Source organism: Flavobacterium psychraerolatum (genome assembly GCF_025960985.1).
In the GTDB taxonomy this organism is placed as follows: Bacteria; Bacteroidota; Bacteroidia; order Flavobacteriales; family Flavobacteriaceae; genus Flavobacterium.
This window is the reverse complement of record NZ_JAOQMX010000027.1, coordinates 1-57,671: the sequence shown is the minus strand read 5'-3', so window position 1 is coordinate 57,671 and position 57,671 is coordinate 1. Positions and strand designations below refer to the sequence as shown.

The window sequence follows — 57,671 nt, the reverse complement described above, 5'->3', positions numbered from 1 at the left end:
TCATGCCAAAGAACTCTACAAATATTTAAACTCGATAAAACCCAACATTTTGGTTTTAAACGGAGATATAATAGACATATGGCAATTTAGAAAATCCTACTTTCCTAAGGCCCATTTAAAAGTGATTCAAAAAATCATCAGTTTTGCTTCAAAAGGTACAAAAGTCTATTACATTACAGGTAATCACGATGAAATGCTACGCAAATTCAGCGACCTTAATATGGGGAATCTATCATTGGTAGACAAACTAGTTTTGGAATTAGATGGAAAAAAAGCATGGATTTTTCATGGAGATGTTTTTGATGCTTCCGTAAACCATGCCAAATGGATTGCCAAATTAGGTGGCTTAGGTTACGATTATTTAATTTTAATCAATCGCTTTGTCAATTGGTGTTTAGATAAAATCGGAAAAGAACCATATTCTTTTTCGAAAAAAATAAAAGCAAGTGTTAAAAAAGCCGTCAAACATATTTCTGATTTTGAAGAAACTGCTACCGAGCTAGCGATAGAAAACAAATATGATTATGTTATCTGTGGTCACATACATGAACCTAAAATGATCCAGAAGATAAATAAAAACGGGAGTACTCTTTATTTAAACTCTGGAGATTGGGTAGAAAATTTAACCTCACTTGAGTACAATCGTAAAAAATGGAAATTGAGACGCTATGATGAAACCTATTATGCAGAAACGATAAACACTACAGATGATGAAGAAATATTAAATACCAAGCTCATTGCTTCTATTTTGTTTTCCAAATAAATCAAATGCAATAACTCTTTACAATTAAATATTCTTAAAATCAATATATTATTTTTAATAATTCCCAATAATTTGTTATATTTTCGCCGTTATGCAATTAATATAATATTGTATGAAAAATTATTAAATTATGAAAAGACTTATTTTATCAGCTATTATGCTAGTGACATTGGCATTTAACACACAAGCCCAGGAGATTTCCAAAAATGCTTTAGGATTACGTTTTGGTGATAATAACGGTTTTGGTGGGGAAGTATCTTACCAAAGAGCTTTGTCTAGAGACAACAGACTAGAATTAGATTTGGGCTGGAGAAATAGTAAAAACGTAGATGCTTTCAAGCTAACAGGTATCTACCAATGGGTTTGGAATATTGAACAAGGATTCAATTGGTATGCAGGTGTAGGTGCTGGTGCTGGTACTTACAGCTACAAAAAAGAAAGCAATTCATTTGTTTATGCTGCAGGAGATATCGGAATTGAATATAATTTCCCTATTCCACTTTTAATCTCTTTAGATTTCCGTCCTGAATTTGGTGGATCCGGATATTACAAAAACAATTACGGATCTGATGTTGCATTATCACTGAGATACCAATTTAACTAAAGAATAGTACGTAATAAAAATGCCGCTCAAATTAATTTGAGCGGCATTTTTTATTTAATTCGAATTGCTTTTTTTGAATTTATCTTCAAAACACAGTATGGATATGTAATTCCTTGCGTGACCATATCATCAGAACCAGGCTCCGTTTCTTTTACTGTAATGATAATAGAATCTTTAGTTTGCTGAAACTTTTCCACTCCTATTTTATAGCCATCCGTCGCTTTCTCTCCCATATTCAAAATTAAAAAATTTGAATTTTGAATATCACTCGAATTTATTTTTTTTCTTAATACAGCATCGTTTAACAACATTTTTATTTCATCGGGTTCACTAAGTATTTCAAAAAACTTGATATTGGCTCCACCTTTAGCTTGTTGTGTCAATACTTCATACAAAGGCTGTATTTTATTTTTTTCAACTACTATCGAGCCACATGAAATTAAGAAAAGCAAAAAGAATAAAATACCTAATTTTTTCATGTAACAAATTTTACTTCAAAACTGACTTTGATTTTTTAGCATATTTTTTAGCATATTTTTTCAAAGCTTCCTCATACAAGTTCACGTAAAGAGGTAAAATGTTTTTAATATCAAATTTCTTGGCCACTTCTAAGGCGTTTTTCTTGAATTCGCACAATACTAAATCATCACTTAAAATTTTAAGTGCATTCTCAGCCATTTCATCTATTTCTCCTACATCGCTTAAATAACCAGATATACCAGGGAAATTTACTTCTGGTAAGCCTCCAGAATTACTAGAAATTACTGGAACTCCCCAAGCCATAGCTTCAAGAGCTGCTAGTCCAAAACTTTCGGTCTCTGACGGTAATAAAAAAAGATCTGAATAACTTAGAATTTTATCAATTTCATTACTATTTCCAAAGAAAATCACCTTATCCAAAATACCTAATTCTTGACATAATAATTCTGCTTTTTCTTTTTCAGGACCATCACCTACCATCATTAATTTGGCAGGAATTTTTTGTTGTATTTTATCGAATATTCGAATAATATCCGGAATTCGTTTTACTTTTCTAAAATTACTGATGTGCGTTATAATCCTTTCACCATTCTCAGCCATTACAGAACGACGACAAGGAATATGTGGATCAAGGGTGTTTTTGTCTAATTCGATAAAATTCGGAATCACATGAATATCTCTTTTGATATTCAATAATCTATAGGTATCTTCTTTCAAACTTTGTGAAACAGACGTTACCACATCTGATTTATTAATACTAAAGCTTACAGCTGGTTTGTAATAGGGATGGTTACCAACCAAGGTAATATCTGTCCCGTGCAAAGTGGTCACCATTGGGATATGAATTCCGGCTTGTTTCAACATTTGTCGTGCCATATAACCCGCATAGGCATGTGGAATTGCATAGTGCACATGTAAAATTTCAATATTGTACAATTTTACCATATCTACCAATTTGCTAGACAATGCCAACTCATAAGGTTGATAATGAAACAAAGGATATTCTGGAACATTTACTTCGTGATAATGTACATTAGGGTTTAATAAAGCCAAACGCACGGGTTGACTGTAGGTTATAAAATGTACCTCATGCCCCATACGACCTAACTCTAATCCTAACTCTGTAGCGACAACACCACTTCCCCCAAAGGTTGGGTAACAAACAATTGCAATTCTCATCTATTCATTTTAATATAGACCGCAAATTAAGCAAAAATGACACAATAAAAGGTAAAATTAAGTTAAATCTAAAAGATGAAATCTGAATAAAAAATCTTTAAATATAGTACTATTTTGCAGCTAAAAATCAACCGAATTTAGTTTCGTTTGGAAATAGTATTTCCAAATTGCGATCAATAAAACAAATATTTTTATAACTTCGTTTTTGGAAGATAAAACCTCTTTTACTACACTTCAAATAAGTAGCATTACAAATGAAATATAAAATAGGAATTGTACTATCGGGTGGTGGCGTTCGGGGAATTGCTCATTTGGGAGTTTTGAAAGCTTTGGAAGATTTCGGAATTCAGCCATCAGTGATTTCAGGTACAAGTGCTGGTGCCATTGCAGGCGCCTTCTACGCACATGGTTATGCGATTGACGAAATTGTTTCTATCATAAAAAATGGACACTTTTTTAATGTTTCTCGTACTATTCGAAAAAAACAAGGCATATTTTCTATGAAAGGCTTTGAAAAAATCTATCATGACTACTTCCCTAGCAATTCTTTTTCTGACTTGAAGATTCCGCTCTACATAGCTGCGACAGATATATTAGCCGGAGAAATAACTTATTTTTCAGAAGGCGATTTGTCACAATCAATAATGGCTTCGAGCTGCATACCAATGATCTTTGAAGCGGTACATTATCAAGGACGCTCTTATATTGACGGCGGTGTTTTGGATAATTTTCCAATTGATCCTTTGTTGCACAAATGCGAAAAGATAATTGGTGTCTCGGTAAATTCAGTTCAAAAAGATATTCAAGAATTACATTTGAATACAATCGTTGATCGCACTGTACATTTACTTCTTAGAAATACCTTACAAGATAAAATTCAACACTGTGATTTATTTATCGAACCACCTAACATGAGTCAGTTTCACATGTTTGGTCTTCGAAAAATTGACGCCATATTCGATTACGGCTACCAATACGGTCTTTCACTGGAAAAGGAAATCAAACAATTAATAGCTGAATAATTAATAATAACCTTGCACATTTAATTAAACTATCCTAATTGAGGTTAGACATGCAATCCACGATGATAAAAAACAGAAAAAGCCACTAGTACAGTGGCTTTTCTATTATTACTTGAATTTATTTTATTTTACAGCAATTTCTCTAGTCAACCAACCACTTTTACCAGCGGTTGCAATAGCATACGGGGAAATCCAGAACAATCCAAAAGTATATAAAACACTATAAGCATAAGCCCATAGTGACTCTGATGCGCTATATTTTTTAGCATAAAACAAAACTGGAAAACTAGATACAATCAATATTCCCAACAAAGTTGAACTCAAAAACAATATTGGATGAACAACTATAAAGTACAACATAAAAATTATAAATGGATATGTCATTACAATAGTTAAGAACTGATTTAAAAATAATAATCTTGTTCCTACTTTATTTCCTTTTTTAAAATTTTTGAAGACAAATTGTGACATGGCTAAATTTTCACGAACATTACTTCTACCCCAACGAATAAACATTTTATATAATCCTTTGTATTGCTCTGGAACATCAGTAAGTACGATGGCATTGCGTTGAAAAAGTACTTTTTTACCTTGTTTCAAAATCATATTGGTCATTGCGCGATCTTCGCCAATATCTGAAGGTCTACCCATAAATTCTTGATGAATCCAATTTGGTAAACAAGCAAAAACTTCTTCTCTTTTGTAGGCAGCAAGTGCACCAGGTGTGCATAAAACACTCCCTAATTGACTCTCTGCTGAGCGAACAAATTCAAAACTCATCACAAAACTTACATTCAGCATTTTTGGCAATATCGCTTTTTCGTTATTTAAAACTCTCACATTACCCGCAACCGCACCACATTCTTTATCTACTACAAACGGACTAACTAAATTACGCAACGTATTTTTTTCTATAATCGAATCACTATCAATGGTTACAAATACAGCACCTGTACCTAAATTAAAACCACGGTACAATGCTTGTCTCTTTCCTGCATTTTTTGGTTGTTGTAAGGCCACTACGCGGTCTCCAAGTTCCATTTTTGCTTTCTTCATCCAAAACCAAGTATCATCTTTACTTCCGTCATCAATAGCAAGAATCTCCAATTTATGTTGTGGATAATCACTATTAGCAATGCTCAACAAAGTCGAATAAACCAAATTACCTTCATTGTATGCTGGAACTATAACTGTAATAGTTGGCAATTCATCATCACTTACAGATTCAATAGGTTTATAAGTAAAATACAAATAGATATTATACACTAAAAAAGAAAGCTTGAAAGCAGCAATTGCTAAGGTAACCGCCAAAAAAGCAAAACCAATAGGTGAATTAAGACGGCTTTCATTAAAATCGTAAAATTCAGGTTGCAAATTATAAACTACAGTTGCACCACTGATTAACAATAACATAGTCGAAAGCAATACTATTTGACTTGTTATTTTTGAATTATCTTGTGGAACCTTTACATTGTTTTGTACATCATTCGAAAGGATCGAATTATCTGTAAATTTTACATCTTGTGTTTTCATATAGCGCTAGTTTTTATCTTATACTTATTTTCGATAAACAAATAGCAATACATGTGCCTATTCCTTAACTAACACAATTACAAGTGATTATAAAAAACAATACTTAATGAACTGTATAAAAATTACCCACTTTTACATTTACTAAAATTTGAATGATTAAAGATCCTACTTAAAATATGGTTTATTAACGTATCGAAACATAACTAGCTAGAATCTTATCGTTTAGGATTAAGATGATCAGAAAATCCATAATTCTTCTTGGGTAAAAATTACCCATACACAAACTGTTTCATTACAGTATCAACAGTTATTGTTTTTAATAAGCACATCCACTTTGTACGTATTGATCAGTTCTACGAATTTTGTTCGCTTTGTTCAATACCCCATTGATCTAAACTTCTTAAAATAGCTTCCAATGATTTTCCTTTTTCTGTCAATTCATATTCTACTCTCGGCGGTACTACAGGATACACAATCCTTTTGACTAAGCTATCAGCTTCTAATTCTATTACGGTTTGCGTGAACATTTTGTTTGATATCCCATCAATCTTTTTTTGCAAAATACCAGAACGAAGTCCGCCCTCTAATAAATGAAATAATATAAGTGGTTTCCATTTTGTTCCAATTAAATTCATGGTATAATTAAGTGGACAATATTTTATTTCGCTCATATTTTAAACTATTACTTATTGATAAACAGCATTTTACTCCTTTAGGTTACTATATCACTTTTGGGTAAGTTATTGCCAATAAGGCTAATATAATCTAATTTTGTATTCAAAAAGAAGAAATATGAAAACAAATAACACCTATCCAAAATCATTTTCACATATCGGACTTACAGTCCCAGATATCAAACAAGCAGTACAATTTTATTCTGAAGTAATGGGATGGTATGTAATCATGGAACCATCAAAAGTATTGAAAGAGAAAGAAACTGCCATTGGCCAAATGTGTATTGATGTATTTGGTGATGATTGGGAAGAATTTGAAATTGCACATTTATCCACTTCAGATGGAATAGGAATTGAATTGTTTTCATTTCCGAATGGAAAAAAAGAAGCTCCCGAATTTAGCCCGTTCAACACAGGACTTTTCCATTTCTGTATTCAAGATCCAGAAATTGAAGCTTTGATAGAAAAAATAGTGGCTCATGGTGGAAAACAGAGAATGCCAATTAGAGAATACTACCCTAATGACAAACCTTACAGAATGTGTTATGTACAAGATCCATTTGGAATTGTATTTGAAGTTTATACACATAGCTACGAATTAACGTATTCTTCGGGAGCTTATAATTCATAATTTGAAGGTATATGGAATTATGAAGTGAGATAGTACAAGTTTGCATGAATGATAGAATTGAAAATCCCAAAAACAAGTGAAGCGGTACCAGAATTTGTTGAGAACTTGTAACGGATAACGTGACGCATTCCCGATAGCTATCGAAATTACAAAGCTATACGCCCAAAATAAGATGGTAAGCATAAACAACGACTTGGATTGACTGAAAAAAAAAGAGGCCAATGAGCCTCTTTTATCTTTTTGTAACAATTCTTTATTAAAAGAAACGACTGTGCCAGCTGTCTGCAGCTTCAACCTCCCAAGACTCATTGAATTCTTGTACGTTATTGATTAAATTATTAAAAACAATTGTATTCTCTGTAACTGACTTGTCTTTGACCATTTTTTTAAAGTCAATAAGTGGTTTGTGTGCAATATGTTCACCTTGTTTGAAGGTAACATTCATTTTGTCTAACAAATCAACACTATATTTTTGTTCCAACGATTGGATAAATTCTACGGATGAATCAATAGAACAACCCGTTGCAGCTTGAACATCCTGGTTTACTGCCAAGATGATAAATCTATTGTACTTCAATTGGTACGAAGATTCTAAACTAGTACCGTGAGCAGCCCAGCTTTCTAAGAAAACTTTTAAATCTCTTTCAATATCAGCCATCTCCACATCCGAAAATTTTCTATTGGATTGGTAAATCCAAATTCTCGATTCTTCGGGTAAATTTTCAAAAGGTACGTACATGGTATTTTTATTTTATTTTAAACTTAACCTATAATTAAAATTATGGAGTTAAGAATATTTTACTTATTATCAATTTTTGACTTAAGACATTTTGAAATTTATCTTACAAATCCTGCGCATTGGCAATCAACTCAGCGATGTCCATTACTTTAACATCACCTTCTTTCTCCTTATTTTTGATTCCGTCAGTCATCATGGTATTGCAAAATGGACAACCCGTTGCAATGATTTCTGGAGTTGTTTCAAGTGCATCTTCTGTTCTTAAAACATTTACTTCTTTATTACCTGGCTCAGCATCTTTAAACATTTGCGCTCCACCTGCACCACAACATAGACCATTAGCACGAGATCTTTTCATTTCAACTAGCTCAGAATCTAATTTCTCAATTAATTCTCTTGGAGCTTCGTATACTTTATTAGCTCTACCAAGATAGCAAGGATCATGAAAAGTAATTCTTTTTCCTTTAAATTGTCCTCCCTCAATGGTTAATCTTCCATCGTCTAGCAATGATTTCAAGAACTCAGTATGATGTACTACTTCGTATTCCCCCCCCAGTTCGGGATATTCATTCTTCAAGGTATTAAAACAGTGTGGACAAGCCGTAACGATTTTTTTTGCTTCATAGGCATTCAGAACCTCAATGTTCATCATCGCTTGCATTTGAAATAAAAACTCATTCCCTGCTCTTTTTGCTGGGTCACCAGTGCAGCTTTCTTCCGTACCCAAAACGGCAAAAGGAACATTTGCACGATTCAGAATACGTACAAAAGCTTTAGTAATTTTTTTGGCTCTATCATCAAAACTTCCTGCACACCCTACCCAAAACAAAACTTCTGGTTGTTTTCCTTGTGCTAGCATTTCTGCCATTGTAGGGACGATTAAATTTTCAGACATGTTACTTTTTTTATATTGTTCAACCCTTTAAGGAATCACTATGATTATTTTGATACTAAGTGTTTGCTTTTTAAAAAAATAGACTTCCGCTACAGAATACTATTGAAACACTTTTTATTTTTTATTCAAAAAACTATAAATTTTTCTAATTTTCGTTTTTCCAGTTCAGACGATCTTGTTGATTGTACTGCCATGGTGCACCATTATTTTCTACATTGGTCATCATAGCATTAATAGGCATTGGAGCAGCACTTTGTTCCATTACCAAGTAACGACGCATATCAATAATAATAGAAAGTGGACTAATATTTACTGGACATTCTTCTACGCAAGCATTACAAGAAGTACAAGCCCATAATTCTTCTGGAGTGATGTAGTCGTTTAATAAAGTTTTATTATCTGGAATAAAAAGACCTTTATTGGCGTCGATATTTTTACCTACTTCTTCCAATCTATCTCTAGTATCCATCATAATTTTACGTGGAGACAATTTTTTACCAGTAAGATTGGCTGGACAAACCGATGTACAACGACCACATTCAGTACAGGTATATGCATTTAACAATTGTACCCAATTTAAGTCCTGTACGTCACTCGCACCAAATTTGGCTGGTACTTCTCCCTCTGCTGGAGCAGCAGCTGCAAACGGATCTGCTGTTGGATCCATCATCAATTTCACTTCTTTGGTTACTGCCTCCAAATTACTTAATTGTCCCAATGGATTTAAGTCTGCAAAATAAGTGTTTGGAAAAGCTAGTAGAATATGAAGGTGTTTTGAGAAATAAAGATAATTCAAAAAAACCAAAATTCCAGAGATGTGTAACCACCACGCACTTCTTTCGATGATTTCAAGAGAACTTGCTGACATATTAGAAAAGAGCGGTGCTATAAACTGTGAAATCAAATTCCCTGAATTACTTCCTTGAAAATGAGTATCAGTTGCATTCATCAGCAAAAATAAAGTCATCAAGACCATTTCGAAATATAAGATATAATTTCCATCATTTTTTGGAAAGCCCTTTAAATCTGGATTTATGAATCGTTTAATTTTAATAACATTTCGACGAATCCAAAAAATAATAACAGCCACTAAGACTAATAAAGCCAATATCTCAAACGAACCGATTAAAACACCATAAAGTGCTCCCATCGAAGAGAAAATCCTATGTGTACCAAAAAGTCCATCAATAATTATTTCTAATAATTCGATATTGATAATTACAAAACCAACATAAACAATGATATGAAGAATTCCTGCAACAGGCCTTTTAACCATTTTGGATTGCCCTAGTGCAATCATGGCCATGTTCTTCCAACGTGCTTGCGGATTGTCTTTTCGATCAATAGCAATACCTAAATTGATGTTACGGTTTATCTTTTTTATATTCATAAAAAAATAACCAAAACCACAAATTAATAAAATCGCAAAGAACAAGTTATCTAAATAATCCATAATATTATTTTTTATTTTTGGAAAGTGTATCGTTTACAGGTGGTGCAACATATGGCTTATTCTTTTTCCCAAAAAGAGATACATTTACATAACGAGTTGGATTCAACCTTAAATCTTGAAGTAATAATTCTAATTCTTTTGAGGTTTTACTAAAATTATTGTATAATACATCATCATTCAATAATTTACCCATTGTCCCTTTACCCGATTCCATACCGGCCACAATTCCATTAACTTTGCCTAAGGTAGCATTTAGATTTCTAATCGTTCTACCTATGTTAGCTTTATTAATCGAATCTGAAATTTTAGAAAAATTACCAGAAACCTTATTAAAATTAGTTACCATACCTTTTATCTGAACTTTATTATCATCCAGAATCGTATTTACATTAGCAGATGCTTTATGAAATTGTTCCATAGTTTGACTTAACTCTGCTAAACTTTTCTTTAAATCTTGTTGTGTTTTTTGATCTAGTACATTATTAATACCCGAAATTAATTGATCTGCATTACTTATCAGTTTTTCAACTTTTGCTTGTAGAGGTTCCAATTGATCACCTAGTTTTTGAGTAAGACCTTTGCGTACTTTTCCACTCAGTCTATCACCCGTTACAGCCAAGGTTTTGTCGTCAAAGTTAGGTTCAATAGCAATTTGTTTACCTCCAATAAATCCAGGTTCATAAATGATAGCTGCACTAGATTTGGAAATAGGGAAATCTGTTTTAATTCGAAGCTGCACCAATAATTTACCAGTAGTTTCACTGATTGTGATACCGTTCAATTTACCGATCACCAAACCATTTAAAGTAATAGGTGCAGATGGTGCTAAACCTTCTACATTATCATACTCAACATAGAATGTTTTATAATTAGAGAATAAATCTCTCCCTTTTAAAAAACTGTATCCCCAAATAAATAATAATATAGATGCAATTACTAATATTGCCGTTTTAATTTCTCTTGATAATTTCAAAATATATGTATTTATTACAAATTTAATATAAAAATTTCATAACCTAATGTTATTTGATAGCATCTTGCACACTCACTTTTTTTCCACCAACAAAAGCGGTTATAAAAGCATATTGATATCCTTTAGCTTTTGCTTCCTCCAATAATTTTTTAGCTTCATTATAATCTGAAGTCTTTCCGTACATGTAGCGGTATAAATTTTTATCATAATCAACAGATAGATTATTTAAACCTTTAAAATTCTTTCGTGTTAATGCTAACTTTTTACTGATAGCTGTAATTTGAATTTTGAAAACGGCATCAGAATTAGATTGTGTAGCAGCAACAATTGCTTTTACAGAATCTACAGTGCTTCTCGCTGGGACTGAAGTATCTTTGGCTACTGGTTTTGGTGTTGGTTTTGCTATTTCAATCGTTTCATTACCCGAACCATAATATTCATTTTTATAACGCATAATAGCATTAGTAATTGCTCGTGCAACCTCTAACTGTCCTTTTTCTGAATCTAATAAACTTCCTTCAACAGGGTTTGAAATAAAACCAGTTTCAATTAATATTCTAGGCATGTAAGCTTTGTGTAGAACCATAAAAGGAGCTTGTTTGACTCCTCCTCCTCTTATTTTCTTCCCAAGCTTCTCAAATTCATCTTCAACTTTACTAGCTAATGATATACTATTTTCAAGATATTCCTCTTGCATCAGCTTCATACCAATCATAGTTTCAGGAGAATTAGGATCAAACCCTTCGTATTTTCTTTTATAATCCTTTTCTAATGTGATAACAGAGTTCTCTTTTTTGGCAGCTTCTAGATTGGATGCAATTTTATTCATACCCATTACATAAGTTTCCGTTCCATCTGCAGAAGTATTTTTATTCGCATTACAATGAATAGAGACAAATATGCTTGCGTTATCTCTGTTTGCTATATTGGCTCTTTCGACTAAATCAATAAAAACATCTGTTTTACGAGTATAATTTACATCTATTTTGGGATATGCTTCTAGCATTTTACCAACCTTCAATACAATCGCCAAGGCAATATTCTTTTCAACATGTCCATTATAAACTGCTCCAAAATCATGAGCACCGTGTCCAGCATCAAGTGTAACCTTAAAAATACCAGATTGACTATAAATAGAATGAGTGGCTATAATTGTAAGAAAAGTAAAAAATACTTTTATTTTATTGAAAGTGCACATACTTTATAAAGTTAATTTAATTGAAAAGCTACCGCTATAATTTAGGCAATTGATTATTTTTGGCAAAAATAATATGTAAGTTTGCAAGTTCAAATAGCGAGCCATAATTTTTTACAAAAATAGTATTTAAACCTTTGCAGACAAACTTATTTAATATCGTTTTACTATCGCTTCTCCTAAGTATTGGATATACTAATTTATATTCACAAGAGTTGCCCAAAAAAACAACTGCTATACCTGCTATAAAACAAGCAGATAAGACGGTTAAAACTTCGAGCTCAAAAAATATTCCGGACATAAAACCAATAGACAGCCTACCAAAAAAAGACACCTTGACGTCTAATAAAGCTATTCTAGCAGGGAAAGTAAGGTATAAAGCTGATCAATATTCAAAAATTGACCAAAAGAAAAAGCATATTACCCTCTATGATAAGGCTGAACTTTATTATCAAGATATTGAATTGAAATCCGGTATCATCATTTTGGATTATGAAAAAAATGAAGTTTATGCAGGAAGAATAAAAGATTCAACTGGAAGATTTACACAATATCCTAACTTTAAACAAGGTGCAAATGTTATCGAACCAGATTCTATTCGATTTAACTTTAAAACAAAAAAAGCATTAATCTGGAATTCAAGAACTGACCAAGGTGAATTTAAAGTAAAAGCTCAAATTTCAAAGAAAGAAAATGATTCCGTTTACTTTCTAAAGAATGCTCGTTTCACTACCTCTACCAACATTGATAATCCTGAATATTACTTTCAAACTAGCAAAGTAAAATTCATTCCAGGAAAAAAAGTTATTACCGGTTTGACTCATATGGTTATTGCAAACGTTCCAACCCCTATAGCCTTACCGTTTGCTTATTTTCCTATGAGTAAAGAAACTAGTGTTTCAGGAATTTTATTACCTAGTTATAATGATTCTAACACAAGAGGTTTTTCATTACAAAACGGAGGATATTATTTTGCGTTAAGTGATAAATATGATTTGACAGTAATGGGGGATTATTATACCAACGGAAGTTATGGTATGCGTTTTGAGTCTGCTTATGCAAAAAGATACAATTATAGAGGAAACATCAATTTCAGATATGAAAACTTAATTTCTAGTGAGCGTGGATTTCCAGATTATTCGAAACAAAAAATCTACAATATTCAGTGGTCACACTCTAGAGATGCCAAAGCAAATCCTAATTCTAGTTTTTCGGCTTCGGTCAATCTGGGAAGTAGTAAATATTTCAGGCAATCAATTAATCAAGCCAACGTAGGGTCAAATTTAAATAATACATTAAGTTCATCTGTTTCCTATTCTAAGACATTTAATTCCATTCCTGAGGTGCGTATGTCACTTACAGCCACGCATTCTCAAAACACACAAACAGAAAGCATTGACATGACCTTACCTACACTTCAATTAAGTGTAGATCGTATCTATCCTTTTGCAGGGAAAGATGACGTCAAAAAAGGTTTTATAAAAAATATAAATTTTCAATATAATTTAAATGCCAGAAATAGTATAACTACATCAGATTCTCTATTTTTTAAACCACAAATGTTCAGAGACGCGAAAGTAGGGGCACAACAAAGTATTCCTATTAGTACCAACTTTAAACTATTTAAGTATTTTAGTGCTACGACTTCTGCCAACTATGAAGAAGTTTGGTATTTAAAAACATTAAAAAGATATTACGACACAGACAAAAATGCTGTTGTTGATGAAATTCAAAGTGGTTTTGATGCTTTTAGAACTTATTCCTTCTCTTCTAGTTTAGGAACTACCGTGTATGGAACATTTAATTTTGGAGACGATAAAAGGATTAAATCTATAAGACACGTCATGCGTCCGTCACTATCCTATAGCTATACTCCTAGTTTCGAAAAGTATTATGATACCTATGCTACAGATGCAAGTGGAACAATGCAAAAATATTCCCGATTTGAAAACGGAATCTACGGTGCTCCTGGACTTACCAATTCTAGTAATCTAGGTATCTCAATTAGTAATACTTTTGAAGCTAAAGTAACCGATAGAGATAGTACAAAGGTAGAGCCTAAAAAAATTATGCTTATAAACAACTTGAACTTCTCTACTAGTTATGATTTGAATGCAGATGGTGTCAATACCTTAGCTTGGTCACCAGTTCGTGTTAGTGGTGGAACCCAATTTTTCAAAGATAAATTAAATATGAATTTTGGTGCCACACTTGATCCCTACGCTATCAATAACTCGGGGACTAGAATTAATACCTTTAACATTGATAATGGAGGAAGCCTATTTAGAATGACTAGTGCAAACATGACATTAAATTATGCTATTTCGAGTAAAGACAAACAAAAAGAGGAGAAAAATTCTCAAACTACAAGAAATGGTGGTCGAGAAGATGATTTATTTGGAACTAATAATGGATTCGGTAACAATCAAAAAAGTCAGTTTGATGGTAGCGAAGAAAAAGGAGATGATAAAATATCCGAGTTTTTTCATTCAAATTTGCCATGGGACATGACCTTTGCTTACTCCCTTACGTATGGAAATAGCAATAGAGAAAAAACAATAACAGGTAATTCTGTAATGATTTCTGCAAATACAGACTTAACTCCAAAATGGAAAGTTGGTGTCTCTACAGGATACGATTTTGTCCAAAAAGGAGTTACCTATACACAACTTCGTTTTGAACGTGATTTAGCAAGTTGGAGAATGAGTTTTAACTGGACACCTTTTGGAACTAATGCCAACTGGAATTTCTTTATAGGAATCAAATCTGGCGTACTTAGTGATATAAAATGGAATAAAAATAGTGCAGTGCGACGTTAATATTATGATTTTTTTATACCTTTCAACTACTTATGAAATTTTTTTGACTAAGCTTTAAAAAATAATTTTTTATATATTAACTTATGAATAGCGATAAAAAAAAACAGATGAAAAAGATTATTTTTACAGAAGATGCTCCTGCACCTATCGGCCCTTATAACCAAGCTGTATTACACAAAGACACCTTGTATATCTCTGGTCAAATCGCCATAAATCCCAAAAATAATGAATTGGTAATGGAAACTATTATTGCCGAAACTAAGCAAGTAATGGAAAATTTAAAGGCAGTACTAGAAGCAGCAGGAATGACTTTTGAACAAGTGGTAAAAACAACTATATTCATCACCGATATGAATGACTTTGCTAGTATCAATAGTGTTTACGGATCCTATTTAAATGAAAAAACCGCTCCAGCTCGTGAAACGGTTCAAGTAGCCTGTTTGCCAAAAAACGTTAATGTAGAAATTTCTATGATTGCTATTCAATAGTAATCGCATTCAATAACAACTGTGCCGAGGCTTCGTTTGTTGCAATAGGCACATTGTGTACATCGCAAACTCTAAGTAGCATATTTATATCTACTTCGTGTGCATGACTAGCAAGAGGGTCCTTGAAGAACAAAACCATTTTTGTTTTCCCCTCTGCTACTCTGGCAGCAATTTGCGCATCACCACCCATAGGACCAGAAAGCATCTTTTTGACCTTAAAACCTGCTTTTACAGCTTTTCCACCAGTAGTACCAGTAGCTATTAATTTAATTTTTTCAGTTTGTAAAATTTCAATATTTTTATTCAAGAATTGAACCATATCTACCTTTTTACCATCGTGTGCAATAATTGCTATTTCCATAATATATAATGAATTTTATTTGTTTTCAATATGGTATGCAATCAAACCATCAATTGGTCTTCTTAACACATTCCCCAATTGAAGTCCGTATTTATCAAAAGTAATTTGTAATTCTTCCCTTAAATAATATGCTATTGAGCCTACAAAATGTACTGGAACGTCTTTGCAATTATCATATTGTTTTACATAATTTTTCACAAAAGACTTCATTCCTTTAAATATAATTTTTTTACAAAATTCCGTATCTTTATGTTGAATTAAAAATTTCGCAAATGTAGCCATGAAAGCATTAGGGTTCGGCTCCTTATATAATTTTGTTTTTAAAAAATCAGCTTCTAATTTATATTCTTTTTCAAATTCAACCACCAATTCTTTTGGCATTTTATTGAAATAATATTTTCTGATTAACTCTTTTCCAAAAACATTACCACTACAATCATCCATAATAATATAACCTAATGATTGTACTTTTTGATGTAAAACTTCACCATCAAAATAACTACAATTCGATCCTGTACCAAGAATACAAACAATAGCTTTTTCATTTTTGGGAGTAGTTGCATATACTGCAGCATACGTATCTTCTTCAACTACAACAGTTGTAGCATTAGAAAAATATTCTTTAAAGACGGTAGTTAGTGAATTTTTCATTTTATCAGTGCCACATCCTGCACCGTAAAAATATAAATGTGTTGCATCATCTTTACTTTGCTGAAGATCAAAACGATCATTGATACGCTCTATAATCACTTCTTTACTTAGAACTTCGGGATTTAAGCCTAATGTTTGTGTTGTAAACAATATCTTTCCACTATCATCTATTGCAATCCAATCTGCTTTGGTTGAACCACTATCTACTAATAATCTCATGCTTTATGGTTATTTTATGGTTATTCTTTTATTTGAATGAAAGATAATTTATTTCTCTTATAAAAAAAAATCCCGTTACTATTTATAACGGGATTTTTTCTATTTTAAATAGTTGATTATTTTAATCCTGTAATATGTACAGATAAATCAATTAATTTACTAGAATATCCATATTCATTATCATACCAAGAGATGATTTTGAAAAAAGTAGAATTCAAACCAATTCCTGCATTAGCATCGATGATAGAAGTTCTTGAATCACCTACGAAATCTTGAGAAACAACTAAATCTTCAGTAAATCCTAAAACACCTTTCATTGTAGTTTCAGAAGCTTTTTTCAATGTAGCCATGATTTCTTCGTAAGAAGTTTCTTTTGCTACTTTTACCGTTAAATCTACAGCAGATACATCTGTTGTAGGAACACGGAAAGCCATACCAGTTAATTTTCCATTCAATTCAGGAATTACTTTTCCAACTGCTTTTGCAGCTCCTGTAGAAGATGGGATGATGTTACAAGATGCAGCACGTCCACCTCTCCAGTCTTTTCTAGAAGGACCATCAGTAGTCATTTGCGTAGAAGTTGTAGCATGAACTGTAGTCATTAAAGCTTCAACAATTCCGAAGTTATCATTAATAACTTTAGCCAATGGAGCTAAACAGTTAGTAGTACAAGAAGCGTTAGAAACGATTAAATCAGAAGCTTTTGCTTCAGTATGATTTACTCCCATTACAAACATTGGAGCATCAGCAGAAGGAGCAGAAATAATTACTTTCTTAGCACCACCTTTGATATGCTCATTTGCAGTTTCAACAGTTGTAAAGAAACCAGTACATTCAGCAACTACATCAACATCAACTTCATTCCATTTTAAGTCAGCTGGATTTCTTTCAGCAGTAATACGGATGTTTTTTCCATTTACAAAAAGTTGTCCTTCTTTAACTTCAACAGTACCATTAAAACGACCGTGAACTGAATCATATTTTAATAAGTAAGCTAAGTGATCAACATCTAATAAATCGTTGATTGCTACAACCTCTACATTGTCTCTGTTAAAAGACTCTCTAAATACAATTCTACCAATTCTACCGAATCCGTTTATTCCTAATTTTACTTTTGACATTTCTTCTTTATTTAATTATTATTGTTTATTCTCTCTTTATAAATATTATGTAGACATAATATCTGAAACGCGTAACAATTCAATATCAATTTCTGATTTTGATTTAATTGCTTGTTCCAATGGTGTTAGCTCTACTTTGTTGTTTTGTAAACCTACCATATAGTTTGACTTACCTTCCATCAAAGACTCAACCGCTTTCACACCAAGTCGGCTCGCCAAAACTCTATCAAAACAAGAAGGAGAACCTCCTCTTTGCATATGACCCAAAACAGACACTCTTACATCATATTCTGGTAAATTAGTTTCAACGTAATCTTTTAATTCAAAAACTGACTTACCAATTTTATCTCCTTCAGCAATCACAACAATACTTGATGATTTACCAGAAGCTTTACTTTTCTTTAAAGATTCTAAAAGTCTATCTAACCCTAATTTTTCTTCAGGAATCAAGATTTCTTCAGCTCCAGCTCCAATACCTGCATTCAATGCAATATGTCCTGCATCTCTACCCATCACTTCTACAAAGAAAAGGCGGTTATGAGAAATAGCTGTATCTCTAATTTTATCAATACATTCTACAACAGTATTCAAAGCAGTATCATAACCAAGTGTATGAGTTGTTCCAAAAATATCATTATCAATAGTTCCTGGAATCCCTATGATTGGAAAATTATATTCTGAATTAAAAAGTAATCCTCCTGTAAAAGTACCATCACCACCAATAACTACTAATGCATCAACGTTCGCTTTTAGTAATTGTTCATGAGCTTTCTTACGTCCTTCTGCAGTTCTGAATTCAGTTGAACGAGCTGATTTTAAAATAGTACCACCTTTATTCACGATATTATTTACAGAACGTGGGCCCATATCGGTAAAATCACCTTCAATCATTCCTTGGTAACCTCTATATATACCTACACATTCAATTTTATGATAAGCACAAGTTCTAACAACAGAACGAATAGCAGCATTCATTCCAGGTGAATCTCCACCTGAAGTCAAAACTCCTATTTTATTAATCTTATTTGACATTGTTTTTAGTTTAAGATGTAAATTTAAGAAACAAATATCACTTTTCCACTTTACCCAAAAGCTAATTTACTCAAAGTCAACAAATTCAAACGTTTTCGTTAATAAGTTTTCGAAAAATAGAATAAAAATGAATTTTATTAACTAAAAAATAGAATTATCAAAAAAAATTAACAATTAATCAAAACAACATCAATCAATAAAAGTAAATTTATTATACAGGACACTCATTCTTATTTAAAAATTTATTCTTCATCTGGAATCACTCCTTCTCTATTGGGTTTTATTTCTGTTGCTTTTGGTTCCTTTGGTTTTGTAAAATTCATGTACTCAGGCGCCAAATTAGAATCTTGAAATTGATCAATATATTGAATGGATTTCTTCGTCTTTTGACTGTTAAATATTTTATCGACTAATTGCTTAAAAGTGTCAAAATCTACCTCGTACGTTAACCCTACTCCTTGTGTATAACCAATACCTTGACCAATATAATTCACATCATTTTCACGATTAAACAATCTTAAACTCAATGTTCCATCTTCGTTAACTCGATATTGCACTTCTAAATCCCCAACAACTGCTGACTCGTTAATACCTCCAAAAGGCACCCCAACCTTTCCATTAATTGTAAATCGTTCGTTTATTTTGGATGAAATAGTCGCCACTACCCTACCATCTGTTTCTTTACCCAATCGTTTATCTGCAGCTGTATAAAGAAATCCTACTTTGAATTTATCATTATCACTTTTGATAATACCTCCCAATAAACTCGATGCTGTTTCAAACAAACTTCCAGAAAAATCAGACTGACTGACTCCCTCAGAGCTTAGGAAACCTCCAGAAGACAACAAATACAATGCTTGAGTCTGCCTTACATCTTTGTCATATAATTTATATTGAATTTCAGATTTCAAGACATTACTAACTGTAGGGAATTCGATATTAAAATCAGGCTCTGGACTGCTTAAATCTCCTTTAATTCCTATTACCACATTTACTGGTACCTTTCGATTAAAAGAGGAATTCTCTAATAGTACTGCAGGGTTTGCTATGGTTTTGTAAACTGCTTCCAAATTCAATTGAGCACGCATTGGATTACCTTCCCATGAAATAGACCCCCCTTTTCTAACATCAAATTTCTTATCAATTAATCCCCCGTATTTAAAATTATAAGATCCTTCGTAGGCTTGAAAGTCACCCCACATATTAAACTTACCTAATGTATTTATTTTAAATAATAAAGATCCAAACCCTTTTCCTTTCATTCCATGACCTGAATTTCGATCCAAAATTACTTCTACTTCTGCATCTGGAGTAATATCTAAATCAAACTCTAACTCTAATCCTTTGTAATTCCTAGTATTATCAACGATCCCTTTTTTAATATTACTTTTTTCTTTGGCTGTAATAAAATGGAGTAAACTATTTTCACCAACACTTTCCGCTTGATTGATAGGAATTTTTAAAGCAGAGCCCTTCTCTGACTTTGCTTGTACCTTTATAAACAAACCATTTGTAGGTCCAGTTATCGATGCGTTACCATCGATGTAAGCTGTACCATAATAGGCTGCATCATCACTATCTACGGTATTCAACACTAATAGTCGCTTGGAGCTGATATCTAAATCTAATTTCCAATCCATAAACTTGGTATGCTCGATACTACCACGGAGTATTCCTTTGGTACCAAATTTTGAATCGGTCAAACTATTATTTCGAAATAAAAATTTCTCATCCAATAAATCTATAATAGAACCTTCACCTAAAACATAGTCCACATTTAAATATGGAACAGTCATTCCTGCTTCATCAACAAAAAGTCGTCCACTTATTTTAGGTTCATTTACCGTTCCTCCAACATGTGAGTTTCCAGTCACGAAACCACGAATATTAGACAAAACTTCTCCACCTAATGGATTGAATAATCCTAAATTAAATTTATCCAATTTCAAGTCTAAGTCTAGAGCTGCTTCTTTATCAATAATTGTAAAGCTCCCCTTAGCATTCAATGATTCTAAATTTTTATTTTCTAAAAAAGAGTTGACCAAAAATTTCTCTAAATTTTGATCGCCTTCAATATCAAACTTCAGATCCCCCAAATCTGTTTTATTAATATTTAGCTCTTTAACCATCAAAGAGGCGGTTGGCTTATAAATGGCATTATTTTGCATAAAATTGATAGCTCCATTTAATTTTCCATTAAATTCAAACTTATCGTCTGCAGGCGTAACCTTATACAAATCAACATCTTTGAATGTTAAATTTAAATCTTTATTTGTTGTACCACCTATACTTCCTCTCAAAGCTATTTCTTGTCCTTGATGGGATAAAACAATATCATCAATATTAAAATTCTTTAATAATTTATCAAATACAATCTGGTTATCTGGAGTTTCTTTTTCATTCAAAAACCATAAATTATCTTTGAATTTTAATTCTGACTTACTAATACCAACTACATTTTCATTCTCCTTATTAATAGTATGATATAAATTCAGATTAAAATAATCCTCTCCTTTTGAACCTCCTTTAAATTCTGATCTAAAAAATAACGTATCTTTCACGGTAACGTTAATCAAACTAAAGTCACGAATTTTATAATGTTTTGTCTTTATACTATCCAACTCTATATAAGCATTGTACAAAGGATTTTTATTATCAATAGCAACTTTTATATTGTCAAATGTAGTAGTAGAAGCAACAATTTGAGGAGATTTAAAATTTAATTTAAAGTCATTTGTATCCGACTTAATATTTCCTTTTAAAATAGTATTGGTTCCTATGGATATCTCTGGATAAAATATTTCTATAATTTTATTATAAATCGTGAAATCAAATTTCAAAAACTGTCCTTTATCTACTTGTTCAGGTTTGAAATTTGCATACAAACTCCCAAGTGAATTCCTTACCAAAATCCCTAGTTCTTTAAATTTAAATTTACCCACTACTTCACCTTGTACAATATCCGGAGAATTTAAGGTTATAGTTCTTATTTTCTCTTCGTCAAAACTTGAATTGATAGTAAAATCATCAAACACATAGGTATCCTTATCGTTTTGATAAGAGGTATTCTTGATATAAATATTTCCTTGTAAATTTTCAATTGTATTTCCATCCACTTGAACCACAACATCTCCTCTGAAATTGGATTTCAAATCATCCACAAGTTTTAATTTATGAAAATCAGCGTTTCTAACATTTATATGAAAATCATACTTACTATCTTTTTTACTTAAATCAACCAAACCATCAAAATCCATATTTAGATTTGGATCGTCAATATTTACCTTCCCTCTATAATAAGGAGGCTTGAAGTTTCCATTAAGGGAAACATTTTTATAATTATAATCATTATAGTTTATACTTGAGATAACCCCTTTTACACCAGTATCTAGATATTTTTCTGTAAAACCAACACCTTCGATCTCAACATCCATGGTTACTTTACCTAAACTTTTTTCACCAAGTAAAATTCCCATATCAAAATCTTGAGTCATTATGTTTCCATTATATGACGCTTTATCTATAAAATCAATTTGATTAATCGATAAGTCCGATTGTACTTTTCCTATTTCTGTGATCATAGAGAAATCTGCATCTAGATATGTAGCACTCCATTGAATATTTCCATTTATTACAAAATTCCCGACTCTTTTTAATTCAATTGGAAGCTTTTTCCCGAGAACATTTGGAATCAATTGTACCAAATTATCATAATTTGCAGACAATTTACTAAGATTAGCATCCATTAAAAAGCGCTGCTGTTTATTGCCCCAAATATTTTTGAAATTGATTGCCCCAAACAATTTTGTATTCTTGGAATCATATAAACTCAAGTTATTTAAACTCAAATCATTTAACGTTCCTTCTATTGTAGTACCCAAATTAAAAATAAGGTTTTTACCCAAATCTTTGTAAAATGGTCGAATATCATTCGAAGAAAGTAAGGAAGGATAAATAATACCTTCAAATTTTACTTTATTATTGAAATCAGCAAAATCTGTGATTTTATAACTCAAAGTCAAATCGGCCTTAATCTTAGACTCTTTGGTTTTTATATCTAAATTTTTAAGTACAATTTGTTTTTTGGTATAACTAAAAGTAGTATTCAACTCAGACACATACAGTCCGCGGTAGTCTTGAAAAGACATTTTTCTGATGATCGTATTTACATTAGCCCCATACAACTTAAAGTCAACCAATTTAGCATTTAATTTGGTAAAATCGACATCTTTGGGCACCACTCTATTTTCATCAGTCAAAACGAAATGACTATTTACAATCTCTGCATCTGTGGTTGTAAACAATGTATGCTTACCTGTAGAAGGTTTACCGTTATCAAAAGATTTTATAAAAACGTCTATGTTTGTATCTTTCTCTCCTTTATAAGTTTTTAAATTAAACAAAAGATTTTCTAGTCGAATGCCTCCAAAAATTAAATCACCCTTTACTAATTTATTTAAATCTAAAATATTGGTATTTACAATCTGACTATAGATTAAAGTATCTTTGTGATGATCTCGTATTAAAACATCATTCAGTTTAACGCCGCCAAAGACATTTATTTTGGCTTTTGACATCGAAATATCTACACCAAAATCTTTATTTAAAGTCTGGGTTACATATTGTGCAATTTTTGTTTGTACAAAGGAGGTCGAAAGTACAATTGCAAGCAATAACAAAAGGATTATTAATCCAATGAGAAAGCCTGAAAGTATTTTAATAAACTTTTTAATTTTCTTATTTTTTATTTTTTTCTAAAAAAAGGATATTGCAGACCCAAAGCGTCTGTCCTTTCACAAAAATTCTTTAATTTTGGCTGCGCCGCAAAATTAAATAATTTAATTTTCGGTTCGTCAAATATAATTCAAAATTTGTGCCTTTTTATGCAAAATCCTGAGGTTTTTATTCTTGCTATCGAAAGTTCTTGCGATGACACGGCTGCAGCAGTCTTACAAAACGACAAAGTGTTGTCAAATGTTGTGGCCAACCAGCAAATTCACTCGCAATATGGAGGTGTTGTTCCCGAACTAGCTTCAAGAGCACATCAACAAAATATTGTACCCGTAATTGATGCCGCTTTGAAAAAAGCCAATATCAAAAAAGAACAATTGAGCGCTATTGCTTTCACCCAAGGGCCTGGATTGATGGGATCACTCTTGGTGGGGAGTTCTTTTTCCAAATCAATGGCCATGGCTTTGTCCATTCCATTGATAGCAGTCAATCACATGCACGCCCATATTTTGGCACACTTTATAGACGAAGAAGGATACGATAAACCTGAATTTCCATTTTTGGCTTTGACCATAAGTGGTGGACATACACAGATTGTAAAAGTCAATGGTTTTTTTGACATGACAATTATAGGACAAACAACCGATGATGCTGTTGGTGAAGCATTTGACAAATCGGCCAAAATTTTAGGCTTACCTTATCCTGGTGGTCCATTGGTCGATAAAAATGCACAATTAGGAAATCCGCTTGCCTTTAAATTCACTAAACCAAAGGTAGCGGGATTGGATTTTAGTTTTTCTGGTCTTAAAACGGCGATCTTATACTTTGTTCAGAAGAAAAAAATCGAGGATGAAAATTTTGTTGTCGAAAATATGAATGATATTTGCGCGTCTATTCAACATACTATAATTGAAATATTGATGGACAAGCTAAAACTAGCCGTCAAAGAAACAGGAATCACTCAAATCGCAATTGGTGGCGGTGTATCTGCCAATTCTGGTATTAGAAAAACCTTGAAAGAGGGCGAACAAAAATACGGTTGGAAAACCTTTATTCCAAAATTTGAATACACCACCGATAATGCTGCAATGATTGGAATTGTAGGTTATCAAAAGTTTTTATCCAAAAAATTTGAAACCGAAACAGTGGTTTCTAAAGCACGAATACAATTTTAAATTATGCAATTATTTTACAATAGTGACCTAGTCGAATCTACCGAAAACTTCTCTTTTGATAAAGAAGAAAGCCGACACATCATAAAAGTACTTCGCAAACGCGATGGTGATATCCTGCACGTTACCAATGGTCAAGGACTATTATTCGAAACAAAAATCACTTTGGCTTCGGATAACAAATGTACCGTAGAGATTGTTTCTTTTACCAAGAAAACACCTTCTCCATATCATTTGCATCTGGCTGTAGCTCCTACCAAAATGAACGATCGTTTTGAATGGTTTTTGGAAAAAGCAACCGAAATTGGTATTCATGAAATCACTCCAATTCTTTGTGATCGTTCAGAACGAAAGGTCATCAATCAAGATCGTTATGAGAAAATTATTCTCTCTGCCTTGAAACAATCAAATGAACTGTATTTACCAAAACTAAATGCTGCTATAACCTACAAGGAATTTGTTGCACAAGAACATAAAAATGGGCTTCACCTTATTGCACATTGTGAAGAAACAGATAAAAAAACGCTTAAATCGGTTTTAAAACCAGCTGAAAATATTACCTTATTAATTGGACCAGAAGGAGATTTTTCTGAAAAAGAAATTCAATTGGCCTTAGATAATAACTATCAAGCAGTTTCATTGGGTGTTACACGATTACGCACAGAAACGGCTGCTATGGTGGCTTGTCATAGTGTAGCTTTTTTTAACGAAAAGTAATCCCTACTTTAATATAGTGTTGTAAAATGAAAAAAATATGTTTTATTTTTCTTTTCCTTTCCCTGAACATATTTGCTCAGGAAATAGCGCTATTAAAATACAATGGTGGTGGCGATTGGTACGCAAATCCAACGTCACTACCCAATTTGATTCAGTTTTGCAACATCAACATCAATACGACTTTAAAGCTTAAGCCAGCCACAGTAGAACCTGGAAGCCTGAGTTTGTTTACATATCCATTTGTACACCTTACAGGACACGGAAATGTAGTTTTTAATGATTCTGAGGTAAAAAACCTTCAGAACTACCTTAACTCTGGTGGCTTTTTGCATATTGACGATAATTATGGTCTAGATCAATACATTCGAAAAGAAATTAAAAAACTTTTCCCCAACACTGCTTTGGTAGAAATTCCTGCAGCCCATGCCATTTTCCAACAGCCTTACTCTTTTCCAAATGGTTTACCAAAAATTCATGAGCATGACGGCAAGCGCCCACAAGCCTTTGGAATATTTGTTAAAAATAGATTGGTCTTGCTATACACCTATGAATGTGATTTGGGTGATGGATGGGAAAATGCCGAAGTAAACAACGACCCCTTATCTGTGCGTGAAAAAGCATTGAAAATGGGAGCTAATATCATTCATTATATTTTTAATAATTAAGAGCAAATTAGGAGTTAAAATCCCTACTACCAACCTAACACCAGCTACTTTTATGATTACTTCAAAAATCATTGCCAACGGAATTTTAAGAGCTATTGCTTTCATAATTGTCATTTGCTTATTACTGTTTTTTTTGTACCAAATACAGACCGTGATATTATACCTCGTTATTTCATTGATTCTTTGTTTGATCGCTAGTCCTTTTATCTCTTTCTTGAAAAAAAGACTAAAATTCAACAATACCATGGCAACGGTCGCAACACTAGTACTGTTTATATCTCTACTCATTGGGTTTGTTTTACTTTTTGTACCCTTAATCATTTCACAAGCAAAAAACTTATCCTTACTAGATACCAACCAACTACAAACGCAATTTCTTGTTATCGAAAATAATATAGAGACCTACTTCAACCTGAATCACATCAATTTACAGGAAATATTAAAGGAGTCCAATTTGTCTTCCAAAATAAATTACAACTATTTTACTGATTTCATCAATTCGATCTTAAACCTAATAGCTGGTTTTGGAATGGGAATAGCTTCTGTATTTTTTATTACTTTTTTCTTTTTGAAAGACCAATTGCTTTTTAAGAAAAAAGCAAAATTGATTTTACCCGATGAAAGTGAAGAAAAAATTCTGAATTCTATCGAAAAAATAAACGAACTCTTAACCCGATATTTTGTAGGATTGCTGATTCAGCTAACAGCCGTATTTATTCTTTACTTCATTGTATTGATTGTATTCAAATCTGAAAATGCTTTTGTCATTGCATTTCTATGTGCTTTGCTAAATATTATTCCATATATTGGACCCATCATTGGAACCGTTCTCGCTGCTATACTAACATTAATTGGCGGTATTGGTAGTGATTTTAGAACCGAAGTACTTCCTACTACAATCTATGTTGTAATTGGATTTATGTTGGTACAAGTCATTGATAATAATATCAATCAACCGATCATTTTTTCAAAAAGTGTCAAGTCACACCCATTAGAAATTTTCTTGGTGATCTTAATTAGTGGAATTACTTTTGGTGTTTTTGGGATGGTTGTAGCGATTCCGATTTACACCATGGTAAAAGTTGTATTGAAAGAATTTTTTCCCGAAAATAAAATCGTATCTGTTTTAACCGAAAATATTTAGATTTGGACTCCCCTATTTTAACCCCTTCAATTCAGGATTTTATCCATAAAAACATTGGCATATCAGTATCCAAATTGGCTTTACAAAAAAATCCATTTCCAACAGTAGCATGGATTGAAATTTTAAAACAGATCGAAGCAAAAATCAAGGCAAAGGAGAAATTACCCACTTGGTTTGCAACGCCAAATATTATTTATCCTTCCAAGGTTTCAGTAGAACAAACCTCTTCGGAAAAAACGGCTCTGTACAAATCTACCTTAATCACTGGTGAAAGCTTAATTGATTTAACTGGTGGCTTTGGAGTAGATGATTACTATTTTGCCAAAAGGATAAAGCAAGTTGCACATTGTGAAATCAATACAGAACTTTCTGAAATTGTAAAGCACAATTCAGAGCAACTAAAAATTTCAAACCTACAATGTCATGTAGGTGATAGCAAGCATACCTTAATACAACTGCAACAAAAATGGGATTGGATATATATTGATCCTTCTCGTAGAAATGATGCTAAAGGTAAGGTCTTCTTGCTGCAGGATTGTTTACCAAATGTTCCTGAAAACTTGAATTTTTATTTCGAACATTCGAATCAAATACTGATAAAAACAGCTCCTTTATTAGATATCAGTTCCGCATTGACTGAATTAAAAAATGTAAAAAAAATCCATATCATTGCACTTGAAAATGAGGTCAAAGAATTGTTGTGGGAAATTCACAAAGGATATGGAGGTGACATTTCAATAAAAACAGCTAACATTACCAAAGAAAAAACAGAAACTTTTGAGTTTATCTTAGGTAATAATATTAACCTACCCCTTTTTGGGTTGCCCAAAAAGTACGTGTACGAGCCTAACAGTGCTATTATGAAATCGGGAGGTTTTGACGAAGTGGCGCTGCAATATGATTTAGTAAAGCTACACAAACATTCTCATTTATATACCTCTGATTTTCTTATTAATTTCCCAGGTCGTACCTTTGAAATAGTTAAAGTACTACCCTACAATAAAACAGAAATGAAGGCTGCCTTTGCAAATGGAAAAACCAATATTACTACTCGAAATTTCCCAGAAACAGTAGAGAACATTCGTAAGAAGTGGAAAATAAAAGAAGGAGGTACTAGCTATTGTTTTTTTACAACTGTAGAGAATAATGATAAAATAGTATTAATTTGCAACAAAATACCTTAAACTAAATCATGAAAAAGTCTATTACCGCTTTATTATTATTATTTGTAAACGTTACTATGTTTGCTCAATCAGAATGTGATTATAGTGTCAATGTATCGGATTCTCTTGGCGTTTATAAGCAAACCAACGAATATTTAATCTCCGAAAAAATATTTGCCGGTAAGTCTGAATATATCTTTTTCTCTTTAGTTACTGATAATGGTTTTCCTGCCCTTAATGTACAATTGATTCAAAAGAGTAAAGATTTTTTACCTGCTAACTGTTTCGATAAAAACTCTAAGTTATACTTACAATTACAAAATGGTAAAGTCATTACACTACTACACATGAATAAAGAAAGTTGTGGAAACTTTATACGGGATCCAAAAGGTTTTGACAATAGAGTCACCATTGGAACATTTATGTTTGTAAAAGGAACTATGGAAGAATTAAAAAACTCACCTATCAACTTAATGCGTGTCAAATATTTGACCAATATTGAGGACTATGTCATTAAGAAAGAATTAACCTCAGAACTAAATCAAAAATTTTATCAGCCAGAAACTTATTTTATGAACTACTTGAAATGTATTCAGTAGTAAACGAGTGGTTTAATTATGAATTGTATGGGATTACATTCACTAAAACTTATAATGTGTTAGCGATTCTCACTACTTAAAAAAAAACTTTCTATTGAATTCGATTATATAAGACTGGAATAACTTTACTATAGTTATCAAATTAATTTATTAATCTAGATTTAATATTAAATTAATATTTTATTGGCAATTATTTTGTTGAGACAATAATTATAACTATCATTGTAGAACAAATACGCTATTAACAACCATTTATATATAAAAGAAGCCGCTAATCCCCAGGGATAAGCGGTTTTTTTGTATTCAAACAATTATCTACTTAATTATAGCTTTGGGAATGAGTCGTTTTCCTAAATAATACACCCTAAACTTATACTTATTACCTTACAAAAAATTATCTCTTTTAGTTCATTAAATAAATTCTGTTAGAAATTATGAGACGAATTAATATTAGATATCAAATTTTTTTTAATTCGTTTTTTAGTTTCCTCTTCTAACAAATTGTAAAATGATTAGAATAAATTATCTGTCTGTGGATTCAAAATAGCATCCATTTTTAAAGCTTCTACAGCGACTAATTTTTCTTTATCTATCGTATGACCGTCTTTGATGAGTTTTGTTCCTATTACGTAGGCTTTGGCATTGTTAACCGCATCTACCGACAGCAAAACATCATCTTGAAAATACCAAACCGAAAAACTGTTGGGATTGGCTGGTTCGTGACGCAAGATTATTTGGTTGTAGCCTAGTGACAGACCAACCATTTGCAATTTGACATCGTATTGATCCGACCAAAACCACGGAATACTATCGTAAACTGGGGATTTTCCGCAGATGGAAGCCGCAGCCACTTTGGACTGGTCCACGGCATTTTGAACCGACTCTAAGCGAATGTTACGCTTATAATGTGGGTTGTAATGAAAAGTACAGTCGCCAATAGCATAAATGTTTTCGTCGCTGGTTTGTGCTTTTTCGTTGACTAGGATTCCATTTTCTATGGTTAATTGTGCTTGTTCTGCCAGTTCTTTGTTCACAAAAATTCCAACACCTACAATTAACATATCGGCAGGATATCGAGAACCATCGGCGCAAATCACTTCGTTGTAGCTGTCATGCGTTTCTATTGCCGAAACGTTTTTGCCTGTAAGTACTTCTACTCCATTGCGAGCATGTAGCTCATGGAAAAAAGCGGACATTTCGGGGGCTGTTACTCTAGCCAAGATGCGGTCTTCTCTTTCGAGAACCACCACTTCTGCACCTAATTTTTTGAGCGAAGCGGCAGTTTCTAATCCAATGTAACCACCTCCAATCACCACAACACGTTTTAATGTACTGCTTTTCATAAAACAACGTATATCACTGATGTTCTGAGCGGTACGTAAAGGATAAACATGAACAGCAGTATCCAATCCTGGAATCGGTGGAATGATTGGACGAGCACCTGTAGCGATGACTAATTTGTCATAGGAAACGGTAGCTCCATCGGACAAAGTAATCGTTTTTTCTTTGGGCTGAATCGAATTTACTTTGATCCCCAAACGCAAGTCGATGGCGTCTTTTTCATAACTTTCCAGCGACTTTAATAGATTTTTATCTATCGCATCATCACTAGTCAAATACGCTTTGGACAAAGGCGGTTTATGATACGGAACTACAGGATCTGAATCAATCAAGATGATATTGCCTTCCCAACCTTCACGACGTAAAGCGGTTGCGCAATTCACACCTCCATGGCTTGCTCCAATAATTACACAGGTTCCTTTTGTAGCGGTTTCTCCAGACATAAACTTATTTTTTATTTATTTAGCAACACGTAAAACGACTCCGTCAAGTGCTTCACTGATTTCCAATTGACAACACAAACGACTGAATTCATTGGCATTATCGTCTAGCTCTAGCATGTCTGTTTCAATTTCGCTTGCCTCACCCGTTTTTGCAACATACTCTGGCAAAACGTGTACGTGACAGGTTGCACAAGAACATACGCCTCCGCAGTCTCCGTCAATGCCTTTTATGCCATTATCTACAGCCAAAGCCATTACAGATCCTGAAGTTCCTTCTAGTGTTATTGTTTCGTTATCGGTGGTGATAAAAGTTATTTTTGCCATAATTATGTTTTTTATAAGGTCTTTTTTCAGACCGATTTATTTGAATTAGCACGCAGATTTCACAGGTGTAAGCAGACAAAAATGGATATATATAACTCCTGTTTTCTACTAAAATAAGTTCCCGAATTTACTTTGACAGTGCGTTAAATTATTATTTTTTTATTAAATTTCATTTGAAGTGAATGAAACCCAACTTTGCGTTTGAATTCGCCCAACTCTTCAATATTTTCTTCTGCACTGATGATTTCCATGCTTTGTACTTTGGCTGTCAGCACTTCAACTAATACTTTCATAATTGTACGTGAATGCGTGGCTCCTAGGCAGTTATGTGTGCCAAAACCAAAACTCAAGTGCGGATTCATTTTACGGTCTAAAACTACTTCGTTTGCATTTTCGAATACTTTTTCGTCACGGTTAGCTGCTGCCCATACGAGCGAAATTCGAGAATCGGCTTTGATGGCGTGCTCACAAACGGTAGTGTCTTCTGTAACTACGCGTCCCATTTGGGTTAAAGGTGCGTAGTAGCGAATTAACTCTTCTATGGCTCTGTTTCTGATTTCAGGCTCATCACGCAATCTTTCTAATGATTTTGGATTATCAGCCAAATAAGCAAGCGAATTTGAAACGGCATTAATAACCGTATCACGCCCACCTGCAAACGTCAAAATCATGACTCCTTTTACTTCTTCCTTGGTTAGTTTTTTACCATCTACTTCAGAAGCTAATAAAACCGAATATAAATCTGGTCCTGGAGTGGCAATTGCTTTGTCGATTTCGGCATCGATATAATCGTATAAAATAGCGGCTTTGTCTCCGTCTAAAGCTTCTCCTTCACTACGGAAAACGTGTGTTCCCCAAGAAATCCATAAATCAGATTTGTCGTAAGCTGTATTCAATAACAAAGTCAACGCTCTTGATTGTAATTTCAGAGCAAATTCGCTAATCACATCTACAGAATCCAAAGCTAAAACTTCCTCAACCAGTGCGCTAATTTGTGCTGTAAGTTTCGCTTGATATTCCTCCTCTAATGGTCTTTTGAACCAAGGATCTAGAATATCTCTAAAACTTTTGTGTTGTGGTGGATCTACTTCAAACGGAATTTGGCGTGTCGTCCTGATATTTACTTCTGACGGAATCACAATTCGTCCCGGAGTCGCTCCTGATTGAAATGTTTTCCAGTCGTGGGCTCCTTTACGTACATCTTTATGACGCAAAAGCATGGTTACGGGATCGTTTTGATCGTCCATTTCACCAAAACCTTTGTTGGTTCTTGCTTCTGAAAACGGACAGGATATTTCGCTTTTTTTCATTTCAAAAAGGGTTAGTTGTGTGTTCTATATTTGTTAAAATTCTTAACTACGTTTTAAAATCTTAGATTGAATAGAAAAAATCAAGGTTCCTATATCTTCAAACCTAGTTTCAGTTGTCCTATTGTACTATGCAAATATTGCCAATATCTCTGAAAATAAACTATTGCTTAACGTCACATTTGTAAACTATTCTGTCCGTATTATTAAAAATAACAAAATTAATAGACAATATAGAATACTATGTACTATTTTTACAACCATTAAGAGGAATCAATTCGATTTTTACTATTTCTATAAAACCAACAAAACTAGCCTATGAAACCAATTCTAGAACCCATACACTTAGGGGAACAAAAGACAATTACGGCTTTTACGTATCAAGAGGATAATTTTGAGGTGCCATGGCATTTTCATCCACAGCACGAATTGACTTTTATAGAATCTAGTTTTGGAACTAAGTTTATTGGCGATTATGTAGGTCCTTATGAACCGGGAGAATTGGTTTTGGTTCGTTCCAATTTACCACATTGCTGGAAAAATCAGGAACAGGATGGGGTACTTTCTCAGTCGATAGTCATTCAATGGAACAAAGGCGTTTTTGCAAAAGTACCCGAATTAGATACATTATTCGAAATGCTCACTACTGCCTCCAAAGGTATTATTTTCGAAAAAAAATCTATTGAACAACTCATTCCTGAATTGAAAAATTTACTAACACTAAGCAGCGATGATTTGTATATTAACTTCTTAGGTTTCTTGCTGCGCTTATCCAAATGTCCCTACACTACTTTATCTGACGCGAGTTTTGTAGATGATATTCCGCATGAACATAATAACCGAATAACTAGAGTTCATGATTTTATCGAAAAGAGTTTTGAACGTAAAATTTATTTGAAAGAAGTAGCCGACTTGGTCAACATGTCTGAACAGTCGTTTTCTCGTTTTTTCAACAAAATGATGGGGCGGTCTTTTTTTACTTTTTTGAACGAATACCGCATCAATATGGCTAGTAGAATGCTATTGTATTCAGACAAATCGGTTTCGCAAATTAGCTATGACTGTGGGTACGAATCGCCACCTTTTTTCTTCAAAAAATTCAATGAAGTCTATGAAATGTCACCAACAAAATACCGTAAAAAGTTTTTGAAGTAAATCTTTTATAGTACAATAATCACTTTTTACAATGCACAAAAAAGCCCTAAATTTTAAAATGATTTAGGGCTTTCTATTATTAATTCACCAATTTCCAAGAGCGTACCCAGTTATACGTAGTCGTTCTGTCCTTCAAAGAGCCATTCAATCCTCCATCTTCAGGAACTGGATTCCAGTCATAGGTCTCCACTACCAATCGTAAATACATGGCAATATCAAAATTTGCAGGTGGTTTTACAGTCGAAGTATGTTTACCATCTAAAAAGAATTGTACCTCGTCAGCACTTTTCCACCAAACACCATACACATGAAAATCATCATATACCTTTCCATTGACTGCTGCCTTTGCTCCATTACTGGCTTTCTTATAATCGCAACCATCAGGAATATTTCTACTGTGTGTGTTCGAATTCATTTGTTGGTCAAAATTTTTCATCCATTCCTTTGGACTAGTAATTTGGCCAACAGTTTCTAAAATATCTAATTCGGTAGTTCTCTTATCGCAACCTTCGACATTTTTCCCTTCATTAATCAACCAAAAAGTTGTTGACATAAAGGTTTTATTTGCTTTTACTTCACACTCATAATACCCATACGTATTTCCTACTCTCGACCCCACATAACCGCCACTGTGCGTAAATTCTTTTCCTTGTTTCACCACTTTTTCGGGCAACATTTTAGAAATTATTTTTAGACTCCCATCTGATATACTTACATTTTCAGCCAAAAATAATCCTGGAGCACGACCAATCCAGCCTTGACCTGATATTTGCCATTTCGACTCATCCATTTTTTTACCATCAAACTCATCGGACATTTCTTTGACTAATGACCAATTTTGAGTTGCAGGTTTTGGATCATTTCCTTTTTCAAAAAAAGGCCCTTTTTGAGCAGAAAGTCCCGTTATAAAAAGTGAAGTTACTAGCGTTAAAGCTATTTTGAAATTGTTGTGATTTGAATTCATACTTTTATTTTAGTACAGGTTAAATTTTATTATAAAACTAAATTATACACTATTTCACAATTAAAAAACACAAAAACCATTTGTCACCTAATAATACTCCAAAATGCTAGTCTTTCTTACAAAAGAAGAAAAAATAGCTTATTCAACTGAATTTTAGAATTCTCAATTAAAATAGATATTCTAAAATTTCTCAATCTAAATTAATGTTTCTTTTCAATACTAACACCATTCTTTTTACGACAATATCATTTTCTTTAGCAATATTCTCAACCACATCAACACTAGATTTTTAATCCTAAAATTCTATTTCACCATTTTCATCAAGTATAAATGTTATTTGAGTATTCTTTTGCTATGCATTTTTCAATTGTAATTTAATTTAGTTTAATGATTAGTAATTCGTCTTCAAAATTTGGTAGTAACGATTCGCGGTGATTACTATTTTAAATAATTCATTAAAAAGCGATTCTTATTTCATAAAAAAAACCATATGAAGTACTACAACTGTTGCAGAAGAACTAATTTTGAGTATCAATTTCTATCCAAGCTTAACTATGAAACCATTATTAATTAGCTTAACTGTAACTTTTGCATTACTCCCTTTTTGGGCACAAAGCCAAGAGAATTATCCTTCGATAAAAGCAAAAAATCCTATCAATTTTAGTGATTTAAAAAAGAAAAATATCGTCTCAGATACCGATATCATTTGGCAACAATTTGGTCCTGGAATGAGCGGAAATAATAAATCGGCGATGTGGCATCCTACCGATTCCAACGTGCTCTATATTTCGCCGAATATGGGCAATACTTATAGAACAACCAACAAAGGTTTTACCTATGAAACCATTTTGGACGAAGATGGTCCTGGAATAAAATCGGGAGAAAGAGGTCCTCAAGAACTAGGAAGTATCGATTTTTCACGTCAGAATCCTAACTTTGGTTTTTGTACCGATTTAAAAAATAATGGTATTTTCTTTACCAATGACAAAGGAAAGTCATGGCAAAAACAACAAACAACGGTTGACACCTTCGCAAAAGCGTTTTTGGCTTGTGTTGCGGTGGATCCAAAAAACGAAAATATTTGGTATCTGGGTGCCGGACAATTACGAAACACAGGGCGCATATTATTTAGCCAAGAAAATCCTCGAGGCAACTTAATTGACAAAAACAGTCTAGCTAAAATCTGGAAAAGTACCAACAAAGGAAAAAGTTGGGATTTAATCACCAGTGGACTTCAGCCAAATACAGAAGTAGAAACAGTGGCTGTAGACCCAAAAAACTCCAATATCCTCTATGCAACGACCAGCAGCGGCTTTTATAAAAGTAGCGATGCCGGCAAAAACTGGGAACTTAAATCAAAAGGAATTGATAATGCCGTTTTGCGAAGCGTCAGCTCACAATACGACCCTAAAACAGACAAACTCACGATGTATGTGCTAAGCAACCGTGTTTGGAAAGCCGATGGAAGTACGGTCACCGACCAATCTGGCGGAATTTTTAAGAGTACAGATCGTGGCGAAAGCTGGACCAACGTTGATGGTAACCTAGCACTGGACTTAAAGCAATTCAAAAACAATAAATCGGTACTGCAAACCTATTACAATGCGGTGGCGTATTTCTTTGGTATTTCGATAGAAAAAGCTAAAAAATTATATCCAGAAATGCCCTCAAAAATCACGCATAATTTCTGCCAAATTCAGGTTGATCCAAATGATGCCAACAATGTTTATTTGGTAAACATGTTTTCGAATATGGCTCGAAATAATTTTATGCCCGGCTGTATGTGGAGATCCAAAGATGGAGGGAAAAATTGGTACGTTACTTTTCGAAATGGAAAAAATTGGAATTCTGGTCCTGATATTAAATATTGGAAAGATAGAGGAAATCCATTGGGTAGCAATGTCAAATTGAAATACCTACACCAATGGGAAAACCGAGATGACTATGATCGTAAATCGACCAATTTCGGAATATTCAATGCCGATGGAACGGTATTGCATACACAAATGGCAAAAATTTCTTTGATGTCCTACGACAAAGGAGATACTTGGGTAGATATTGACGATGTGCAAACTTCTCCTGGGACCGAGAGTTATATTGGTGCGGGAAATAGCAACTTACCCGGACATGGCTTTTACCAAAGCTATTTAACGCCAAACAAAGTCTATTGTTCTGCGGGCGAAAACAGTTTGTGGATTACGAATAATGAAACGAGTCCAGAACGTCCAGGTGCGCAAGCAGCGACTTGCATACGATTACTAGACGATGAAATTTCGGTGAGTTGTTATGCTATTCACCCTAAAGACCCCAAAATTCACTTTGCTTTGTTTTTTAGACAAAAAGGCCGTGGCGAGTTGTACCGCTCTACTGATAGTGGCGAAACTTGGGTAAAATACGGAACTCCTATTCCTGCTTGGGAAGTAAAAGCGCATTCTGGCGACCAATCGGTACATCAATTGAGTTTGATAATTGACCCAAACAATCCAGACACTATGTACTTTTGTGTACCTAAAGCAGCCAAAAACATGGAATATGTGGGCGATAGCGAAACAGGTTTTGGAATCCATAAATCGATTGACGGCGGAAAAACATGGACAGAACCAAACGCTGGTTTGCCTGCTTCACTAGACACGACAACGATTAAATTTGACCCAAGCAACCCGAATACCTTATTTACTTGCATTCAAAATGACAAAGGCGGACTTTATTTTTCGACCAATAACGGAGCCAACTGGTCTGTTGTTCCATCCACTATCGAAATTGCGGGCAAATTTGGAATTAACGATATTCATTTTGCCAAAGACGGAAAAGTGTACATCACATCTGGATATAAAAATGCAAATGAAAACGATGGCGGTCTATGGGTAAGTAGTGACCAAATGAAATCTTGGAGAAAAATATTCGATTATCCTTGGGTTAATCGTGTCGAAGTTGCCCCTTATAATCCAAATATTATATTGATTAATACCCTTGCTAATGTAAAGGTGGAATTGATTAACCCAGGAGCTTTTCTATCCAAAGATGGAGGAAAAACGTGGAGCAAAATCAATAAAGGGAACGGACAATCTGACCGAATCAATGATATTGCCATTGACTATTTCACCCCAAATAAATACTATCTTTCTACTTATGGAAGCGGTTTTTATGTAGCAAAGGAGAAATAATCATAACCCAAAAACTGATATCCGATATTCGAATCATCGAATTCAAAAATATAGAACTCCAAAAAGGAAACAACAAAATAGAAGTCAAAGCCGGAAAATTATCCGACCAAATCAATTGGATTTTACCTTAATTAGTAGGAGCAGAAATAGTTGTTTTCATAATGACGTCTGCTCCCGCTATTCGTTGCAATCTCTTGTATTTGCTATCGCCATACAAGAGGATTTTCACTGCTATCGGGGCTGATTAGAGCGTTTTTGTTTTCATAATTTCGATTTGCAAAATTGACGTACAAATACAAAATCATTTTAATATTTTATAAGTTATTTTTTATATATTTGATTTAAGAATAAAGCGAAACAAAGCTTCGCAAAGGCACCCGATTATGGGAGTTTATGAGAAGGTTTGTTTCGCTTATATAGAAGTTAGCAACAATAGTACAAAAATCGTAGTAATAATGAGCGAAAATAATTCAAATCATAAAATTAAGGTTCCAATATTTTCTTCAGAAATGATTGAGAATGAAAAAGGTATGTTTGAAGAAGCAAATTATTTATCAATGATTAAATTTATTAAAGATAAAATTGATAAGTTCAATCAACACAAACCGATAATAAAGAAATCTAAATTCAATAAAGTCAAAGAGACTCAGATTGCTAACATCGAATATTTTGATTTTGATTTTGAAAGTGTCCCAACATTACTCCTCAAAATAACAGCATTTAATACAAACTTGATCGATGGTTTTGTAGAAATTGACACTAAAATTAATTTTAAGAAAAACCATAAACTTGGTAGTGAAACCAACTTTGTATTAATCTATCCAAGTATTTATGGTGATGACTCAAGTTCGTTTAAATATCAATGGAAATTTTTTATTTACGATGATCCAACAAAAGAAACATATGAGATTATTTCTATTGCAAAATTAGTTTGTAACAAAATATTATATATAAAAATTAGAAATTTAAAATTAGAAAATATAATAAAAGAAATTCGAGAAGAAAAAATATTAGAGAATATGGAAGTTCAACTTTCGTCATTTTATGAAAACAGCGAAGAAAATGATATTATTTTGAGAAAATATGTTATTACTTCAAAGATAAGTAAAAGCAGAAAAACAAAATATGAAAATATCCCTTCTGAAAAATTTGAAGATTTATTAGCAGAAAAAGATGATTTTAATCGTAGAATAATTAAACTTATCAAAAATAACCGAGAATTACGAATCACAGAAGAACGAAAAAATGATTTAAATAAATTTTCCCAAACGATTGAAGAAATTTTTAATACTCAAATAACATTTGACAACTCAAATATAATTAGAATGTTTGAAAACGATTTTATTGTTAAAAATTTAAATTCAGTGCTGACTGAATTTATAAAAGAAAGTAAATAAATTAAATCATGGAAACTTTCTTTACCAGTATTTTATCTGACATCTCTAACTTTGCACTAGTTATTTTTGGTTTTTGTGCTACTTTATATACCGTAATATATTCATTTATCTTAAATAAAAAAGATTTACTGAAAGAACTAAACGAAACTTTAAAACTTGGAGAAAAAGTTATATCACATACTCAAAAAGAACAAAACTATATTCTGTACATTAGAAAAATGAGATTATTCAACAAATACATTATTGCTTGTTTATGGTTTTCACTTTTTTTATATTTAAGTAGTTTAATTGCAAGATACTTAAAATTATATTTTCTTAAAATCGAAATACTTGGAATTACAATTGAAGGTTATTTTGTTTTTATACTATTAATTTTAACCATAAGTCTATTTTTATCAATAATACTACTAATAAACAAAAGTATAAAAACATATAATAAAACAACTAAAGTATAATTACTGTTGCTAACAGCTAAGCTTTCGTTGGGCTTGAAAAGCCTACAATGAAACCTCGGTTGAACACCCTGTCCCACTTTTTCGGGAGAACCAACTCTTCGAAGTGTACTCGCAATAACAAAACCGTCTTAGAACCGCTGTGCAAATGTCTCCTGACTTTGCATGTACAACAGTAGCGAGTCTTCAAATGGTAACAAGAAATTGTCCAAACCGTTCCTTGAGATTCTATCAGAAGGACAAGATTGTAGAAATACTTTGCGTGATTGCTTCGTTCCTCGCAAGGACAAGATTGTAGAAATGCTTTGCGAAACTCTGCGTTTCCTTTGTGAAACTCTGTGAAATAACGCTGAGCTAACAAAAAAAGAAACTCGTTGCATTGGGGTTAATTAGATCGTTATTATTTTCCCCCTGCTGGCGCAAGCGTCCCGCTTGTGCCCACAAAGAAAACACAATACAAATATTCATTGCGAAAATTTAAAAAACCATTCCTTGAGATTCTTTCAGAAGGACAAGATTACGTAAATACTTTGCGAGATTGCTTTTCCCCGCTCTGCGAAGTATTCTAGTAATAACAAAACGCTCTTAGAACCGCTATGCAAATGTCTCCTGACTTTGCACACACAACAGTAGCAAGTCATCAACTGGAAATAAGAAATTGCCCAAATCGTTCCTTGAAATTCTTTCAGAAGGACAAGATTGCGGAAATACTTTGCGAACCTCTGTGTTTCCTTTGTGAACCTCTGTGAGATAGCGCTGAGGCGCACAGAAAAGAACATTTACTGCAATCGAGAAAAATTATTGCATTTTTATTTTCATAATTTCGATGTACAAAATTGACTTACAAATACTAAATCATTTTAAGTTTTTATAAGTTAAATTCTATATATTTGATATATAAATAAAGCGAAACAAAGATTCGAAAAGCCAACCGATTTTGGATATATATATGAATGTTTGTTTGGCTTACATAGAAGCTGTGCGTCACTTTACAAAAAAACAAAAAATACTCAATGAAAAAAATAATTGATGGGAAAATAGATGCAAAAAAATACCATGATGCAAAATGTAAAATTCTATGGATTTTAAAAGAAGCAAACGTTTCGGCAAAAGACAAAGAAACGGACATAGATGTATGTGATGGATTTCGTAATGATTGGCATAAAAAAAATGCTCTATCTGTACCAACATTTCGAAAAATGATTTATGCAACATTTGGTATTCTAAATCCAAACGTTGAATGGGAAAATATACCATATGCAAATCAAGAAGCATACGAAGTGGTAAAACAAATTGCATACATAAACATAAACAAGTATCCTGCCGATTCCTCCTCAAATGATTGGGAAATTAAAAAAGCATATAATGAAGGAAAAGACGAACTTTTGAAACAGATTAAAGAATTAAATCCTAACATAATAATATTTGGAAACACACTTAAATATTTTGAAGTTAAAGATTTAGCAGAAATAAATTGGGATATTTTAGAAACAGAAAAAAAATATGCAGACAGCAACACTCATAATACAGCTTTCTACATAATTTCATCAGACAAATTAATCATTAATGCATACCATCCTTCATATCCAAAAATCTCTGATAAAACATATTGGAAGGAAATTAGAAATGCATTTAACTTTTGGAAATCAAACTAATAAAACATTATTTTAGCCAGCTCTTCTAACTTACTCTCAACAACAAAACGCCCTTAGAACCGCTGTGCAAATGTCTCCTGACTTTGCACACACAACAGTAGCAAGTCATCAACTGGAAATAAGAAATAGTCCAAACCATTCCTTGAGATTCTTTCAGAAGGACAAGATTGTGGAAATACTTTGCGTGATTGCTTCGTTCCTCGCAATGATAAGATTGTAGAAATACTTTGCGAAACTCTGCGTTTCCTTTGAGAAACTCTGTGAAATAACGCTTTGGCGCACAAAAAAGCACACTTACTGTGATCAGGGCAAATTATAGCGTTTTTGTTTTCATAATTGCGTTTCAAAAAAGTACCTTACAAACACAACCTATTTTTAATAGTTTGAAAAATAAAAAAAGAATATATTTGAAAACACATAATGTCTGACGTTTGTCAGACATCTACAACCAAATTTGGGTAGATAAGTCTGATTATATCAGCCTTATCTACCCAAGTTAGCTATAATGTAAAAAAAAGCTACCGTTTATAGATAGCTAAATATTATTATATATTAAATACATTCCGTAACGCATCTTTAATTTTTTCAAATGTGTCATCGTCTATAATACCAATTTGAGTATCAAATCTGCTGGTTGAAAGTGATTTTACCTGAAAACAATCTGCCGTGGATACTTTACTTAAGTTATTTAGTGAATCTGAAACTATTTTAACCATCCAATCAGCAGTATTATATCTTTCGTTCCAATCTGTAATTGGAACAATAACTCTCAATGGCAAAACACCAATCGAGTCATCACTAACAATTATGGCGGGTCTTTTTTTACTAATTTCAGCACCAATAGTAGGATTAAAATTAACCCACCAAATTTCTTTAGTATTCATAAATATCTTCAGTATCCGAAATTGTAGAATTTATTAATTCATTATCATACAAATAATCAATTAATAAAAATTTTGCCGCTTTTTTTCTTTCTTCTATTTTATCCTTAATAACGAATTCTTCTATTAAAGCAGAAGTTAAAAAGAAATTTTTTAATTTATCTTTTGTGATTACTTGATCTTTTCCAAAAGTTTCCAACCAAGGAGACTCTTCGTGTGTTAATTCCATTAATTTAATTGGTGAGAATTGTCTAAAATATCCATAAACCTTATTTATAAAGTTTTTCTGAATAGAATTTAAGTAGTTAAAAGAATTACTGAACTCAGGAACTATAATCGAATTATTTCCGTAAACTTTGTAAGTATGGTATTCATCACAAACAACTGGACCATATTTCCAAGCTTCAATATCATCTTCATATAAAGATTCATCAAAAATAGCTAAATAATAACCTTGCAAATAATATAGTATTTTTTGCAACTTCATATTTGTCAAATTTTCTTCAGGATTATTCTGAGTAAGGCTAATAACGTAATTTGAAATTTCATTTGCTTTCATAATAGTTTGATTTTTAAGATAATTTAGCCATAATCCTTTTGCAAAGATATAACTTTTTTATATAAAACAATACACTGCCACTAACTGTAAGGTTTCGTTGGGCTTGAAAAGCCTACAATGAAACCGCCTTGAACGGAACCCAATCACTCGAACTTATACCTAAAATTAGCGCAGTCCAGACGCTTCGGGATACCTGTGCCCACAAAGAGAGTAAATAAAAAAGTCCTAAACAAAATACCAAAACCATTCCTTGAAATTCTTCCAGAAGGACAAGATTGTAGAAATACTTTGCGAAACTCTGTGTTTCCTTTGAGTATCTCTGTGTTATAGCTCAATTAAGTTTTCGACTATCTCAAGAAACTTCCAAATTCGCAAACAATACTCATCCAATCTTTAGACCAAAAAAAAAGGCTGATGGAAAAACTCCATCAGCCTTTTACTGTTATTTTCTATTCCAATAAACATCCATTCTTTTGATGGCGTCACCTTCGTATTTACGTCGCAACATCCAGAGCGGACGCTCTAAGGTTTGTTCCCAAGCAAATATTTTTTTGTACATCGCTTTAACTCGTTCTGGGTTTTGATCGGCTAGATTGTTTAATTCTCCTGCATCTTTATCTACATCAAACAATTCTGCTGGACGATCAGGAAAACGCAATAACTTCCAATTTCCGTCACGCATAGCAGACCCTACTTCGCCCTTCCAATACAATTCTTGATGGGGTAAATTGGTGTTTTTACCTAAAATATGAGGTAGTAAATCGACTCCATCTATATCTTTCAAAGCAGCTACATTACCGCCACCCATTTTGTAGAAAGTAGGCAATAAATCAAAGGTGCAAATTGGTTTTTTGTACACGGTATTTGCAGGCAAAACTCCAGGCCAACGCATGATAAACGGAACTCGAATTCCGCCTTCTAGCAAAGTGGCTTTCATACCGCTCAAAGGCAAGTTGTCTGCCGTGGTCGAGTCTGTTGGTCCACCGTTGTCATTGGTAAAAATAACAATGGTATTTTTATCCAAACCTAATTTCTTAAGTGTTTCGAATACGCGACCACAAGCACGATCTAGCGACAGTGTCATTGCAGCCAATTCTTTGCGTTTTCCAGTTAAATTAGGAAAATTAACCAAATCTTTTTTATCAGATTGCAAGGGTGCGTGAACTGCATTAAAAGCCAAATACACAAAGAAAGGATTGTTCTTATTTTCTTTAATAAAATCAATAGAAGCATCTGCCAAAACATCCGTCATGTACTCATCCGACTCTTTAAAATTACCTAAACCTCGTTCCAATCGATTTTCTGTTTTTACTTCACTATCATCTGGATCGTATTTGTAATAACTACGAGCACCACCTCTAAAACCAACAAAAGTATCAAAACCACGGTTCATAGGATGAAATTCATCTTTGCTTCCCATATGCCATTTTCCAAAAACAGCGGTTTTATACCCCAGTTCTTTCATGTAGTTTCCCATTGTTTTTTGGTCTAATGGCAAACCCATATCATCATCAGACAAACAGGATTTCACCATATATCCGGGAACGTTATTTTCTTCAAAACCAAAACGTTCTTGGTATTTACCTGTCAACAATCCCGCACGTGATGGGCCACAAACTGCTGCCGTTACGTAGGCTTGTTCAAATTTGACTCCTTGTTTGGCCAATTCATCCAAATAAGGCGTTTTCATTATTTTGCTCCCTTGGAAACCAAAATCAGAATAACCTGCATCATCAGATACTATCAAGACAATATTTGGTTTGGCTTGTGCAGTAACTACAGTAGCAAAAAGACCTAACGAAAGGGCCAATACGGTAGTTAACTTGTGTTTTTTTAAGTTCATATTGCTGTTTTAAAATTTGGTACTAGACAGACTAAATTTATTTTATTTCAACTGTAATATTATTGCTTTTTAATGTTTTCGAACTGGCTTTTATTCGAACAGTACCGCCTTTTTTCAAAGACTGAATCAATAACAAAGCACGTCCTTTGTCGGTTGTTAATTTATTCGATTGGTAGTCTTGAATGTTACTATTCGAACCATTATCTACTCCTAAAACTTTGGCATTTCCGTCTACTTCGAATGTCAGGTCAGCGTTTTCCGTTTTCACTTCTACTCCTTTTTTATCAACCAATTGTGCAATAATGTGCGCCACATCATACCCATCTGCTGATAAAGAAGTAGCATCTGTTGTCAAACGAATACTATACGCAGCAGCACTTGTTTCAAGATTTGCAACTACTTCTGCACCATCAAAACCACCTTTTACAGTCAATGTACCTTTTTCGAAAGGAACAACCCAACGCAGAATTCGATCTGGGTTATCACTTAAACTTCTGCTCCCAAGAGATTTTCCATTTAGAAACAATTCGGCCACATGTAAATTTGTTGGCACTTCGACCAAAACAAGTTCTCCTGGAGCATAATTCCAATGCATATTTGCTTTGCTATTGTCCCAATTCAATGCTTTTTTGGAATCTGAAATCGCTTTTTTACTCAATTCATCCATTTTGAAAGCAGAACCTTTCAATGGCATTGTTCCAATCGCTACACTTGGTTTATTTACCCAAATACTTTTGAAATAATTAAAACCTTGCTTTTTAAATCCAGCGAAATCCAAGATGTCTCCATCCCAACCTTTTTGCGGCCATTTGTCTGTCGATTCCCCCATGTAGTCAATTCCTGTCCACATGTACATACTAAACACCATTGGGTTTTCGATAATCGAATTCCAATCTTGCCAAGTGCCCGAATTTTCAGAACCTGTCATCATTTTGTTTGGGTAATTCTTTTTGGTCCAATCGTATTGATTGGTTTGGTAACTAAAACCTACTACGTCTAGAGCATCACCATAACCCGAAGCCAAACTAGCAACCGGAATGATTAAATTGGCGGTTACAGGACGAGTTGTATCTAAATCTTTGACCCATTTGGACAATCTTTGCGCAGTTTCTGCCAATTTGTATTTTCTATTTGGCAAAGCATCATAACGTGCTTTCATCTCTTCTTTGGTCAATTTCGGAATCTGGTTCCAATAATTTCCTGCTCCTGGATCCCATAACCCACTTACTTCTTTGTAACCTGGATAGGTCCATTCAATTTCGTTACCAATACTCCATTCAAAAATAGAAGGGTGATTTCTATCTCTCAAAATAGTGCGCTTCAAATCGCTTTCTCCCCATTTTTGAAAATGTTCGGTATAGCCACGAGTCATGTACTGCACACTTTTTTCTTCCATATTGTGCTGTTTGTCTTTAGGATTGTCCATTTCGTCAAAAATCTCGTTCTGAACCAAGAATCCCATTTCGTCGCACAAATCCAAAAATTCTTCTGAAAATGGATTGTGAGAAGTTCTGATTGCGTTTACTCCAGCTTCTTTCAAGCCTAAAAAACGACGTCTCCACACTCCTTTTGGCACCGCAGCACCAACCAAACCAGCATCATGATGCAAGCAAACCCCTTTTACATCGGTTGCTTTTCCGTTTAAGAAAAAACCGTTGTCTTTGTCAAAAACGATAGATCGTATTCCAAATGGCGTAGTATATTCATCAATTACTTTTCCTTTTACAAGGATGCTCGTTACGGCTTTGTATCTGTTTGGCGTCTCTGTAGACCATAATTTAGGATTAGTGATGGCTACATTTTGAGTAACCGTTACTTCTTTTCCAGATCCAACTTTTACCTCTTTTGTTTCTGTTTTCACTAATGTTCCATTGGCTTCATAAATCTTGGTAGACAAGGTCAAGTTTTGGCTTTGCTTGTAGTCGTTCTTCACCTTTGTTTCAATAGCTACTTTGGCGTTTTCTGCGGTTACGTCTGGAGTTGTTACAAACGTTCCCCAAATTGGAATATGCAATTTATCCGTTGTAATCAATTTTACATTTCTATAAATTCCGCTTCCCGTGTACCAGCGACTGTCTGCGTAGCGTGAATGATCTACGTGTACCGAGATCACATTCTTAGTTCCGTCCTTTTTTAAATACTTACTTAGATCGAAATAAACCGGAGAATAACCATATGGATTTTCGCCCAAATAAGTTCCGTTGATCCAAAAAGTCGCATTGTTATACACCCCATCAAAAAGGATATACACATTTCCGTTTTTGCTATTAGCCGGTGTGTCAAAATGTTTTTGATACCAAGCAATTCCACCTGGTAAATAACCCGTACAACCTTCTAGTTTTTTATCGAAAGAAGCTTCGACGCTGTAATCATGCGGAAGGCGAACGTCACGCCAACCGGCATCTTGCAACGGAATCGCTTTACTAATCTGATTATTTTCTTGCAACTGAAATTTCCAATCAAAATTAAAGTCTTGCTCTCTTTGTTGCGATTGGACTGCCGTGCAGACTAGTAGAAACGCTGCAATAAAGTGTAAGGATAAGGTAAATCGTTTTTTCATGGTTTGAATTATCTGTATGAAGTTTAATTTGTTTTAGTTTGAACTTGTAATGTTTTTTGTTTTATTCGAATAAGAAGCTGCTTTTCGAAAAAAAATTATTTGACCAGCGATATATAGGAATAATAAACGCCGTAGGTTTCTTTTTTATCAATAAAATCATTCGTCAAAAATGTTTTTCCTTTTTCTAAATGTATCTTGAATAGCACTTCAACATCTTCTTTACCAATATTTTTTTCGAACATTTGGTTGGCAATGCTTATTCGGACTTTTTGAGGGGCTATTGTTTTATATTCGAATAAATTTTTAGGATTGACTGCTGGAATTCCTAAAATAGTTCCGGGACATTCTTTTGGCCAGCGTCGGCACGAAATCACGTAATCTCCTTCTTTTTCGACAAAAATAGCATGGGTATTGTTCTTGTTTTTTAGTCCTTCGGCAATTTGTTCTGGTTTCCAAATACCCGAATCTTCCCCAATGGCATGCTGAATCGTTAATTTTATTTCCTCTTGAGCAGGATTCCCCACCGTACTAACAGGTAATTCATTGTACTCTGGATTTTTTTTGGTCTCAACTAAGAAAGCTGTATTTTGTGCTAAAAGAGCGGTTACAACTGCTGCATATTTTGCCGCAAGATTGGTCAATTGTTTCGGATCTTTTTCAATATCATACAAATCAGTTCCATTGAGCAACCTCCAATTGTCTTTTATAATACAAGTTTGATCTACATCCATCGGCGGACGCCAATCTTGTCTGTGGTGAATAAAAGCGGTTTTACGTACCATTGTCTTTTTGGACCCTAACAAAAGCGGCGAAAAATCCACTCCGTCCAAAGGCATTTTTTTAGGAACAGTCAATTGACACAAACTAGCCAAAGTCGGAATCAAATCTACATGTGCTGCAAGGCTGTTGATGTCTTTTCCGCCTTCAATTTTCCCGTTTGGCCAACGTATAAAAAACGGAACCCGATGTCCTCCCTCTAGTTTATCTCCTTTTATGCCTCTGTATCCTTTATTATACCCCAATTTTCCGTCGGGACTGTACCCAAAACGGGTTCCGTTGTCGGTCATGTAAATCACGATGGTATTGTCTGCGAGTTTTTTATCAATCAAAAACTGATTCAATTTCCCGAAATTCTCGTCCAAATTGGCAATCATTCCGTACAAATTGGCACTTATAATTTCTTTTCCTTCTAGGTGTTTGTAGGGCGCTGCATATTTTTCGGCTACAATCAATGGATCGTGAGGCGCATTGGTAGGAAGGTAAATAAAGAAAGGCTTATCTTCATTTTTTTCAATGTATTTCATCGTTTCATCAAACCACACATCCGTGCAATATCCCTTGAATTGTTTGGGTTGGTTGTTGACATAATACACATCATCAAAATAACTGTTTCCCCAATAATCAGAGAGTTCCCCCACGCCTCCTGCCAAGTGATTGATTGCGACTTCAAAGCCACTATCTGTTGGGCGAGTTGGATAATTATCACCCAAATGCCATTTGCCAAACATTGCGGTATGATAGCCGTTTTGCTGAAAAACATCGGCCATGGTTTGTGCATCGCCAGACAAGCCATCTCTACCTTTGAAGGTGGCCCAAGTACCGTTGTTTATCGGGTATCTACCCGTCATGATTGCTCCTCTAGTAGGGGTACACAAAGGCGTCACATGAAAATCGGTCATTCGAACAGATTCATTATAAAAGGCATCAATATTTGGCGTTTTCAACCAAGGATTTCCATGGCAGCCCAAATCGCCAATTCCTTGATCGTCGGTGAGGATCAAAATAACGTTGGGTCTTTTTGTTTTTTGTGCGAATGCAATTTCACAACTCAAACTCAAAACGCTTACAATTAAAATTATTCTTAGATGGGTCATACTGCAACAGCTACTAATGATTTTTTAGAATCAATTGGTAAAGATGCTTCTTTAAAAGCAGTTTTATGATTACATATGTTTTTAGTACTGAAACATATGTGTTATCGTAACTTTCGTCTAGGTATAAAACTTAACAGAACTAAATTAAACAATTATAAAACAGACCATTAACTTAATTTATATCGAAAACAAAAAAATATTTCTATATTTTATTTTACCAAAAAAAACCATATCTACTAGTTTTCGGAACATACCACCTGTCTTCAATCCTATATAGTTACTACTTTTATAATCTGAAATACGACTTACTTTTGGAACAAAGGAGTACAATTCTCATTACAAAAAAAATTAATATTAAGAATGTCAAAACATTTTAAAATAGAACCTAACAATTAGTAGCATTATTTAAAAAATAAAAAAATGAACAAATCGGTACGATTATTTTTGATGGTCAATCTCTTTACATTTACCATCGCCAAAGCACAACAACCCAATATTGTTTGGATAGTTTCTGAAGACAACTCAAAACATTACATGAAACTTTTTGACGAACACGGAGTTGCAACACCCAATGTCGAAGGTTTGGCAAAAGACGGAATTGTATTTGACCGTGCTTTTTCTAATGCTGCCGTTTGTAGTGCTGCACGTTCGACTTTGATATTGAGTACTTATGGACCAAAGATGGCAACACATTACCACCGTGCCGAAGGGAAAGTAACTTTGGTAAATGGTCAGGACATGTTTCCTGCCTATTTGAGAAAAGCGGGCTATTATACTGCAAATAATGCAAAAGAAGATTATAACATCAATAAACCTGATGATGTATGGGATGATTCTTCCAAAAAAGCTTCTTGGACCAACAGAAAATCGGGCCAGCCGTTTTTCTATGTTTACAATATAGAAACGACGCATGAGGGAAGACTTCATTTCACCAAAGAACAAATGAATTCGACTAAAACTATTACAGATCCTACTTCCGTTTTTGTGCAACCCAATCATCCAAAAACGGATATTTTCAGGTATTCTAATGCCTATTATAGAGATAAAATTGTGCAAATGGATAAGGAAGTTGGCGAAGTAATCGAAAAACTAAAAAAAGATGGTTTGTATGATAATACCATCATCTTTTATTATGGTGACCACGGTGGAATTTTACCCGCAAGTAAAGGGTATTTATATGAAACAGGACTACACGTTCCGCTTGTAGTTCATGTTCCAGAAAAATATAAAAATTTAAGTCCGTTGGCACAAGGAACAAGAACCAATTCATTTGTGAGTTTTGTAGATTTTGGTGCTACAGTTTTAAATCTCGCTGGTATTGAGGTTCCGAAAGTAATGGATGGAAAACCCTTTTTAGGAAAAAATACTACTACCAAAACTTTAGACAAAAAAGATGAAACTTTTGGTTATGCTGATCGTTTTGATGAAAAATACGATATGGTGCGATCGGTTCGAAAAGACAATATTAAATACATTCGAAATTTTGAACCATTCAATGTAAATGGATTAATGAATGCATACCGTTACAAGCAATTGGCGTATCAGGAATGGGAAGCACTATACAAACAAGGAAAGTTAAACAAAGATCAATCTCGTTTTTTTGAAGTGAAACCTGCTGAGGAATTGTATGATGTAATTAAAGATCCTTACGAATTAAATAATTTGGCAGCCCTACCCGATCATCAATCTGATTTAAAAAAGATGCGAAAAGAGTTAAATTGTTGGATGGAATCTATGCCTGATTTGTCTTTTTATCCTGAATTTTATTTGATTGAAAATGCGATTCAAAATCCATTAGAATTTGGTAAAAAGCATAAAAAAAATATTAGAAATTACATTAAAATTGCCAATTTAGAAGTATTAGATTTCGAAAAAGCAAGTCCAAAAATTAAAAAACTATTGCAATCTGAGGACAAATGGGAACGCTATTGGGCATTAATTGTAGCAACTTCATTTGGTGATGAAGCAAAAACATTGACTACCGCTGTACAAACTTCATTAGCATTAGAAACAGAAAACATAAATAAATTGAGAGCAGCCGAATTTCTATCTATTGTAGCACATCAAAATACAGCTCAAGACATTACAGCTATTTTGTATGCGGCCAAAAGTGATACAGAAGCTCTACTTATTTTGAATGCAGCAGTGCTATTAAAAGATTATTACCAAAAAATGCCTTTTGCAATTGACCGTACTAAAATTGATAAAAAAGTAATAACGAACAAATTGGTTGAACAACGATTGGACTACATAAAAAAATGAATACCAAAAGATAGGCTACAGTAAGCTCTTTTATTAGATGATAAAAAAGAAAAACATATCAAGAGAAAAATATGATTTCTGTGACTTTTACTAGGACATTAACTTTATAAAAAAGTAAGATACAAATTACGCAAATTGGCATGAATATCAATTTATGAGGATTTATCGAATACTTAAAACCGAGAAAAATTCGAGTAATTCAATTTATGCACATTGGAATTTATTTGAATTTATGGCATTTGTGGCAAAAAAACTTTAAAAACAAATGACCTCTATTTTTATTAATCTAAATAACAATTGAACAAACCAATGAAAAATTTAAAACTACTGATCGGATGTAGTGCTATTTTAGCATTATCATCTTGTTCAACAACAAAAAAAAATACAACCTCAGGGTTTCCTTTTATACTTCCCACCGAAAAACCCAATAGAGTACTGAGCAAAGCCTTAGAGCGAAATTATGATAATTACATGGGCCCAACTCCAGAGACCAACGAATTGTATTCCCAATTTAAATACACCGAATTAAAAGGACTAGATTACAGCAACCACGATGGAACAATTAGCCGCCGTGACCCTTCCAAAGTGATTTTTGCCAACGGAAAATATTATGTTTGGTATACCCACAGACAAACCCCAACAGCACCACAAGGAGCAGACAAATCTACAGATATTATTCCGTCTGCAGATTGGGATTTATCCGATATTTGGTACGCTACCAGCGAAGATGGTTTTACTTGGAAAGAGCAAGGGGTTGCCGTGCCTCGTCCCCCAAAACCCGAAGTGGGATGGCGTTCTGTAGCGACTTCTGATATTTTGGTTTACAAAGGAAAATACTATTTGTACTACCAAGGCTTTATGCAAACCAGCGGAAAACGTGGCGATGACTGCCCTGTAGCGGTTTCCTATGCCGATTCACCTGATGGACCTTGGACACCCTACAACAAAATCGTTATTCCAAATGGTAAAGAAGGCGAATGGGACCAATTTTCCATCCATGATCCATATCCTTTGGTGCACAACGGAAAAATCTACTTGTATTACAAGTCCGATTTTAACCAAAAACCAAATCTAGTGCGCATGCAAGGACTTGCAATTGCCGATAATCCGCTTGGGCCCTTTACCAAAAACCCAACCAATCCGGTCATGAATTCTGGTCACGAAACGACTATGTTTCCGTTTAAAGAAGGAATTGCTACACTAGTTATTCGTGATGGAAATGAGCATTTTACAGTGCAATACGCCAAAGACGGAATCAATTTTGACATTGCAGCCATCACCACTTTGATGCCAGACGCTGCAGGACCGTATATTCCAGATGCCTTTACCGATACCAAAGATGGTCGCGGTATCACTTGGGGAATCTCACATGTCACCAATGTTAGTACTTGGGAAAAAAACCACGCGCTTCTCGTTCGTTTTGACTGCGATCTAAGCCAAGACCTACATGATCCCGAAATGAAACGCACAAACATTAACTATAAACCCGATTTTCTATATTCCCATGCTCTCAACGGATTCCAGAAAAAAAGAATTGCAGAAGAAAACCAAAAAATAAAAGAGACAAATAAATAAACGTTTATTTTGTACGTGACCAGCTGAAAAAACTATTAGTACAATACTAGTATCCTGTTACCTCAAAAAGCTACAGTCATATAAATTAATCCAAAAAAGCCCCCACTCTTTCCGGAATGAGGGCTTTTTTGGCTATTTTGCAAAGTATTAGTAATCGTTAAATTAAGTAATCAATATAGATTACATTTGTATATTTGAATCAGGAAAAATCACTTTAAAAACAGTGACATGCACTTTGTTTTTGCAACTTTCCCACCGCACACTATCAGATCTAAAAATACCAAAACTAACGGTTAATCACTAGATTTTGCTAATATTGATTCACTTTTATTTTAGTCCCTAACCTAATATTCAATATACCAATGTGTAAGTAGATTTTTATTCTTCGAGTTCCTTAATTTCTTTTATGCACCCCTTAATAAGTTCTATCAAGGTATTATATTCGTCTTTTTTAGAATAGCTAATACTACCAGCATCCCCTAAGCAGAATTTTCCGTTTGTCCAACGCAATGTATTAAAGTCTCTTTGTCCTATCCAAAGTTCATTTTCATTCCACCATTCAAATACTATATCATCATCACAAGGGTGAAATCCCATAATAATTTCAGCCATAAAATTATCAGCCACTAAATATAAGTCAGCCAATTGTTCTATTACCTCCTTATTTACACCTTTTTGTTCAGCATTTATTTTAAAATTATTGACTTTTTCATAGGAGGCTGGTTTTAATGCATCACTGTAATTGTTTTTCAATAAATCTAATAATTCCCTTATTTCAATTTGGATTTGATTCATTAAAGTTCAGTTTTTAACATTATTCAGTTGAATGATATGTTCCGCTAGTGAGGCTTTACCGAGACTCACACTAGTTTTAAAATCCATTACGCTCGCGACGGCTGGGAGAGTTGGTTTTACTCTTACTTTAAGCTTTTTATAATTGCCATAACGTCTTCCTCGCCAAAACCTTCGTTTTGAGCCTTATTATAACTGTCTAATAATGGTTGAGCCAATGGAGAATCTAAGCCTGCAGCATTGGCGAGTTTTAAATCTTTAACAAGATGTTTAAGAGCAAATGCCGGAGGAAAAGAATCACTTAAAATAGAAGTAGATTTAATTTTTGTAATACCATTTGCACAAGCACCTTCGTTTACTATTGAAAGCATATCTTCTTTACTCACACCATTATTTTCGGCAAATAAAACCGTTTCTGCCAATCCCTGAAGATTAAGACCAAGGAGGTAATTGATGGCTAATTTAGCCGAGCTGGCTACTCCAGCTAAGCCCACATAAATCGAAATTTTACCAAGTACATCAAAAATTGGTTTTACTAGTTCATATGTTTCTGGATTTCCTCCAACTATAATTACTAATGCCCCATCCTCTGCTGGTTTCACGCTTCCAGAAACGGGTGCCTCTATAAAACTAATTTGGTTTTCCTTACAAAGTGTTGCTAAATAACGGGAAGTGTCGGGTGCAACCGTACTCATATTAATAATGATTTTTCCGGTAATTTTTTTGGACAGTAATCCGCTAGCATTTTCTTCAAATATTTCCTTTACGGCATCATCGTTAGACAACATCGTCAAAACTACATCACAATTTTCTATAAGTTCCTGCGGACTATTTGCAGAAGTCGCTCCAGCCTCGATTAACGGTATTTCTTTGTCTTTGGTTCGATTGAATACGGTCACCTCAAAACCCGCTTTCAATAAATTGCGTACCATTGGATTTCCCATATTTCCTAGACCAATCCAACCTAATTTTAAATTTGTATTCATTTTTATGGTATTTTTAGTTTTTTTAGGCTCTTATCGCCTGCTGCTTTATATATTTTAAATTGAGTATTATTTACTTATTGAAAAAATTATTATTAATCAATAATGCTCATGTTAATGTGATCGTTACGCTCCTACTTTCTTAGATTTTTATTTTGGAAACCAATCACAGATTTTATAGAATTTAGACTTTAATTGTTACTCTCTAACAAATGTAAAACAATTTTTAATTACAAAAAATCATAACTTGTATTAATAAGCTGCGTTGCAAACGCTACGTTTTTGGTCATAAGGTAAATAGGTACTCGACGCAGTCAAGCACCAGGTTGTGGGATTCACGAGCGCTAGTTAATGTACATTTTATGGAATACAAAAAACTAAAAAAAACAATTGCACAGGTATGCTAAGCCTGCCATCACAAGAAATCCAGAACATAAACATTATTATAATAGAAAAGTTGAAGAAGGAAAGATAAAATACTGGTTATTAACAGTGTTAGAAACAAACTTATACATTGTATATGTCAATACATTAAAAATTATAAAATGCATAAAAAAAGAGAAACAACTTAAAAAACTATTTAAATTTAATAATTTTCTTTTGAAAGGAAAGAGATAAAATTCTCTCCCCCTTCGCAAGAATTATTGTTTTTTTATAACCAAATTTATTTAAAATTTTCCAAAAATAACTTGATAAATTAAGATGCTTTATTTTGAAAAATTATAGTAATCACAGGTAAATAGTTTATGCTCACTATTTGATAAAGTTATTTCTAATAATATAATTAATAGTATCAGAATATGAATCTATAAAATCAAATAATAGGATACCATTCCATCCTTTTTTACTTTTAAGGTGTTGAATAATTGTTCTTTCATTTACTCCATTTTTATCTGCAGCTATATTGTAGGGAGTAGCCCATGGTTTTGTATTTAACTTTTCTTTTTTATTAACTCCAGTTGCTGAACAGAAACATAAATTTAAACAATCCTTTTTAAAAGCATATTCACTAAAAAAGTAATTAATGTGATTCATTTTATCATCTCTACACCATTCAGTTGTATTACTTGAGACAAGATAATTGTCCTGCACATTATATGTTGTTCTATTATTTGTTTTTTTTGAAAAACTAGTGTTATCTCCCCAAAAATATACGGAAATTCCAAAGTCATCAACAGGTGTAAATCGATTAATAATAACTATTTTCCCTCTAGCTTTGCCCATGGTAGGAATTGAATCAGATATATCTATAAATTTATTGTATTCACCCTTGTCATAATACGATTTAACTAAATCAGCATATGCTTTAGTTTCCCATTCAGAGCTTTCTTGTTTTAATTGCATTAAGATAGTTTCTGAAGGGTTACTTTCTAAAAACGTAGTAAGTAATTTTAAAACCCCATTGAAATCAATTTTCTGTTGTGCGGAACCATGTTTTATGGTCAAATAATTACCTTTGCTTTCTTCAATAGCCTCTGCCCTTATGTCAAGATAGCGTACACCTTTTTCTAATTGTTCCGTTAATTCCCAATTCTGACATTTTGCAAAACCAAAAGCCCAAATAGGTTCTGCTAAAGCACATGACTCATGGGTACCTGGTATAGATATATTTAATAAAGAGGTAGCATCTGGAATTGATTTCATCCAATTTTTACTAGTAGTACTACTTATAAAAAAAGTATTTATTAGATTACTCGTTTTTTGTGTTATATAATAAACATTCCCACTGCTTACCTTTATTTCTTTATAAATGCGATCTATTTTTTTATATACATCATGTTGATCGTTACGAAAAGAAATATCATCACCATTATCAAACTTAATATTCATGGTGAACCATGCACTTTTAGTATTATTGTTTAACTCCTCACGTTCTTCTCTAGATGAGTTCCCATTAATAGAAATATTATTAAAGTTATTATCGGGCCTGCTGCTACCATCCCAATCAACATTATCTGTCCCAGTCACTGTAATTGCTATTCTATTTTCTAATTGATTGACAATTTTCAAAAATGATTTTGTTGATCCCATACTTTTATTTTAATTATTTATGAAGGTTAATACTTGCTGGATTCTTAACACTACAAGCATCTGATTTCCAATCTATTCTAGTTGGCTTTTTCAAATTTAAATACTATTTAGTATTAAATATCTTAATTTGAACATAAAAACGTGAAAAAAAATCGTAAGAATTTCACTTTTTAAATTTCTGTATTTGAAATTCCGAATTTTAGGCTTCTGCTTATAAAATCCAATATTTAAGTTTTTATTTAATTTCAGAAATTTTAAATTAGAAGTCACATTTTAAATTCAAAAACCAAGTTAAAATACTGTATTTCAGATTATTGAATTTTATCAATATTAAGTTTTCCAGTAACTTATATACCTGCGAAATAAACCCTCGTACAGAAACCCCAAAAAAAAACGTATAAACGAGGTTTTGTTTCGCTTTAATCTCATTTAATATATATATAAATAATCCTATTAATAGTAAGTTAAAAAAAACTTATCCATTTTAACCCAGATTGAGACGGCATTCTTTATGACTTTTTTAGGACATAAAGATATAACGAGAGCAAGATTGGTTGCCTTTATGAAAACCAATCTCGCTGCTCCTAAACAAAAAAATACCAACCAAATCAATTGGTGATTTTGGAATACTATAACTGATTCTTTTTGAATTCGATTACGCTCCAGTTGAGTAATTGGGTTGATTTGGAGATGACCAAAGCTTCGTTTTCTACTTTCCACTTTAGTTTTTTTCACCTCCTAGAATTGTATTAATAAGCTGCGTTGCAAACGCTACGTTTTTGGTTATAAGTTAAATAGGTACTCGACGCAGTCAAGCAACAGGTTGTGAAAAAAAATCATGAATTTGAAATCAAAATTAATGATTTACACAATTTATATTTTATCTGTTTCTCAGCGGATAAGCTCTACTTCTTACTATTCGAAAAAAAGAAAACAATACACATATTATTTTTAGATAATCAAAGAGTTACCCTATTTTGTAAAACAATTATGGTTCTTCGCCTAAATTAGTGGAAATTAAAAAAACCATGTAATTTTGGGGGATGGAATTAGATGGATTAGGAATTTTGTTAGGAGTTAAATCTC

Annotated in this window: 45 protein-coding genes (1 of these 45 running past the window's edge); 19 read left to right on the top strand and 26 right to left on the bottom strand. The window is 33.3% G+C overall.

Annotated elements, in window-relative coordinates:
• Window positions 1-763, top strand: partial view of a UDP-2,3-diacylglucosamine diphosphatase gene (locus M2326_RS11170; RefSeq protein WP_264619643.1) — the 3' portion only. It extends 62 nt beyond the left edge of the window; only the last 763 of its 825 coding nucleotides appear in the window; its start codon lies beyond the left edge, outside the window; the stop codon is at window positions 761-763.
• A 130-nt stretch (window positions 764-893) separates the two neighbouring features.
• Window positions 894-1,367, top strand: coding sequence for a hypothetical protein (locus M2326_RS11165; RefSeq protein ID WP_264619642.1), 474 nt, complete (start codon window positions 894-896; stop codon window positions 1,365-1,367).
• Window positions 1,368-1,417: 50 nt separating this feature from the next.
• On the opposite strand, the gene M2326_RS11160 is transcribed toward M2326_RS11165, so the two are convergent.
• Both M2326_RS11160 and bshA read right to left on the bottom strand, forming a co-directional pair.
• A complete protein-coding gene (locus M2326_RS11160) occupies window positions 1,418-1,846 on the bottom strand; it encodes a protease complex subunit PrcB family protein (protein ID WP_264619641.1) in 429 nt (142 codons plus the stop codon).
• Between the two features lie 10 nt (window positions 1,847-1,856).
• Complete coding sequence (bshA, locus tag M2326_RS11155; protein WP_264619640.1) at window positions 1,857-3,026, bottom strand: N-acetyl-alpha-D-glucosaminyl L-malate synthase BshA; 1,170 nt, start codon at window positions 3,024-3,026, stop codon at window positions 1,857-1,859.
• Window positions 3,027-3,280: 254 nt separating this feature from the next.
• Between bshA and M2326_RS11150 the strand changes: the two genes are divergently transcribed.
• Window positions 3,281-4,048, top strand: a complete 768-nt coding sequence (locus M2326_RS11150; RefSeq protein ID WP_264619639.1) for a patatin-like phospholipase family protein — start codon at window positions 3,281-3,283, stop codon at window positions 4,046-4,048.
• Between the two features lie 123 nt (window positions 4,049-4,171).
• On the opposite strand, the gene M2326_RS11145 is transcribed toward M2326_RS11150, so the two are convergent.
• Both M2326_RS11145 and M2326_RS11140 read right to left on the bottom strand, forming a co-directional pair.
• The gene (locus M2326_RS11145; protein WP_264619638.1) at window positions 4,172-5,581 is read right to left on the bottom strand and encodes a glycosyltransferase family 2 protein; all 1,410 of its coding nucleotides are present in this window, start codon (window positions 5,579-5,581) and stop codon (window positions 4,172-4,174) included.
• Window positions 5,582-5,934: 353 nt separating this feature from the next.
• Entirely contained in the window at window positions 5,935-6,252 is a 318-nt protein-coding gene (locus M2326_RS11140) for a winged helix-turn-helix transcriptional regulator (RefSeq protein ID WP_264619637.1), read from the bottom strand.
• Between the two features lie 121 nt (window positions 6,253-6,373).
• Between M2326_RS11140 and M2326_RS11135 the strand changes: the two genes are divergently transcribed.
• Window positions 6,374-6,886, top strand: coding sequence for a lactoylglutathione lyase family protein (locus M2326_RS11135; protein WP_264619636.1), 513 nt, complete (start codon window positions 6,374-6,376; stop codon window positions 6,884-6,886).
• Between the two features lie 256 nt (window positions 6,887-7,142).
• On the opposite strand, the gene M2326_RS11130 is transcribed toward M2326_RS11135, so the two are convergent.
• The 5 genes from M2326_RS11130 to M2326_RS11110 form a co-directional block, all read right to left on the bottom strand.
• Complete coding sequence (locus M2326_RS11130) at window positions 7,143-7,625, bottom strand: ABC transporter ATPase (protein ID WP_264619635.1); 483 nt, start codon at window positions 7,623-7,625, stop codon at window positions 7,143-7,145.
• Window positions 7,626-7,728: 103 nt separating this feature from the next.
• Complete coding sequence (locus M2326_RS11125) at window positions 7,729-8,520, bottom strand: (Fe-S)-binding protein (RefSeq protein WP_264619634.1); 792 nt, start codon at window positions 8,518-8,520, stop codon at window positions 7,729-7,731.
• A 145-nt stretch (window positions 8,521-8,665) separates the two neighbouring features.
• A complete protein-coding gene (locus M2326_RS11120; RefSeq protein ID WP_264619633.1) occupies window positions 8,666-9,973 on the bottom strand; it encodes a 4Fe-4S dicluster domain-containing protein in 1,308 nt (435 codons plus the stop codon).
• A 4-nt stretch (window positions 9,974-9,977) separates the two neighbouring features.
• A complete protein-coding gene (locus tag M2326_RS11115) occupies window positions 9,978-10,946 on the bottom strand; it encodes an MlaD family protein (RefSeq protein ID WP_264619632.1) in 969 nt (322 codons plus the stop codon).
• 49 nt (window positions 10,947-10,995) lie between these two features.
• Window positions 10,996-12,144 (bottom strand): N-acetylmuramoyl-L-alanine amidase family protein, encoded by a 1,149-nt coding sequence (locus M2326_RS11110; RefSeq protein ID WP_264619631.1) that lies wholly within the window; start codon window positions 12,142-12,144, stop codon window positions 10,996-10,998.
• Between the two features lie 134 nt (window positions 12,145-12,278).
• On the opposite strand from M2326_RS11110, the gene M2326_RS11105 reads away from it, so the two are divergent.
• Together M2326_RS11105 and M2326_RS11100 are read left to right on the top strand one after the other, a co-directional pair.
• The gene (locus M2326_RS11105; protein ID WP_264619630.1) at window positions 12,279-14,960 is read left to right on the top strand and encodes a putative LPS assembly protein LptD; all 2,682 of its coding nucleotides are present in this window, start codon (window positions 12,279-12,281) and stop codon (window positions 14,958-14,960) included.
• A 107-nt stretch (window positions 14,961-15,067) separates the two neighbouring features.
• Window positions 15,068-15,448, top strand: a complete 381-nt coding sequence (locus M2326_RS11100) for a RidA family protein (protein ID WP_264619629.1) — start codon at window positions 15,068-15,070, stop codon at window positions 15,446-15,448.
• Here the strand turns inward: M2326_RS11100 and M2326_RS11095 are convergent.
• The 5 genes from M2326_RS11095 to M2326_RS11075 form a co-directional block, all read right to left on the bottom strand.
• Entirely contained in the window at window positions 15,438-15,809 is a 372-nt protein-coding gene (locus M2326_RS11095) for a methylglyoxal synthase (protein WP_264619628.1), read from the bottom strand. The genes M2326_RS11100 and M2326_RS11095 overlap by 11 nt on opposite strands.
• Before the next feature lie 15 nt (window positions 15,810-15,824).
• Entirely contained in the window at window positions 15,825-16,679 is an 855-nt protein-coding gene (locus tag M2326_RS11090) for an N-acetylglucosamine kinase (protein WP_264619627.1), read from the bottom strand.
• A gap of 116 nt (window positions 16,680-16,795) precedes the next feature.
• A complete protein-coding gene (gap, locus tag M2326_RS11085) occupies window positions 16,796-17,800 on the bottom strand; it encodes a type I glyceraldehyde-3-phosphate dehydrogenase (RefSeq protein ID WP_108741187.1) in 1,005 nt (334 codons plus the stop codon).
• Between the two features lie 45 nt (window positions 17,801-17,845).
• On the bottom strand, window positions 17,846-18,832 hold the full coding sequence (gene pfkA, locus M2326_RS11080; RefSeq protein WP_264619626.1) for a 6-phosphofructokinase: 987 nt from the start codon (window positions 18,830-18,832) through the stop codon (window positions 17,846-17,848).
• 242 nt (window positions 18,833-19,074) lie between these two features.
• Complete coding sequence (locus tag M2326_RS11075; RefSeq protein WP_319800842.1) at window positions 19,075-23,505, bottom strand: translocation/assembly module TamB domain-containing protein; 4,431 nt, start codon at window positions 23,503-23,505, stop codon at window positions 19,075-19,077.
• A gap of 210 nt (window positions 23,506-23,715) precedes the next feature.
• Here M2326_RS11075 and tsaD point away from each other — a divergent pair, with 210 nt between their 5' ends.
• From tsaD to M2326_RS11045, 6 genes are read left to right on the top strand one after another with little or no spacing between them, the layout of a single operon-like run.
• The gene (tsaD, locus tag M2326_RS11070; protein ID WP_264619624.1) at window positions 23,716-24,738 is read left to right on the top strand and encodes a tRNA (adenosine(37)-N6)-threonylcarbamoyltransferase complex transferase subunit TsaD; all 1,023 of its coding nucleotides are present in this window, start codon (window positions 23,716-23,718) and stop codon (window positions 24,736-24,738) included.
• Window positions 24,739-24,741: 3 nt separating this feature from the next.
• The gene (locus M2326_RS11065; RefSeq protein WP_264619623.1) at window positions 24,742-25,452 is read left to right on the top strand and encodes a 16S rRNA (uracil(1498)-N(3))-methyltransferase; all 711 of its coding nucleotides are present in this window, start codon (window positions 24,742-24,744) and stop codon (window positions 25,450-25,452) included.
• 26 nt (window positions 25,453-25,478) lie between these two features.
• On the top strand, window positions 25,479-26,117 hold the full coding sequence (locus tag M2326_RS11060) for a DUF4159 domain-containing protein (protein WP_264619622.1): 639 nt from the start codon (window positions 25,479-25,481) through the stop codon (window positions 26,115-26,117).
• Window positions 26,118-26,169: 52 nt separating this feature from the next.
• Window positions 26,170-27,261 carry an AI-2E family transporter gene (locus M2326_RS11055; protein WP_264619621.1) on the top strand — a complete coding sequence of 364 codons (1,092 nt, stop codon included), beginning with the start codon at window positions 26,170-26,172 and terminating at the stop codon, window positions 27,259-27,261.
• Between the two features lie 2 nt (window positions 27,262-27,263).
• Window positions 27,264-28,445 (top strand): THUMP-like domain-containing protein, encoded by a 1,182-nt coding sequence (locus M2326_RS11050; protein ID WP_264619620.1) that lies wholly within the window; start codon window positions 27,264-27,266, stop codon window positions 28,443-28,445.
• 8 nt (window positions 28,446-28,453) lie between these two features.
• Window positions 28,454-29,023, top strand: a complete 570-nt coding sequence (locus M2326_RS11045; RefSeq protein WP_264619619.1) for a hypothetical protein — start codon at window positions 28,454-28,456, stop codon at window positions 29,021-29,023.
• 512 nt (window positions 29,024-29,535) lie between these two features.
• On the opposite strand, the gene M2326_RS11040 is transcribed toward M2326_RS11045, so the two are convergent.
• The 3 genes from M2326_RS11040 to M2326_RS11030 all read right to left on the bottom strand — a co-directional run bounded on the left by M2326_RS11040 (window position 29,536) and on the right by M2326_RS11030 (window position 32,441).
• Window positions 29,536-30,807, bottom strand: coding sequence for an NAD(P)/FAD-dependent oxidoreductase (locus M2326_RS11040; RefSeq protein ID WP_264619618.1), 1,272 nt, complete (start codon window positions 30,805-30,807; stop codon window positions 29,536-29,538).
• A gap of 15 nt (window positions 30,808-30,822) precedes the next feature.
• Window positions 30,823-31,131: a 2Fe-2S iron-sulfur cluster-binding protein gene (locus M2326_RS11035; protein ID WP_264619617.1), complete on the bottom strand. Its 309-nt coding sequence runs from the start codon at window positions 31,129-31,131 to the stop codon at window positions 30,823-30,825.
• A gap of 143 nt (window positions 31,132-31,274) precedes the next feature.
• Entirely contained in the window at window positions 31,275-32,441 is a 1,167-nt protein-coding gene (locus M2326_RS11030) for a cytochrome P450 (protein ID WP_264619616.1), read from the bottom strand.
• 315 nt (window positions 32,442-32,756) lie between these two features.
• Between M2326_RS11030 and M2326_RS11025 the strand changes: the two genes are divergently transcribed.
• Window positions 32,757-33,593, top strand: coding sequence for an AraC family transcriptional regulator (locus M2326_RS11025; protein WP_264619615.1), 837 nt, complete (start codon window positions 32,757-32,759; stop codon window positions 33,591-33,593).
• Between the two features lie 79 nt (window positions 33,594-33,672).
• Here M2326_RS11025 and M2326_RS11020 read toward each other — a convergent pair whose 3' ends face one another.
• The gene (locus tag M2326_RS11020) at window positions 33,673-34,557 is read right to left on the bottom strand and encodes a family 16 glycosylhydrolase (protein WP_264619614.1); all 885 of its coding nucleotides are present in this window, start codon (window positions 34,555-34,557) and stop codon (window positions 33,673-33,675) included.
• A 554-nt stretch (window positions 34,558-35,111) separates the two neighbouring features.
• Between M2326_RS11020 and M2326_RS11015 the strand changes: the two genes are divergently transcribed.
• The 4 genes from M2326_RS11015 (at window position 35,112) to M2326_RS11000 (ending at window position 41,225) form a co-directional block, all read left to right on the top strand.
• Window positions 35,112-37,721, top strand: a complete 2,610-nt coding sequence (locus M2326_RS11015; RefSeq protein ID WP_264619613.1) for a WD40/YVTN/BNR-like repeat-containing protein — start codon at window positions 35,112-35,114, stop codon at window positions 37,719-37,721.
• Between the two features lie 455 nt (window positions 37,722-38,176).
• Complete coding sequence (locus tag M2326_RS11010) at window positions 38,177-39,118, top strand: hypothetical protein (protein ID WP_264619612.1); 942 nt, start codon at window positions 38,177-38,179, stop codon at window positions 39,116-39,118.
• An 8-nt stretch (window positions 39,119-39,126) separates the two neighbouring features.
• On the top strand, window positions 39,127-39,573 hold the full coding sequence (locus M2326_RS11005; RefSeq protein ID WP_264619611.1) for a hypothetical protein: 447 nt from the start codon (window positions 39,127-39,129) through the stop codon (window positions 39,571-39,573).
• 1,010 nt (window positions 39,574-40,583) lie between these two features.
• Complete coding sequence (locus M2326_RS11000) at window positions 40,584-41,225, top strand: hypothetical protein (protein ID WP_264619610.1); 642 nt, start codon at window positions 40,584-40,586, stop codon at window positions 41,223-41,225.
• A gap of 545 nt (window positions 41,226-41,770) precedes the next feature.
• Here the strand turns inward: M2326_RS11000 and M2326_RS10995 are convergent.
• The 5 genes from M2326_RS10995 to M2326_RS10975 all read right to left on the bottom strand — a co-directional run bounded on the left by M2326_RS10995 (window position 41,771) and on the right by M2326_RS10975 (window position 48,942).
• On the bottom strand, window positions 41,771-42,109 hold the full coding sequence (locus M2326_RS10995) for a type II toxin-antitoxin system PemK/MazF family toxin (protein ID WP_264619609.1): 339 nt from the start codon (window positions 42,107-42,109) through the stop codon (window positions 41,771-41,773).
• Window positions 42,099-42,665, bottom strand: a complete 567-nt coding sequence (locus M2326_RS10990; protein ID WP_264619608.1) for a Panacea domain-containing protein — start codon at window positions 42,663-42,665, stop codon at window positions 42,099-42,101. Before M2326_RS10990 ends, M2326_RS10995 begins: the two co-directional genes overlap by 11 nt.
• Window positions 42,666-43,107: 442 nt before the next feature.
• On the bottom strand, window positions 43,108-44,508 hold the full coding sequence (locus tag M2326_RS10985) for a sulfatase (RefSeq protein WP_264619607.1): 1,401 nt from the start codon (window positions 44,506-44,508) through the stop codon (window positions 43,108-43,110).
• Between the two features lie 37 nt (window positions 44,509-44,545).
• A complete protein-coding gene (locus tag M2326_RS10980; protein ID WP_264619606.1) occupies window positions 44,546-47,068 on the bottom strand; it encodes a glycoside hydrolase family 2 TIM barrel-domain containing protein in 2,523 nt (840 codons plus the stop codon).
• 95 nt (window positions 47,069-47,163) lie between these two features.
• Window positions 47,164-48,942, bottom strand: coding sequence for an arylsulfatase (locus tag M2326_RS10975; protein ID WP_264619605.1), 1,779 nt, complete (start codon window positions 48,940-48,942; stop codon window positions 47,164-47,166).
• A gap of 420 nt (window positions 48,943-49,362) precedes the next feature.
• Between M2326_RS10975 and M2326_RS10970 the strand changes: the two genes are divergently transcribed.
• On the top strand, window positions 49,363-51,204 hold the full coding sequence (locus M2326_RS10970) for a sulfatase family protein (protein WP_264619604.1): 1,842 nt from the start codon (window positions 49,363-49,365) through the stop codon (window positions 51,202-51,204).
• A gap of 309 nt (window positions 51,205-51,513) precedes the next feature.
• Window positions 51,514-52,779, top strand: a complete 1,266-nt coding sequence (locus M2326_RS10965) for a glycoside hydrolase family 117 protein (protein WP_264619603.1) — start codon at window positions 51,514-51,516, stop codon at window positions 52,777-52,779.
• A gap of 378 nt (window positions 52,780-53,157) precedes the next feature.
• Here the strand turns inward: M2326_RS10965 and M2326_RS10960 are convergent, their stop codons facing one another.
• The 3 genes from M2326_RS10960 to M2326_RS10950 form a co-directional block, all read right to left on the bottom strand.
• Window positions 53,158-53,574: a hypothetical protein gene (locus M2326_RS10960; RefSeq protein ID WP_264619602.1), complete on the bottom strand. Its 417-nt coding sequence runs from the start codon at window positions 53,572-53,574 to the stop codon at window positions 53,158-53,160.
• 122 nt (window positions 53,575-53,696) lie between these two features.
• Window positions 53,697-54,557: an NAD(P)-dependent oxidoreductase gene (locus M2326_RS10955; protein ID WP_264619601.1), complete on the bottom strand. Its 861-nt coding sequence runs from the start codon at window positions 54,555-54,557 to the stop codon at window positions 53,697-53,699.
• A 750-nt stretch (window positions 54,558-55,307) separates the two neighbouring features.
• Window positions 55,308-56,585: a phosphatidylinositol-specific phospholipase C gene (locus M2326_RS10950; RefSeq protein WP_264619600.1), complete on the bottom strand. Its 1,278-nt coding sequence runs from the start codon at window positions 56,583-56,585 to the stop codon at window positions 55,308-55,310.
• Between the last annotated feature and the right edge of the window lie 1,086 nt (window positions 56,586-57,671).

Excerpts from the sequence above, each read along its gene's own strand:
- M2326_RS11150 (WP_264619639.1), top strand. The coding sequence starts at position 3,281 with ATGAAATATAAAATAGGAATTGTACTATCGGGTGGTGGCGTTCGGGGA.
- M2326_RS10975 (WP_264619605.1), bottom strand. The coding sequence starts at position 48,942 with ATGACCCATCTAAGAATAATTTTAATTGTAAGCGTTTTGAGTTTGAGT.
- M2326_RS11140 (WP_264619637.1), bottom strand. The coding sequence starts at position 6,252 with ATGAGCGAAATAAAATATTGTCCACTTAATTATACCATGAATTTAATT.
- M2326_RS11165 (WP_264619642.1), top strand. The coding sequence starts at position 894 with ATGAAAAGACTTATTTTATCAGCTATTATGCTAGTGACATTGGCATTT.
- M2326_RS11160 (WP_264619641.1), bottom strand. The coding sequence starts at position 1,846 with ATGAAAAAATTAGGTATTTTATTCTTTTTGCTTTTCTTAATTTCATGT.
- bshA (WP_264619640.1), bottom strand. The coding sequence starts at position 3,026 with ATGAGAATTGCAATTGTTTGTTACCCAACCTTTGGGGGAAGTGGTGTT.
- M2326_RS11040 (WP_264619618.1), bottom strand. The coding sequence starts at position 30,807 with ATGTCTGGAGAAACCGCTACAAAAGGAACCTGTGTAATTATTGGAGCA.
- M2326_RS11025 (WP_264619615.1), top strand. The coding sequence starts at position 32,757 with ATGAAACCAATTCTAGAACCCATACACTTAGGGGAACAAAAGACAATT.
- M2326_RS11045 (WP_264619619.1), top strand. The coding sequence starts at position 28,454 with ATGAAAAAGTCTATTACCGCTTTATTATTATTATTTGTAAACGTTACT.
- M2326_RS11060 (WP_264619622.1), top strand. The coding sequence starts at position 25,479 with ATGAAAAAAATATGTTTTATTTTTCTTTTCCTTTCCCTGAACATATTT.
- M2326_RS11020 (WP_264619614.1), bottom strand. The coding sequence starts at position 34,557 with ATGAATTCAAATCACAACAATTTCAAAATAGCTTTAACGCTAGTAACT.
- M2326_RS11145 (WP_264619638.1), bottom strand. The coding sequence starts at position 5,581 with ATGAAAACACAAGATGTAAAATTTACAGATAATTCGATCCTTTCGAAT.
- M2326_RS11005 (WP_264619611.1), top strand. The coding sequence starts at position 39,127 with ATGGAAACTTTCTTTACCAGTATTTTATCTGACATCTCTAACTTTGCA.
- M2326_RS11100 (WP_264619629.1), top strand. The coding sequence starts at position 15,068 with ATGAAAAAGATTATTTTTACAGAAGATGCTCCTGCACCTATCGGCCCT.
- M2326_RS10995 (WP_264619609.1), bottom strand. The coding sequence starts at position 42,109 with ATGAATACTAAAGAAATTTGGTGGGTTAATTTTAATCCTACTATTGGT.
- M2326_RS10965 (WP_264619603.1), top strand. The coding sequence starts at position 51,514 with ATGAAAAATTTAAAACTACTGATCGGATGTAGTGCTATTTTAGCATTA.
- pfkA (WP_264619626.1), bottom strand. The coding sequence starts at position 18,832 with ATGTCAAATAAGATTAATAAAATAGGAGTTTTGACTTCAGGTGGAGAT.
- M2326_RS10985 (WP_264619607.1), bottom strand. The coding sequence starts at position 44,508 with ATGAACTTAAAAAAACACAAGTTAACTACCGTATTGGCCCTTTCGTTA.
- M2326_RS11090 (WP_264619627.1), bottom strand. The coding sequence starts at position 16,679 with ATGAGATTATTAGTAGATAGTGGTTCAACCAAAGCAGATTGGATTGCA.
- M2326_RS11000 (WP_264619610.1), top strand. The coding sequence starts at position 40,584 with ATGAAAAAAATAATTGATGGGAAAATAGATGCAAAAAAATACCATGAT.
- M2326_RS11125 (WP_264619634.1), bottom strand. The coding sequence starts at position 8,520 with ATGTCTGAAAATTTAATCGTCCCTACAATGGCAGAAATGCTAGCACAA.
- M2326_RS10980 (WP_264619606.1), bottom strand. The coding sequence starts at position 47,068 with ATGAAAAAACGATTTACCTTATCCTTACACTTTATTGCAGCGTTTCTA.
- gap (WP_108741187.1), bottom strand. The coding sequence starts at position 17,800 with ATGTCAAAAGTAAAATTAGGAATAAACGGATTCGGTAGAATTGGTAGA.
- M2326_RS10950 (WP_264619600.1), bottom strand. The coding sequence starts at position 56,585 with ATGGGATCAACAAAATCATTTTTGAAAATTGTCAATCAATTAGAAAAT.
- M2326_RS11010 (WP_264619612.1), top strand. The coding sequence starts at position 38,177 with ATGAGCGAAAATAATTCAAATCATAAAATTAAGGTTCCAATATTTTCT.
- M2326_RS10960 (WP_264619602.1), bottom strand. The coding sequence starts at position 53,574 with ATGAATCAAATCCAAATTGAAATAAGGGAATTATTAGATTTATTGAAA.
- M2326_RS11065 (WP_264619623.1), top strand. The coding sequence starts at position 24,742 with ATGCAATTATTTTACAATAGTGACCTAGTCGAATCTACCGAAAACTTC.
- M2326_RS11030 (WP_264619616.1), bottom strand. The coding sequence starts at position 32,441 with ATGAAAAAAAGCGAAATATCCTGTCCGTTTTCAGAAGCAAGAACCAAC.
- M2326_RS10990 (WP_264619608.1), bottom strand. The coding sequence starts at position 42,665 with ATGAAAGCAAATGAAATTTCAAATTACGTTATTAGCCTTACTCAGAAT.
- M2326_RS11055 (WP_264619621.1), top strand. The coding sequence starts at position 26,170 with ATGATTACTTCAAAAATCATTGCCAACGGAATTTTAAGAGCTATTGCT.
- M2326_RS11130 (WP_264619635.1), bottom strand. The coding sequence starts at position 7,625 with ATGTACGTACCTTTTGAAAATTTACCCGAAGAATCGAGAATTTGGATT.
- M2326_RS10970 (WP_264619604.1), top strand. The coding sequence starts at position 49,363 with ATGAACAAATCGGTACGATTATTTTTGATGGTCAATCTCTTTACATTT.
- M2326_RS11015 (WP_264619613.1), top strand. The coding sequence starts at position 35,112 with ATGAAACCATTATTAATTAGCTTAACTGTAACTTTTGCATTACTCCCT.
- M2326_RS11110 (WP_264619631.1), bottom strand. The coding sequence starts at position 12,144 with ATGTGCACTTTCAATAAAATAAAAGTATTTTTTACTTTTCTTACAATT.
- tsaD (WP_264619624.1), top strand. The coding sequence starts at position 23,716 with ATGCAAAATCCTGAGGTTTTTATTCTTGCTATCGAAAGTTCTTGCGAT.
- M2326_RS11035 (WP_264619617.1), bottom strand. The coding sequence starts at position 31,131 with ATGGCAAAAATAACTTTTATCACCACCGATAACGAAACAATAACACTA.
- M2326_RS11095 (WP_264619628.1), bottom strand. The coding sequence starts at position 15,809 with ATGGAAATAGCAATTATTGCACACGATGGTAAAAAGGTAGATATGGTT.
- M2326_RS11135 (WP_264619636.1), top strand. The coding sequence starts at position 6,374 with ATGAAAACAAATAACACCTATCCAAAATCATTTTCACATATCGGACTT.
- M2326_RS10955 (WP_264619601.1), bottom strand. The coding sequence starts at position 54,557 with ATGAATACAAATTTAAAATTAGGTTGGATTGGTCTAGGAAATATGGGA.
- M2326_RS11120 (WP_264619633.1), bottom strand. The coding sequence starts at position 9,973 with ATGGATTATTTAGATAACTTGTTCTTTGCGATTTTATTAATTTGTGGT.